Consider the following 55612-nt stretch of genomic DNA (forward strand, 5'->3'; position numbering starts at 1 on the left):
CGCCACCACGCCGACCGGGATTGCCACGTTGAACACGCCGCTCGATCCGCTGGACGCGCTGGCCGATCAGGCGGCCGCGGCCCGCGCGGCCAATGAAGCCATCGCCGGGCAGACGACGGCAACGCAGGCCGAGGCGGCGGCCGAGGCCGAGCGGCAACTGGAGGACGAACTGCTGCTGAATGCCGCGCTGGCCGGCCAGACGCTGCGCGAGAATGCCCGCACCCGGCAACTCGATACGCTGCTGGCGCGCCGTGAGGTGGAAAACGCCCTCGGCGGCCTGGGCAGCATGGTGACCAATCCGCAGGCTGGCGACATCAGCCGCGTTGCGCCGGATGCGCCGCTGTCCACGCTGCCCGAACTCGCCGCGCGCAGTGCGGCGGTGGCGAATGGCGGGCGGGTGCTCGCCGATGAGCTGCTGACCGCCGCGCTGGCCGAACCCGCGCCGACGGTGACCGCGCCCGCCACCCCGGCTGCGGCGACCGTGACGGCGGCGACCCAGCCCGATCCGCGCATGGCGCTGGAGCAGCGCTTGATCCACGATGCGCTTACCCCGGGCGTGGGTAATACGCAGCCGTACATGGTCTATGGCACGCCGGCCAATCCCGCCCTCAATCCGGTACGCGACACGTATATGCAGCCGGATCGGGTGGTGAACCCCGTCGCCGCGTCCAAGGCGGTGGATGAGGTGATGTCCGAGCCGGTGGATACCGCCGGCCTGGTGAGGTCGATCGGCCCGCGTCGTTGACCTGACGCGTCGATGGTGCCCGGCGAGGCCATGCCTCGCCGCCGGCCTTGCCGGTCGGTTTGCTTCCTCGCGCCGGCCCGCTGTGCTTCCGATCGACGCCATCTTCCGCCGCGTATCGCTTCGCGCTTCGCTGTCCGTGGCGCGCTGTCTATCCCGATAGCTGTCTGTCATGCGAGCGGGGCGCTGTCCATGAGCGAAGCAATCGGGAAAACGGGCATTCTCACTTCCATCAATCTGGGCGTGACCATTCTGGCCGCGGCGGTGGGTATCTGGACCAAGACCAAGCTGGATCAGGCCGATGTGGTGCTCAAGCGGGTGGAGGCGCAGACGCAGGAGTCGAGCGAGCGGCGCGCCGAGCGCGAAAGCCTGGAACGGCGCCAGATGAGTGTCTACGAGGCGGTGGTGCGCTCGCTGGAATCCGATGACCGTCGCCGGCAGGAGGTGGCGATGGCGCTGGTGACCAGCATGCTCAGCGATCCGCTGCGCCAGGAACTGCTGCTGGTGCTGACCAAATCGCAGGTGCAGGAGATCAAGCAGGTGGCGCTGCGTACGGTGCGCCAGGAGCAGTTGTTCAAGCAGGAGCAGCCGCCGGTGGTCGCCACGTCGGCCCCCATGGCCCAGGCGCCGGCGCAGCCCGAGGCGGCGGATTTCCCACGCTATCGATTCGACGTGTTCTGGTGCGAGCGCCTGGGGGCGGGGGGGCAGGCGCAGGCGGCAAAAATCGGTGCCGCGCTGCGTGAGCAGGCGGTGTCGCAGGCGCGGGTGCGGATGCTGCCCGATTCGATCAATGCGCAGGCGGGCTACCGGGTGACCGGCTATGTGATCCGCGCCGATCAGGGCGAGGAGGCGGTGGCGCGGCGGCTGGCGCAGTTGCTGCAAGGGACGGGCGTCGCGGGCAAACTGATCCAGACCACGCGTTCGCGCCAGGGAACGGCGAACTACATGAGCGCGTTCGTGTGCCCGGCCTAGGGCGAATCGACCTTCAAACATGGGATGCGTTGGTTCGTGGGCCGGGTGGCAGCACGAAGCGCGGTGCCGCAGAGAGCCTTCCTCTCTGCAAGCCGTGCGACAAAGCAGACATCGGCCCACGGGCCAACCCGAAGGGAAGGAAGAAGGCCGGCGCAGCGCTGCGTTGTGCCTCGCTCGTGGGGATCACCCCACTTCGCTCGGCACGCCTTGCCCTGCATCCGGCCTTCGTCCTTCGCACCCACGTTTGAATGTCGATTCGCCCTAGGGCGGGTCATCGAATGCATCGCGGCAGCGCTGGGCCGAAAAGACACCCTCCACCGCATCGCGGCCTTCGTCCACCCCTCAAAAGCTGACCGCGAAGCCCAGCGACATCCCCGATACGTTGTCGCCCATCACGTGGCGTGCCACCAGCCGCCAGCGGGTGACGAAAATGTCGTACTTGCTGGAATCCAGTTCCAGCCCGACGCCGAGGGTGGACAGCGAATCGAAGCCCAGGATGCCGGCCTGGCTGCCCAGGAACTGCGAGTGCGACACTTCCAGTACGTAGCGGAGCGGCCGGTCCAGCGCGGTGAAGCCGGTCGGTGCGCGCCAGCGGGCCCACAGGTTGGCGGTCTTGGCATCGGCATGCCCTTTCACCGCTTCGCTGCCGCCGATGCTTTCCAGGCGGATATAGGTGTAGCGCAGCTCTACGTCGATTTCGTAACCGGGGCGGTAGTGCTCGTAGTCGAGCATCAGCGATCCACCCCAGCCGGCGGCGGCAAGATTGCCGTCATTGAGGAAGTCCAGCTCGTACCCGGTGCGTTGGCCGACGAACCAGTTGGCCAGGCTGGCGTCGCTGGCCATGTAGCCGAGGGCGAAGTTGGCGATCGGGCGCAGTACCAGTTCGTCGGCGATGGGAAAATCCCAGCCGATGCCGCCGGTGGCGGACACGGTGTTCCATTTCACCGGCACCACCCGCGTTTCGGCGCCCTGGGTGACGACGAATTCGGGATCGTAGCGGCTGTAGGCGATGGCGCCTTCCAGGTAGAGCGGCAGCGATTTGCTGACGGTGAAGCCGCCGCCGAGCTGGCTCATGGTGATGCCGGGGTTGCCGGTTTCGGCCTCCTGGATCGACAACGAACTGGTGGTGAGGTCCGGGACCACCGAATACGCCATCAGCGACAGGATGCCGTTGGCACGCTGTTGCAGGCGGTTGTCCACCTTGGCTTCGAGCCGGTCGCCGGGGGCGGCGTGGGCGGTGGGGAACAGGGCCGCGCCGGCGGCGGCCAGGAGCAGGGAAACGGCACGGGGCGCGGTAATATTTCTCATGCCGTTTACCATAGGCGGTCACCCTGCGGCTTGCCAGCCGCTCGCTTGAAGCTTTTGTGAACGCCGGGCCGCGTTGCGCGGCCGGCGTTTCAGGCGGCGTGGGCGCGGCGGTTGTGGCGGATCGACGAATACAGCGACAAGCCGATGAAGCCGGCGCCGATCAGGCCGGTCACCACTTCGGAAATCTCGTGGAAAGTGCCGACGAACATGATGGTGGCCAGCGCGCCGATGGCGTAGAAAGCGCCGTGTTCCAGGTAGCGGAAGGCATCCAGTGTTTCGCGCTCGACGAACATGATGGTCAGCGAGCGCACGAACATGGCGCCCACGCCGAGGCCGATGGCGATGATGAAGATGTTGTTGGAAATCGCAAACGCGCCGATCACGCCGTCGAAGCTGAAGCTGGCGTCAAGGACTTCCAGGTAGAGAAAGCCGGACAAGCCGGTGCGCGCCGCCACCTGGTCACCGCCTTCGAACAGGCTGCCGAAGCCATCCACCGCGATATAGGTGACGATGCCGGCAATGCCCGCCAGCACGAATTCGAGCTGGCCATGCCCGCCCAGGAAGGTGGAAATCACGTAGATGGCGATCAGGCACAGGCCGATTTCCACCGCTTCGATCCGCCCGGTGCGCGCCAGCGGGCGTTCGATCACGCCGATCCAGTGCACGTCTTTTTCCTGGTCGAAAAAGAACTTGAGGAACACCATCATCAGGAAAGCGCCGCCAAAGCCGGCAATCACTCCGTGCGCCGAGGTCAGCGTGCGGGCGTAGTCGTCCGGGCGGCTGACCGCCATCGCCAGGGCATCCCACGGCGTGAGATGGCCGACCACGGCGACGATGATCACCGGGAATACCACGCGCATGCCGAACACGGCGATCAGCATGCCCCAGGTGAGAAAGCGCCGACGCCAGACGGCGTTCATGTCCCGCAGCACGGTGGCGTTGACCACCGCGTTGTCGAACGACAGCGAGATTTCCAGCACGCAGAGGATGGCGACGATGAACACGGCCTTGGCGCCACCGAGCATTCCGGCGGCCACGAGGCCGGCCAGCGCGACGAGCAGCGAGCCTTTGAAGAAACGGAACAGCAGGGACATGGGGCAGGGTCCGCGGTAAGAGTTGAAAACGGGCCGTCTCAGGCGGCGTGGTATTCCAGCACGGGCCGCGCACCACGATCCTGGCCGAGCAAGGTCGTCAGCAGCGGCAGGATGCCGCCCAGCGTGGCGGCCAGCGTGTACGGCGGGTTGAGGATGAACATGCCGCTGCCGTGCATGCCGAAGCCGTCGGCGGCCGGGGCCTGGACGTGCAGTTCGGCGCGCAGCCAGCTTTTCACCGGCAGCTTTTTCAGCCGTTGCGGCAGTTCGCGCGATTCCTCGCGCGACAGGCACGGGTACCAGACGGCGTAGACGCCGCCGGGAAAGCGGCGCAGCGCTTCTTCCAGCGCATCGACCACGCGCCGGTAGTCGCCTTTGTCCTCGTACGGCGGGTCGATCAGCGTCAGCGCACGGCGCGGTGGCGGCGGCAGCAGCGCCTTGATCCCGGCAAAGCCGTCGGCCTGCTGCCATTGGGCCTGGCGGCCCAGCGTGGCGACGTTCTCCGCCAGCAGCCGGGCATCGGTGGGGTGCAGCTCGAACAGGCGCAGCTTGTCGTCGCGCCGCATCACGCGCTGGGCCACCAGCGGCGAGCCGGGATAGAACGCCAGCCGGCCATCGGCGTTGAAGCCACGGATCACGTCCACGTAACGCGCCAGCGGTTCGGGCAATGCCGGTGCGTTCCATAGTCGGGCAATGCCGGATTCGAATTCCGCATTGCGTGCCGCGTAGCCTTCGGTCAGCGCGTACAGGCCGGCGCCGGCGTGCGTATCCAGATACCAGTAGGTCTTGTCTTTCTGGTTCAGGTAGTTCAACAGTTCCACGAGCAGGAAATGCTTGAGGACATCGGCATGGTTGCCGGCGTGGAAGGCGTGGCGATAGCTGAGCATGGCGGGCACAAAATGGGTTGCAGGCCGCGAGCGTAGCGCCTGGGGGGCGTGTTGCCAATCGGATCGGGGGAACTTGGACGCCGAACGCGCGCTCCGATACCCGGATGATCATGTGTGCAGGAGGAACCTTCGATGAAAATGCTCGGTCTGGTGGCGACGGTGCCCCTGGTGTTCGGGTTGGTGGCGTGCGACAAGGCGATGGAGTCGGTCCAGAAGCAGGGCAACGCCGCGGTGGAGAATGCCACCCGCGATGCGGCGTCGGCGGTGGCGGCCGAGGCGCGCGAGGCGCTGGACAAGGTGAAGCAACAGGCAGATGAGGCGCTGGCCGGGGTGGATGCCAGCGGTGTCGCGGCCGAGGTGAAACGCCATGGCGACGCGTTGAAGGACAGTGCCCGCCGCCTGGCGGGCAATGACTGGAAGCCGCTGGACGATTATGTCGGCCAGTATCCGCGCGATATCGGGCTGTTCTCGGAGGTCAGCCCCATCACGCCGGAACTGAAGAAGCTGCTGGGCGCCAAGCTGGAAACCTTCCGCGCCAATATGGGTACCCAGGGGCCGCTGTCGCGCGAACAGGTGTTGTACGTCACCGGCAACAAGCCGCATCAGGGCGGCGACGAGATGGCCTATCTGCTGATCGATACCGCCCAGCGCCGGCTGGAGGTGGGGCTGGTGGAGCACGGCAGGCTGACCGTCTATGCCTCGCCCGGCGAGGCACTGGCGCGGCCCAAGGATGTGCAGACGATGCTGAGCAACCTCAACAGCGTTTGATCGATCGCCTTGCCCTCGGGCAGGATGCGGGCTTTGCGCCCGTGGAGCCTGATCGTGGACCTGCCCGAACTCACCGCCGAGATCCGTGCCTTTGCCGAGGCGCGCGACTGGCTGCCGTACCATTCTCCCAAGAACCTCGTGATGGCCATGTCGGTCGAGATGGCCGAACTGCTGGAGCACTTCCAGTGGCTGACACCGGAACAGGCCACGGCAATGGCGCACGACCCGGTACGCCGCGTGCCGGTGGAAGAGGAAATGGCCGATGTGCTGATCTACATGCTGCGGCTGGCCGACGTGCTGGGCGTGGACGTGGAGGCGGCCATCCGTGACAAGATGGCCAAGAATGCGCTGAAGTATCCGGCTCCCTGAACGGCGCGCGGCGAGCCAGGGCGCGGCGGGGGCGGACAGGTTCTACCATAACCGTATCGTCACATTCGGAAGGAAGCGCCATGCAACGTGTCTTCGAAGCAAGCAACGGCATCGAGGCCCACCTGGTGAAGCACTGGCTGGACGCCAGCCGCATCCCGTGCGAGGTGCGCGGCGAGTACCTGCAAGGCGCGCTGGGCGAGTTGCCGGTCGGGTCGCTGGTGGCGCTGTGGGTGGAAGATCACCAGGCCGAACAGGCGCGCGGCGTGATCGCGGAATGGTTCGCGGCGGCGCCGGACGAGGACGCGGCCTGACGCTGGGCGATCAGGCGCGCCTGCGTCGCGCCGCCCAGAATCCTTCGGCCGTGTAGATCAGCAGCGCGCCCCAGATCAGCGCGAACCCCGTGACTCGCGCCGCGCCGAACGGCTCGTGCCAGAGCAGCACCCCCAACAGCAACTGCACCGTTGGTCCGGCGTATTGCAGGATGCCCAGCAGCGACATCGGAATGCGCCGCGCGCCGGCGGCAAACAGCAACAGCGGCACGGCGGTGACGGGCCCGGCCATCAGGCACAGGAATCGTACCCACGGCGTGGCGTGATCGAACCCGGCCTGGCCAGAGGCCAGCAGCCACGCCAGCACGCCGCCGGCCACGGGGAAGAACACCAGTGTTTCCAGCGACAGCCCTTCCAGCGCGCCCAGCGAGGCGGTCTTGCGCAGCAGGCCGTAGAAGCCGAACGACAACGCCAGCGTGATGGCGATCCATGGCAGTTGCCCGGCCTGCCACGTCAGCCAGGCGACGCCGGCCCCCGCGACGGCGACCGCGAGCCACTGGCCCAGGCGCAGCCGCTCGCGCAGGACCACGACGCCGATCAGTACGCTGACCAGGGGATTGATGAAATAGCCCAGGCTGGCATCGACCACGCGATTGGCCTGCACCGACCAGATGTAGACGAACCAGTTGACCGCCAGCAACGCGGCGCTGGCGGCGAACCCGGCCATTACCTTGGGTTGCCGTAGCGCGGTGCCCAGCCAGCGCCAGTTGCGGCGCACCGCGAGGATGACGCCGAGGAACACCAGCGACCACACCATGCGGTGCAGCAGTACCTCGCCGGCGGGAATGCCCTGCAACTGTTTGAGGAACAACGGCAAAAGCCCCCACATCAGGTAGGCGGCCAGGGCGTAGAGAATGCCGGTTTGCATGGAAGGCGCAGCGGGGCGAAGCGGGAGGGCGTTCGACTCTAGTGGAATCGGCCTGGCGGCGGCATCGGGAAAAGCCCACCCGGCAAGCCGGGTCAAACCCGGTGGGATAGGCTGAGTGCCGGACCGGGCGTAGACTTCGGCCATTCCCGGTTTCCACTTTGTACAAGGTTCTTCGATGAAAGCCATCATTTCCGACATGGACGGCGTGATCTACCGCGGCAAGCAGTTGATCCCCGGCGCCAACGAGTTCGTGCAACGCCTGCTGAGCGAGAAGGTGCCGTTCCTGTTCCTGACCAACAACGCCGAGCAGACGCCGCTGGACCTGAAGCTGAAGCTGGAATACATGGGCATCCGTGGGGTGACCGAGGAAAACTTCATCACCAGCGCGATGGCGACGGCAATGTTCCTGCGCCAGCAGAAGGAGCGCGCCACGGTGTTCGTGGTGGGTGGTGGCGGCCTGATCAATGAGCTGTACAACATCGGCTTTTCGATCTCGGAATCACACCCCGATTACGTGGTGGTGTCCAAGACCGGCAACTTCTCGTTCGAGACGCTGAAGAAGGCGGTGCGATTGATCGATGGCGGCGCCAAGTTCATCGGGACCAACCCGGACATGATCGATCCGGTGGAAGGCGGCAACGAGCCGGCGGCGGGGACGCTGCTGGCGGCGATCTCGGCGGCAACCGGCAAGAAGCCCTACATCGTGGGCAAGCCGAACGCGCTGATGATGACGCTGGCCACGCGCAAGCTGGGCGTGCATCCGGAAGACGCGGTGATGGTGGGCGACCGGATGGACACCGACATCGTGGGCGGCATGGAGGCGGGCATGACCACCGCGCTGGTGTTGTCGGGCGTGACCACGATGGACATGATCGATCACTTTCCGTACAAGCCCAACCACGTGTTCGATCACGTGGGGCAGATCGACCCGGCCGCGCTGTAACACTGCTGGGCAGGAAGAAAGGGGAAGAGGGAAGGGTGCAAAGGCAAGTCAAAGACAAAGACGAAAGCGTCTTTGTTTTTGCAGTAGCCCTTCTCCCTTCCCTCTTCCCGTTCTGTCAGCCCAGCAGCAGCGCGTCGTCGTCCAGCGTTTCGCCGCGCGTCTGCTCGAACATCGCCAGCAGGTGCGGTACGTCGAGCCGGGCGCGCTCTTCGCCGGAGACATCCAGCACCACGCGGCCCTGATGCAGCATCACGGTGCGGTCGCCGTGATCCAGCGCCTGGCGCATGGAGTGCGTGACCATCAGCGTGGTCAGCTTGCCGTCGGCGACGATCTGGTCGGTCAGTTCCAGCACGAAGGCGGCGGTGCGTGGGTCCAGCGCGGCGGTATGTTCGTCCAGCAGCAGGATGCGCGATGGCTTGAGCGATGCCATCAGCAGGCTCACCGCCTGCCGTTGCCCGCCCGAAAGCAGACCCATGCGATCGGACAACCGGCTTTCCAGCCCCAGCTTCAGCGTGGATAGTCTGGCGCGGAATTCCTCGCGCAGGGCGGGTGTGACGGCACGGCGCAGGCCGCGCCGCGCGCCGCGCTGCCAGGCGAGCGACAGGTTCTCTTCGATGCTCAGCCCTTCGCAGGTGCCGGCCATCGGGTCCTGGAACACGCGTGCCACCAGCCCGGCGCGCTGCCAGGCGTTCTGGCGGGTGACGTCGTTGTCGTCGATATGGATCGAGCCCTGGTCCACCGCCAGATCGCCGCTGATGGCGTTGAGGAAGGTGGATTTGCCGGCGCCGTTGCTGCCGATCACCGTCACGAACTGGCCGGTGGGGATGTCGAGATCGAGGCCGCGCAGCGCGCGGTTCTCGATCGGCGTGCCGGGGTTGAAGGTCTTGGTCAGGTTCTGGGCGCGCATCATTTGCCGATTCCTCCCAGGGTCTTGCGCAGTCTGGCCTTGAAGGCGGGCAGTACCAGGGCGAAGCCCACCAGCACGGCGGTGATCAGGTTCAGGTCCTGCGCCTGGAGGCCGATGAAGTCGGCGGTCAGCGCGAGGGCAATGAACAGGCGATAGAGAATGGCGCCGATCACGGCGGCCAGCGTGGCTACCCAGAGTGAGCGGCTGGGAATCAGTGTTTCGCCGATGATGACGGCCGCCAGGCCGACGACGATGGTGCCGATGCCCATCGAGATGTCCGAGCCGCCCTGCGTCTGCACGTAGAGTGCGCCACCGAGGGCGATCAGCGCGTTGGAGATCGCCATGCCGGTCAGCACGGCGCGGTCGGTGGAAATGCCCTGCGAGCGTGCCATGCGGGGGTTGGCGCCGGTGGCGCGCATCGCCAGCCCCGATTGCGAGGCGAAATAGGCGTCGAGCGCCAGCTTGGCGATGACCACGATTACGGCCAGCACCAGCGGCTGGATCCAGTATCCTGCGTCGCCGTCGGCGGGCAGGAAGGGGGCGAACACCGTCGGTTCGCCGATCAGGGGCACGTTGGGCGCACCCATGATGCGCAGGTTGATCGAATACAGGGCGATCATCACCAGGATGCTGGCCAGCAGTTGCAGGATATTGAGCCGTACATTGAGCCAGCCGGTGACGAAGCCGGCGCCGGCACCGGCCACCATGGCCACGCCGGTGGCCATCCATGGGTCATGTCCGCCGGCGATCAGCGTGGCCGCCACGGCGCCGCCCAGCGGAAAGCTGCCGTCGGCCGTGAGGTCCGGGAAATTCAGGATACGGAAGGAAATCAGCACGCCCAGCGCCACCAGCGCAAAGATCAGGCCGATTTCCAGTGCCCCCATCAGGGATATGAACGACATGTAAAACCTCTTGTTATGCGTGGGGTCGTCTTCATTGGAAACGAAAGCGGCATGGGCTCACTGTGTGAATGTGCGCCCGAAAAAGCAAATGCTGCTGGAGCGCGTTCGGTCAGGCGTTCAAGGTGATGTGGTGATGGCCGGTTTTCGTTTCTGGCGGGATTCGTCCCCAGGCCGCGCCTCCCCGACGCGGCATTCTTGTGGAACCCGCCGGCCGGTGCATCCGGGGATGCGCCGGCCGGGAGGGGTTCTTTACTTCACGACTTCCTTGGCTTGCTTGAGCAGCGCATCGGACAGCGGTGCGCCCTGCTTTTGCGCGGCGGTCGGGTTGACCACCAGCGTGGTCTTGATGCCGACTTCGGGCGCGATGGCGCCGGGTTTTTCACCCTTGAGGATGCGCGCCACGACCTTGCCGGTCTGGCGACCCATGTCGTAGTAGTTCATGCCCAGCGCGGCAACGGCGCCACGGCCCACCGAATCGGTATCGGCCGCCACCAGCGGAATCTTGGCGTCACCGGCTACCTTCACCATCGATTCGTAGGTGGAGATCACGTTGTTGTCGGTGGAGGTGTAGATCACGTCCACCTTGCCGATCAGGCTCTTGACGGCGGGGGCGACATCCACGCTGCGCGCGGCGGCGGCCTGCACCAGCGTCATGCCACGCTTGGTCAGTTCGCTTTTCAGCGCCTTGGCGACGATCACCGAATTCACTTCGCCCGGGCTGTAGACCAGGCCGACGCGCTTGGCGCCCGGCTTCACTTTCTGGATCAGGTCGATCTGCGGAGCCAGCGGCAACTGGTCGGAGACGCCGGTGACATTGGTGCCGCTGGGCTTCCAGCTCTTGACCAGCTTGGCCGCCACCGGGTCGGTCACGGCGGTGAACACGACGGGAATGGAGCGGGTGGCCGCCACGGCGGCCTGGGCGCTGGGGGTGGCGATGGCGACGATCACGTCGGTTTTGTCGCCGACGAACTTGCGGGCGATCTGCGCGGCGGTGGCGGTGTTGCCCTGGGCGCTCTGGTACTGGTACTTGATCTGTTTGCCCGGTTCGAAGCCTTCGTCCTTCAACTGGTCTTCGATGCCCTTGCGCACCGAGTCGAGCGCAGGATGATCGACGATGGCGGTGACGCCGACCGATTTCTGCTCGGCGGCGAAAGCGGCGGGGGTGAAGGCGGCCAGCATACCGGCTGCCAGACAGCTCAAGGCGATGCGACGGGTTACACAGGTCATGATCAGTATCCGAAAAGTGAAAGCGGGGGCGCCTAGCGAAGCGCGTCGAATTCTATGACAAAGTTCGTGCCCATTCCCGAGCCGCTGACAGAAGCCCGGCTGGCATCGGGCCAGTGGGGCTGTCTGCGGTTCGCGAGCCGGTTACGGCGCCGGGCTCGCGGAAAATCGCATGCCGGGCGCCATCCGGCAATTAGGGAAACACGGCGGTGGCGCTGATGCGACGGTCCGTCCGTGTTTTTACACCGATGGCTTGCGTCCGAATGTGTTCTGGCGCAGAACCTGACGGGGTTTTCGTCGCCGCGAAGCCAAACGGGCTTGCAAAGATGCGCGGCCCGGGTTTCATGCAAAACGCCACGTGGATCACGTGGCGTCGGGGGCCGGGCTATTTTTTCAGGGAATCGCGGATTTCGCGCAGCAGCAGGATGTCCTCCGCCGGCGGCGCGGGTTCGGCGGCCGGTACGGCTTCTTCCTTGCGGCGCAGGTTGTTGATGGCCTTGACCAGCAGGAACACCGCGAAGGCGACGATCACGAAGGTGATGGCGGCGTTGACGAACAGGCCGTAGTTCAGCGTGACGGCGCCCGCGTCCTGCGCGGCTTTGAGCGTGGGGTAGGGGCCGGCCAGTTTGTCGCCATCCTTGAGCAGGATGTAGAGGTTGGAGAAATCCACCTTGCCCAGCACCAGGCCGATCGGGGGCATGATGATGTCCTTGACCAGCGAATCGACGATCTTGCCGAACGCTGCGCCAATGATGACGCCGACCGCCAGGTCGACGACATTGCCCCGCATGGCGAATTCCTTGAATTCCTTCAGCATCGAGCGCGCTCCGTTTTGTGGTTTTTGACAGCCGAAGCGTAGGCGGCGCCCGTTTGCGCTGTCAAACCCTCGCGGCCTATCTGCGCCGCTTGGCCCATTCGCTGCGCGTCAGCGCCAGGTAGCAGGTGATTTCCTCACGGTCGTGATAAAGCTGCTTGGCGCTGAGCGTGTAGCGCAGGCCGGCTTCGTCCAGCGCGCCTTCGATCAGGCCGAAACAGCGTTCGATTTCGGGCCAGCGCTTTTTCATCGGCAGCTTGAGGTTGAACACCGCGTTGCGGGTGTGGCCCTGCACGAACCAGTCGGCGACCAGCTTGGCGATGCGCGCGGGCTGCTCGACCATGTCGCACACCATCCAGTCCACCTGGTGTTGCGGGCGGTAGCGGAAGCCGTCTTCGCGCAGGTGTTTGACGTGTGGGTGGATCGCCATGTTGCCCTTCATCGGGCCGTTGTCGATGGCGAACACCTTGAGGCCGCGCGCCACGAGCTGGTAGGTCCAGCCGCCGGGCGCGGCGCCCAGGTCCACGCCGACCATGCCGGGCTTCAGGCGGTCGTCGGCGTCGGGCACCAGCGTCATGAAGGCTTCGCTCAGCTTGAGCGTGGAACGGCTGGGCGCTTCGCTCGGCATGCGCACGCGCGGGATGCCAAGCGGCCAGGGGCTGGCGCGGCGCACGTCGGCGCTGGCGATCCAGACCGTGTCGAGCGCGGTGAAGAACAGATGCAGGCGCGGGCGTTTGGCATCGTCGGAAATCAGCCCGCGCTCGGCGAGCGCTTTTTCCAGGATCGGCCCGAAACGGCGGCAGAAGCCCGACAACGGCTTGCCAGCATCGCTGTCCGGGTGCTCCAGCCAGACGGCGGACCAGGGGCCTTGCTGCTGCGCCGGCAGGCGGTCCAGCAGGTCGAGGATGGGGGAAAGCCGGTCGCGCTCGCCCAGGCTGGCCTGACCCAGGACATCCAGGACCTGGCGGGCGAAGATCCAGTTGGCGGCATCGTAGACCTCGGGTTCCGGTCGCTGATCCAGGTGGAGCGCCGTGTAGCCCTCGCCCGTTTCCCAGCGGCCGGCCTCGGCGCGCTTGCCCGCCCATTCCTGGCGGACGTCGTTTTCAAAGCCGGGACGGCAGTAGAACAGTAGGGTTTGGGACATGGTCGGCTCCAGGCGGGTGCGGCAGTGTAGTGCGCAAGGCGGGCTTTGACGAGCGTACCCGACCGAGTGGGAAATTTACCTACCAGCACCTGATAAATGCCGACTGGCAACTTACTTATACCTTTTGATAATTATGGTAAATATTTGCTGTAACACGGATGAGGTAGGCGTGCTCTAACGAAGGTATGGGAGATATCCCATTCCGCGCCCGGTGGCGCTTCGATTCGAAGGAGAAAACGACATGACTCGATTCCGCAAAATGGGGACCTATGGTGCGTTGTGGCTGGCCCTGGCCGCTCCGCTTTTTGCGGCGGACCCCGCCGCTCAGCCGAATTTTGTGACCGGTGGGGTGGGTGACGAGGAATTGGCGTCGCTCAACGCGGTCAAGCCGCAATACAACGTGCGGCTGCTGCTGACCCAGAAGGATGGTGCCTATATCGCCGGGGTTCCGGTGACGATCGTCGATCGCAAGGGCGCCACGGTGCTGGAGGCGGAAAGCAAGGGCCCGCATCTGTTCGTGCAGTTGCCCGATGGCAGCTACCGGATTTCGGCCACTTATGAAGGCAAGACCCTGGCGCGCTCCGTGAGCGTGAAGGGCAATGCGGCGAGGAACGTGCACTTCGCCTGGTAGCGACGGGCGCCTGACGCCCAGGGCAGCAGGAGGTGGATGATGGCGAGGAAGCTGGTAGGGTTATGGCTGGTGGTGATCGTCGGCGTGGTGGCGACCAGCCCGTGGTTACATGAGGTGTCCGGCCTGCTGCGCGAGCATACCGCCAGCAATGCGCCACCGCCTGCCCGCCAGGGCTGAGCGCGCCCCCTGCACGAAAAACGGCTTGCCTCCCGGCAAGCCGTTTTCACTGGTGGATCAGTCGGGGTAAGCCCACAGATCGACCACCTTGGTGCCGTCGTCCATCACCAGCCGCAGCCGGGCGGGGGCGTAGTCCGGATCGGCGAACAACGCGCCGCTTGCGCTGGCCGGCAAGCCGGCGCAGTTGGTGGCGGTCAGCGCCACGCTCAGTACGCCGGGCAGCTTGCCCGCGCCGGTGGTGCCGGCGATCCGGCATCCGTTGCCGCGAGGTGAGATCTCACCCGTGGCCGACAGCGTGAACGTTGCGGTGTCGCCCCCTGTCAACGCGACCGCATAGTCGCCCGCCAGTTGGGCGGGATCGACGAGCGGGCTGCTGCGGGTTTCGTAGGTCTGAAGCTGGATCGTGGTGTCGGCCTTGGGTGCGGGCACGGCGCTCCAGACCCCGCCTGCGCTTTGCCGGTAGACGGTGCGGGCGGTTTCGTCGGCGTCGTTCACGATCAGCAGCCTGCTGCCGTCGCTGCCGGTGTAGTACTGCCCGACTTCCAGTGCGTCGGTGTCGCCGATGGCTACGGTGTAGCTGCCGGCCGGGAGTGCGTCGACGCTGATTCTGGGTGCGGGCGGCGGGCTGGGCGGGGTGCTGCTGTCGTCGCCACAGGCCGCCAGCAGCAGGCCCAGGAAAAGGGGCGCGATTCGTAGCGCTTTCATGCGTATCCCCTTCATTGCGTCAACAGGTCTTTGAGGCGCAGGCGCAGCCATTGCTGTGCTTGCGGGCGGGCTTCGAAGCCGACCTGCATGGTGGTCACCGTGGCGTAGCCCTTGCCGTTCAAGGCTGCTTCGCTGCCGGCTTCGGCGGCGGGCGGCGTGCTGTTGAGCGCAAAGGTGACGCCGGGGTACGGGTAGTTGACGCCGTAGGCCGAGGCGATCGGGTCCTGCGCCAGATTGGCGACGAATTTCGGGGTCATCGAGGTATAGGTGCCGAAGCGGCTGAACACCCATTGCACTGCGCTGCTGCCGCCTGCTTCGAACTTGGGCAGGTTGACGTTGATGGCGGTGCCGGTTGGCAGGATGGCGCCGTTGCCGCGCTTGGCAAGCAGCGCATCGACGAACTTGACCGTCAGGATGGCGGCTTCGTCGGCCAGTGCTGCGTTGTCCTTGGTGTTGGTGTCGGCGCTGATCGCGATCGACGGAATGCCGCGGCTGGCGGAGAAGATGACGTTGCTCACGGTGCCGGACGAGTTGACGATGGCGCCCAGGTTCTGCCCTTCGTTGGGGCCGGAGATCACCAGATCGGGTGCCTTGCCCCAGCGGGCCGGGGCCAGTACGTCCAGGCCATACATGGTGGCCATCACCGGCGTGCCATCGACGTAGTGGATGTCCGAGAGGCTGGGATCGGCGCCGACCGCCGGCGCGCCGGCCTTGACGGTGCCGCCCCGGCAGTCTTTCGCCAGCGGGGTCAGCGGGGTGAGGAAGTTGACCGAGGTGCCTTTGCCGCTCTGATCCTGGCAGGGGGCGGAAACGATCACGTCGTGCCCGGCGGCCTTGAGCCGGGTATAGAGCGCCCGGACGTTGGCCGCGGCAAAGCCGTCGTCGTTCGAAACCAGGATGTTCAGCGCGAAAGCCGGCGTGGCCAGCCCCAGCGCCAGCAGCGCACAAGCCGTATGGCGGAGTTTCATCTTTTCCTTTCCCTTGGTGTTTGGTTTTGGTGCGGGCGGAATTGAAACAAAACCGTATGTAAATTTTGTGAAGCCCCGGGGTGACCGTGCTGCACGCGTGGCGATTGCCATGAAAAACGGCCTGCCGTGGGGCAGGCCGTTTCCGGTCAGCCGCTGCTTAGCGCCGCTGACAAAACCCAGCGCAGCGGTTCTGGCAAGGAGCGCGAAACGCAGACAGTACAAGGCGTACGGCAAGTGAGGCTCGGCGCCCCCGCGCGACATCGCCAGAAGGGTTTTGTTAGCGGCGCTTAGGGCGTGTCGTCCTGTTTCACGAGAGCGTTCGGTGCAGTTCGGGATGCCGCGCCAGGCGCTGGACGCGCGGCGGTATGGATACCGCAAGCGGCCTGCGACGCCGCGTGGCGCCCGAAATGCACCGAACCCGCAGGGCTGGGCCGAAAAAACACCCTCCACTGCGTTGCACGCCTTGCCAATAACCGGTTATTGGCTGTGTCGTGCGCCTGGTGGCTGGCGCTTTTTCGGCCCAGCGCTGCCGCGAAACAGGTGAGGACACGCCCTAGCGCGGCAGTGGTTGCGGCAGGCGGATCTTCACGAACTCGCTATCGTCCGGATCGCCCGTGCCGAGATGCCGGCCGACGCTGAACGGGTAGTTATTGTCGTCGATGACCAGCAAGGTTTGCGCATCGAGCAGCAGGACGTCCTCAATGGTGTTGAACGGCATGCCGAACGGGTTGCCGAGGGCGATGTCGCCAGGCTTGCCACCCGCGGTAATGCCCTGTGGATCGGCGATCTTCATCAGGTCCACCAGTTGGGTCTTGGTGACGGTTTCGCCGTTGCCGCCCAGTTTGATCCGGTAGAGCTTCTTGTGTCCGTTCGGGTCTCCCTGGCTGGGGTCGCGCTCGATGACGATGCCTTCGGTGGCATTGATCAGGATGAAGTCGCCGATATTGGTGCCTCGGTCTTCCAGCCGGTATTTCATCGTGACCCCGGTATAGCTGCGGCTGGCGATGTCGAACTCGTGGATCAGCAGCGTCTTGGCGTCGTCGCCGTGCAACGGTTGCTCCAGCAAGGGATAGAGCTTCTTGCCGTCCGGGCTGATCGCCATGCCTTCGAAGCCGCCGGAACGCTTGGCGCGGAATGGATCGGTGAGCGCCGTGCTGCGATAGGGCCAGTACAGGCCGGCCATCCATGGCGTGTTGCCGCCGCCTTCGCCCTGCATGTTGGTGCCGTCGTCGCTGTCCGGCCCGTTGTAGATCGGGAAGTCGCCGAACAGGTAGACGGTGCGGATGGCGGGAAACTGCGCCTGCACCCGGATCAGCGTGCGGAAGTCGAAGCTCTGGATGTCGGCGCGCGCTTCCAGATGGTTGGCGACGATGACGCCGGCCACGGTGTCGGCCATGGTCTGGGCGTCGGTGGTGCGATCGCGATAGACGTTGCCGTGCCCATCCTGGTCGCTACGCGGGTTGAGCTTGGTTTCGATGTTGAACCGCACGCGCTCGGCGTTTTTGGCCCGCTTTGCGGCTTCCGCATGCCCCTTGCCGGCTCCGGTGCGGTAGTACGCCACATAGGCGTTCACCAGGTCGAACACGTCCTGCAAGGTGGGCGGTACGTACAGGCTGGCATAGCCTCGGGCGGTGGCCAGTTGTGCCGCCACGGGGGAGAGCGCCGGATCGTTGAGCTGGCTGGGACCACGGAACAGTTTGTCGCAGATGAAGGTGGACTGGATCTGCGCCTGGGTCAGCGCGTGGATCAGTTGTTCATCGGCGAATGCGTACGGTGTGCCGTCGGTACGGCGGCATTTCTGCGATTCGATATAGGGATCGTGCTTGAGCACCACCTGACCGTCCCGGGTGATGCCGGTATCGAGTTCCAGCGTGCTCATCAGGTTATCGAGTGCGACTTCCATCGCGGGCAGGGTGTTTTCCGGCCGCAGGTCGCGTCCGCCGCGATGGCCCTGCGCATCGAATTTCTTCGGGTCGATCAGGCCATCGGCATCCAGGTAGTCACCGGCCTTGCCGTCCCCATTGGCATCGAACGCCGCCACGGCCTGCCACAGCAGGTCCGGCCGATCCGAGATGATGCCGCTGACCCCGGCCTTGAGCAGCGTGTCCATTTCTTCCCGGGTGTCCACTGTCCATGTCACTACCGGAAACCCGGCGGCTTTGAGCAAGGCTAGGTCGTGGATGTCGCTGGCGGCGCCGGCCAGGTCGGCGGGGGTGTTCGCACCGCGGGCGTAATGCGCATCGGGGCTGGATTTCACGCCATTGGCGTCGTACTTCAGTTCGACGTAGTAGGGCGAGAACACCGGCGGGCGTGTGGCGCCATGGTCGAAGGCGTGCTGGCGCACCGCATTCATGATGCGCAGTGCCGCGGTTTCCTCATGCGCGGGGTTCTGCGGGGAGCGGATGGTTTTGCCGGGCTGCGAGAAGTCGGGCAGGGGAATGGGCGGCTCCAGCAGGATGCCGTCGGCGTCGGTATGCAGCAGGAAAGGCCCGAACTCGTCGCCGAACCACAGCGTTCCGTCCGGGGCGCGCTGCATCGATTCGATGTCGAAGTCGGCGCCCGTCAGCACCCGGTCGGCGCTGAAGTGATGCACGATGGGAAAGGGCACCTGTTTGCCGGGATCGCGTAATTCGATATGGCCTTCCACCGTGACGCCACCCGTTGCACCGGCCTGGAAGTCGGGGCGCACTTTGTAGACGCGCAGGTTGAAGTCGGCGGAGTTTTCCAGCGCGCCATAGCCATTGTCGGCCATCACCCAGAAGGCGCCGCCACCGGCGTCGAGCACGGCGGAAAATCCCTGGACCGGCTGGCCATCGAATGGCGCGGTTCGGCCGTTCAGATTGCCGGAGAGGTACTGGCCGGAGCGGGGGCCCGCGGCCAGGGTGTCGGCTGGCAGCACGGCCCGGCCCGTCACTGTGGGTTCGAGCGGATCGGGCACATCGCTGTCGCTATTGCATGCGGCCAGCAGGAGTGAAGCCCCGACGGCGAACAGGATCGGGGCGGAACAGAAACGGAAAGCAGGCATGGCAACTCCGGGGAGGAAGGGTCCGGAGCGATCTTGGTGCAGGGCTTTGACAGCACTGTGACGTATCTGGCTGCACGGGTGACGGATGGCGCGGCGGTTTCGGATAAATCTTATGGAACAATGGTTTGAGTGAAGTGGGACCGCGTGGTGTGGTGACAATTGGCAGCCTGGCGCAGACAAACAGCAAGCTGTGACCAGCTATCGTTCAGGCAGGATATGGTGGCAAGCGGGCGCTCGGTAACAATAGTTTTCCGGAAAAAGAGTCTTCGAATTGATTTCGCCGCTTAATCGTGCTCAGCACGGTATCCGGGGTAACCGCGTGTAATGCGTTGTGTGGTTTTTTATACACTGGCTTTTCCCCCGCTTGGATTGTGCTAATAATGCCTCTACGCTTCATAAGCAATTTCTTGTCACCCTTATAAAGAGGTACCAGTAAATGTCCAAGATCCTCACAGCCCTGCTCGCCGGTGTGTTTGCTTTGTCGATTGCTGCTTGCAGCAAGCAAGAGCCTCAAGCCGCCGACGGCGCCCAAGGCGAACTGGCTACTCAGCCGCAAGCTGGTGACGGCGCCGAAGGCGAAAACGCCACCCAGCCGCAAGCTGGTGACGGTGCCGAAGGCGAGAACGCCACCAAGCCGCAAGCTGGTGACGGCGCTGAAGGCGAAAATGCCACCAAGCCGCAAGCTGGTGACGGCGCTGAAGCCGAAACCGCCACCAAGCCGCAAGCTGGTGACGGCGCCGAGCCGGAAAAGGCTACCAAGCCGGCCCAGTAATCGCCGGCAGGCGCGGCTTGCCACGGTGCAGGTCGCCGCTTATAAAAAAGGACAGAATTCAATTCTGTCCTTTTTTTCGTCTTCATTTTCGGGGGAATCGCATGCGCCGTTCTGTCGTGCTGCTGCTGATGGGGGTGCTGGGCCTTGCTGGCTGCAAAGAGGAAGCGCCGCTTGCCAAGAGTGCCGCGCAAAACGCGGCGCCAGTGAGAAAGGAATTCAAATACCTCTACACGCCGCCCAAGAATCCGGAATTGCAGAAATACTATGAATGGTTGAAGCAGGAAAACGCTGGAGCCAAGCTCGAGCCGGTGCTCAAGCTGATCAACTGGCCCGCAGGGCTGACCATTGAAACCAAGGAGTGCGGCGTTTCCAACGCCTACTACTGGCCGGGAAAGGCCGAGATCGTGGTCTGCTATGAGCTGTTCAAGGATTTCCACGATAAATCCGAGACCGAAATGGCCAAGCGCACGCCGGAATATCGGCGCAAGGTGGCGATTGGCGGGGTGCGCTTCCTGATCCTGCATGAAGTGGGGCATGCGGTTTACGATATTTTCAAGGTGCCGGTCATTGGCAATCCGGAAGACGCGGCGGATGCATTTGCGCTGTACATGCTGCTGAAATCCAAGGACCCCGAAGTGCACTGGGTACTGCAAGGGGCCAAGTTCTTTTTCATGAAGAACCATACCGACTTCACCAGTACCTCCGACTTGGAGTTCGGCTCCTTTGCCGATGCGCACCCACTGCATCAGCAACGTTATTTCAACATGCTGTGCGATGCCTATGGCAGCAGTACCAAGCGCTATGGTTTCCTGGTGGAGAAAGGCTTTTTGCCCAAGGGGCGTGCCGAATCCTGCCCGCAGGACTGGAAACGCCTGGATTACGCGATGGAAAAGCTGGTGGCGCCGTATTTCGACATGGCGGAAGTCCGGAAACTGCAAAGCAAGAAGTATCCGGAATTCGAGCCCGAAGCCTACGATGCATCCGCTATCCAGAAAATGCATGGACAGGGAAGTTGATGGGTGCAGCAACAAAAAAGGCCAGCAGATGCTGGCCTTTTTTGTCGATCCTCGCCGATCAGGGCTCGGGGCGCACGCAATCGACAAAGTAGCGGAATTCGCCATTCACCTTTTCCGCAACGAGGCCGTGGATATAGGTTTCGAATCCCGGGAAGCGGGCATTGAATTCGCGCACGAACCGCAGGTAATCGACGATGGTGGCGTTGAAGACCTCCCCCGGGATCAGCAACGGAATCCCGGGCGGATAGGGCGTGAACATCACGGCGGTGATCCGGCCTTCCAGCTCATCGATCGGCACCCGATCGATCTCGCGATGCGCCATCTTTGAAAACGCTTTGGCGGGCTTCATGGCCGGCGTCATGTCGGACAGGTACATCTCGGTAGTCAACCGCGCCACGTCACGCGCTTTGTAGATGCCATGGATCTGTTGGCACAGATCCTTCAGGCCGATGCGTTCGTACTGCGGAAACTGCGCCACGAATTCCGGCAGGATGCGCCACAGCGGCGCGTTCTTATCGTAGTCGTCCTTGAACTGCTGCAAAGCGGTCAGCAACGTGTTCCAGCGGCCCTTGGTAATGCCGATGGTGAACATGATGAAGAATGAATACAGGCCGGTTTTTTCGATCACGACGCCGTGTTCGGCCAGATACTTGCTCACGATGCCCGCCGGAATGCCGGTCTCGGCAAAATCGCCATCGACGTTCAGCCCCGGCGTAAGCACCGTGGCCTTGATCGGGTCGAGCAGGTTGAAGCCTTCGGCCACGTCGCCAAAGCCGTGCCAGTTTTCGCCGGACTTCAGCATCCAGGCATCGCGGTGATCCAGGCCTTCGTCGGTAAGATCATCCGGCCCCCATACCTTGAACCACCAGTCGTCGCCGTATTCCTCGTCCACCTTGCGCATGGCACGGCGGAAATCCAGCGCTTCGGTGAGCGATTCTTCGACCAGGGCGGTGCCCGCCGGCGCTTCCATCATCGCCGCCGCCACGTCGCACGAAGCGATGATGGCGTACTGCGGGCTGGTGGAGGTATGCATCAGGTAGGCTTCGTTGAAGATATCGCGGTCCAGCCGGTTGTGTTCCGCATCCTGCACCAGGATTTGCGAAGCCTGGGAAATGCCCGCCAGCAACTTGTGCGTGGACTGGGTGGAGAACACCATCGAAGTCTGGCAGCGCGGTCGGCCCTCGCCAATAGCGTGGTAATCCCCATAAAAATCGTGGAACGCCGCGTGCGGCAGCCATGCCTCGTCGAAATGCAGGGTTTCGATCTTGCCGTCGAGCAGGCCCTTGATCTCCTCGACGTTGTACATGATGCCGTCGTAGGTGGATTGGGTGATCGTCAGCACACGCGGCTTGGTATCGGGATCTTTTTCCAGCTTTTCGCGGCAGAACGGGTTCGCCAGCATTTTCTGACGGATCGTTTCGGGTTCGAACTCCGAGCGCGGAATCGGCCCGATGATGCCGTAGTGATTACGGGTGGGCATCAGGAACACCGGCACGGCGCCGGTCATCATGATGGCGTGCAGGATCGACTTGTGGCAGTTGCGGTCCACCACCACGATATCGCCGGGCGCCACGGTGGAATGCCAGACGATCTTGTTCGAGGTGGAGGTGCCGTTGGTGACGAAGAACAGGTGATCGGCATTGAAGATGCGCGCCGCATTGCGCTCCGACGCGGCCACGGGGCCGGTATGGTCGAGCAGTTGCCCCAGTTCATCCACTGCATTGCAGACATCGGCGCGCAACATGTTCTCGCCAAAGAACTGATGGAACATCTGCCCGACAGGGCTTTTCAAAAAAGCCACGCCGCCGGAGTGCCCCGGGCAATGCCATGAATACGAGCCATCCTGCGCGTAATGGGTGAGCGCGCGGAAGAAGGGTGGTGCCAGGCTGTCCAGATAGCTTTTGGCCTCGCGGATGATGTGACGCGCCACGAATTCCGGCGTGTCTTCGTGCATATGGATGAATCCATGCAGTTCACGCAGCACATCGTTGGGGATATGCCGGGCGGTGCGGGTTTCGCCATAGATATACAGCGGGATGTCCACATTGCGCCGCCGGATTTCCGCGACGAACGTGCGCAGATGGGCCAGCGCCGATTGCGTCTCCTCCGGGCTGCCCTCGCCGAATTCCTCATCGTCGATCGACAGAATGAAACCCGCCGCGCGGCTTTGCTGCTGGGCGAACGAAGTGAGATCGCCATAGCTGGTATAACCCACGACCTCCATCCCCTCGGCCTGAATGGCGGCCGCCAGCTCGCGGATACCGGAGCCGCTGGTGTTCTCGGAGCGGAAGTCTTCGTCGATGATGACGAGGGGGAAGTGAAAACGCATGCCAGTGTCCTTTAAAAGCAATGCACGAGCTGCGCTTGGGGCACGGCGGAAGCGTATAGGTTCAATCCGACCGGCTTGAGGCGCTGGGAAGAGGGCGCTTTGCGCCGCGGTCCGGACAGGGTTTCAGAAAGAAACCCCGCCTCCAGCCGGCCTCGAACGTCCCGCGAAGGGGCGAATGATAGCTACTTCTAACCAAGACGGGAATGCTTTCCTTCGGAGGACCGCATTTCATTTTTCTTTCAAGAAAATACTGTACTACAGATTTCCATTCATCGCAGGGTACCCTAATCGCATTGTCACTGCCTGCGTATAGTTTTTTCCTTTATACGTCCATGCCGCATTAACCGTCACATCTTTGTAGATAGGAATAGGAAAACTCCCGGAGGCGGAAGCTGTCGCCCCATTTACCACGACTGGGTTGGAAAGGGTGTATGCCCCATCGGAAGAAGGCAAGGTTGGCAAGCTGCCACTTAAATAATTTGCGAAACAGCTTTTCGCGCTAAATCCCGAAGCGCAGGTCATCGAACCATTATCTACTCTGGCACGGCGGATTAGCCACCTACTACGAATCGATTCCAGACGTGTATTCAATATCTTAATTGCCTCGAGCCGTTGTTTGCTCAATGCCGTATCTTCAAGTTTTGCCGCTTGAAATCTGCCCACCACTAACAGGCCGCTGCTGAGAATGACTACGGCAATTAACGCCTCTATTAAAGAAAACCCTTTTTGACTAGAGTGCATGATAGAACCACCCATACTAAACCCCCGAATCAATCCAGCTGGAATTGACTAATTCATATTTCGGAGGAAATATTTGATTTTGCAACGTCTTGACTACGTCCGGGTTCCATGTGAAAACAAACGAACCAGTTGCGTCAAATTTTCCGGATTGGTTGAGTACTTGCCCATTGACAGTCATTGTCCCAAATACACTCAAGGAGGTTGTGTTTCCCACCACCAAGACGATTCCCCATACTGTTGCGACACTGGATTGCGGTGATGCAGCGTCCACGATAACTAAAACTGGATTTGCCGCAGTCCCATAAGTTCCATTCAAGGAACTGTTTGCATAAATAATCCCCGAATTGCACTGTGTTCCGGAAACACAACCCCCAGTAGAACGAGTTGCTTCGGATTTTAAGGTGTTAGCATCTTTCCCAAAAAAATAATTGGTAAAAGTATCAGGGCTGGCAGAAGCTGCTTTCAAGGCAGTATCATTAATAGTTTCAGTGCCGTTAATGGCGATCGATGATGCGGATACAGTGTCGCCCCCTGACACGACGGCGGGCTTGTTAAAAGGAGGGACAGTACTCCCATTTACCTGGACAGAGCCCTTTATTGTTGTGCAGGAATTTCCACAAATCAGCGCGCCATCGCGAATCAAAATTTCTTTGATAAGAATTACTTGTGTGGCTACTGCAATGTTTTCCCAAGTATCCACATTTCCAGAATAATAAGATTTGGAAGGGCAGCCATCGGCACAGCCATAACTGACCAATTTATACATGCTGCTTCCTAAATTTTGAATGGATACTTTGTATCCCCAGTTATTTCCCGCGTCATGGTTTTCAAGAATGGCCGTGGAATAGCTGCTGACGCTGCTTTGTTTAGATACCAAGCGGCCTATCATTTCCCCCAAACCATTTTGGGCTGCTTGCCGTGCCAGGCTGTTATGCAGCTCATTTCTTGTAGCAAGCTGCTCAAAGTGAGCACTTCGGCTTGAAAGCAAAGCGGTCAAGGAGATTACTACTAGCAAGAAAATTGCTGTTGCCAGTACGAGAATGCCGTTTTGCTTCTTTAGCCCGGCTTTAAATAGGCCTCTATTCATGACAACCGCTCCGGGAAATTTGGCAGGTACACGGTTTCTGTCAACGTTTGCGAAAAGCGTTGATCAAGGGGGCCACAGCGATTAGCTCCAGTTTGCGAAGAATATTTTTGTTGAGTTGAGCAGGCGGTTATCGTTATGGTTACGCTGGCTGGTGAAAAATCGTTATACGTAACACCGCCAGAAGTGCTTGTAGAGAGAGACGCGGGGCTATATGTGAAGTTTAGCGCTGTAACTGTCACTGCATTTCTATCCGTAATGGCTTGCCAAGCAGAACTCGCGGCACAACTATGGCTTGCAACTGTGGCTGCTGAAGTGCTGCCAGTAAAGACTTTGATGACATCGCCATCCAGCCAGAAGCCGTGTCGTTCATCCAATATGGCGCCCCCTGCAATAGATGTTGCTGAATCCAGCTTTCCAGGAGTTCCAATATTGGCGCCGCCTTCAGGTGGCGTGTCGTAAGCATATAAGGCACAACCATTGGTAAAGTCGGTCAATGGAGAAAATGGATATGCGGCTCTTCCAGAAATGTCATATTCCACAATGAAAGCATTTACCGTTGGAAGAGTTGCTCTAAGTGAAGTATCAGCGCTAGTCGGAGAGTTTATCGGGGGGCTGGTAGAATCCAATAACGGCATTGCCCTGCATTCATTCAGGGTGCTATTTGCACAATAGCCCGCACGCTTTAAGTCCCGTGAAATTAAATTCATGGCGGCAGAGACTTCGTTGTTGAGTCTTGTCAGTAAAGTCACATCTTTGGCGGTATTCAAGCTGTTTATATAAAGTGAAAATGCAGCACTCAAAATGACCAAGGCAATTGTTGCACTGATCAGCAATTCAATAATGGTCATGCCTGTTTGGGATTTTCGATAAGAGGCTAGCATGCCATCACTCCCGGTAGTGGCTGGGCCGCATTAGTGCACATTGAAAATTTACCAAGCATGTTTATGGAGATCGATATGGTCGTTCCATTGCTGGAAGTTGCATCCACAGTAGCAGGCAAAGTATCAGTAGCACTTGATGTGCTAATGATGCCACGGTTGGGGGAAATAATAATTGAGGAAACACTGGGGGAGAGGCTTCCTTTCTTAATTCCCAGGATGGAGAGGTCGAGGCGGCGGGCGCTGCAATAGCTGCTATTGCTTGAATCTTCAATTGTACAGTCACATATGGCGTTGCCTGATTTTACGCCAATGCAACTGTTGCCAAACTGGACATGCACTGGCTTGTTTTGTCGTATTGACTCTGTTTTTGCAAAGTACAAGGCCGCGACAATTTGCTGGGCGGCGCCCTTGATTCGCGCATTGTCGAGTGCGCGCGTGAGATTAGGCATTGCGATGGCCGCAATGACGCCAATCATCGCAATGACGACCAAGCTCTCTATCAGAGTAAATCCGATTACATGTTTCATTACAGACCCCAGCACTTCTTTTTTGCGTCTGTGTTGGCTTCAGGCCCTTGCTCGGTCAGTGCGATGGTCGAACAGTCGGAATCCCCCGTTTGTGCTCCAGTTGCTGTCGCAACAACTCGATATGTGGCCCCGTTTCCGCTCACGGTAGCTCCTGCGCTATTTTTTAACGTCAGGCTTAAGGTATAGTAATTACCTGCGCTTGATGAAGAAAGGCCAATGTCGCTCAGTGAGCCATATCCCGTATGACTTATTCTCCAGCGTTCCTGTTGTGCTTGAACACGAAGCAATACAGTTTTTGCTTCTGATCGGCGACTCTTTCGCACGTATTCTTGGTAATTGGGCACAGCTATTGCCGCCAGAATGCCAATGATTACTACCACGATCATCAGTTCAATTAACGTGAAACCTGCAATGTGTTTGCTCGAATTTGGCCGCATCTTGCCCCCTTAGGATCGCCGTTAGCATTTTCCTTTCATCTTAAGGGTTTTCCTTTACAACCATCAACCTGACCCTCGCGCAGTTTGCCCGACCTGCGGTTTAAGCTGACAGCCGGCGGCGTTTGTCTGGACAAGCGGTGGCTAAATTCTGGTATGGGCGGCGCGGCGCAGGCGGTCGTTCACTGCCAGCCAGCCGGGTGTGGCAGGGGGGAGTTGCAGGAAAATGATGGTGTAGCCTTGTCTATCTATCTGACGAAGTTTGTCATATATAAGACGGGCATATTCTGACGGATTGTCGGGCATTTCGTGGATTGCACTCGTTGCCGCATCACCCGCCCATGGACCGAAGCTGAGAATGGCCAGTTTTTCGCCATTTGCCCTTGCCTGTGTGATGGCGGGCTGGAGGTGCGCGTATTCGCCGGTCACCAGATGGGTGCGCGGCGAGTAGTGCGAGTCCAGTAAGCCAGATGTTCTGATCTTCGCTGTGCCGCTATCGGTATGGTGAGTGAGCGATTTTCCAAGCAGCGCTTCGATCGCTTCGCGCGTGATGCCGCCGGGGCGCAGCAGTGTGGGCTGTTCATGGATCAGGCTGACGATGGTCGATTCCACGCCCACTTCGCAGGGCCCGCCGTCCAGTACCAGGGGGCAGTCTGCGCCGAATTCGTCGCGAACGTGTTGCGCACGGGTGGGGCTGACATGCCCGAAGCGGTTGGCCGATGGGGCGGCCAGTCCGCCGCCGAAGCGCTTCAGGAGTTCATGGGTGAGGGGATGGGAGGGCGCGCGCAGGCCCACTGTATCCTGCCCGCCGGTGATGGCGTCCAGTACATGGGGCTGGCGTCGCAGGATCAGGGTGAGGGGACCGGGCCAGAAGGCGTCTGCCAGTTTCCAGGCGTCGGCGGGGATGCCCAGCGCCCAGTCGTTCAGTTGCTGGCTGCTTGCGATATGCACGATCACGGGGTGATCGGCTGGGCGTCCCTTCAGCGCGAAGATCCTGGCGACGGCATCCAGGTTGGCCGCATCCGCTGCCAGGCCGTAAACGGTTTCGGTGGGAATGGCGACCAGTTCGCCGGCCTTGAGGCGGGCGAGCGCGAGTTCCAGCTCGGACATATCGGATTGCATCGGCAAAACGCGAAGTATACCGCACGCGATTTGCCGGGCTCGAATGCGAAAAAGCCGGCATACGCCGGCTCGTTTCGGGAATGGCTGGGGGTCAGAAGCGCTCGGGCAGTTTCTGCAGGATGATGATGCGCTTGTTTTCCAGCTTGACGTAGCCGCCGAAGACCAGTTCCTTCAGGATGCGCGCGATCATTTCGCGGGAGGAACCCACGCGGTCGGCGATGGCCTGCTGGGTCAGTGGTTCCTGGATCATCCAGTGATCTTCGTAATCCTGCGCCATTTCTTCGAACAGGGCCCGGACGCGGCCGTAGACATCCAGCAGCGCCAGGTTTTTCATCGTCAACGAGAGGCGCCGGACGATGCGCGACAGGTTGAGGATGAGTTTGTCCTTCAGTTGTGGATAGGTTTCCAGCGCGGTGCGGAAATCCTGCTTGCTGAACATGATGAAGGTGGAGTCGTCTTCCACCTGCACCGACCAGCTACGCGGCTCGTCGTCGATCATCGAGATTTCGCCGTAGACATCGCCAGGCTCGCCGATCTGGAAGACGAATTCCTTGCCCTGGTTATCGCTGGTAAATGAACGGGTGCGGCCTTCCATCTGCAGGTACATCGCTTCCGCCGGGTCGCCCTCCCGGAACAGGAAGCTGCCCTTGGGCAGGTGCCGCTTTACGGCGGCCTGCATCACGACTTCGAGGTCGCCGTCGGAAAAGCCTTCGAAGATGGCGATCTGGCTGAGAAAGATGCGGACGGTGGGGTCCATGTTGGTTGCTCCGGTAGCTTTTCTAGGTATCAGTGGCTTATTTGGTCGGGGTGTTTGTTGCGGCCTTGGAAGCTTCTTTGTCGCTCGGTTCTTCCCGGGGTTGCACGACGGGATCGGGCGGAGGGGGCACGATATCCAGCTTTTTCTGCTGCATGTATTCGTTCATTTCCTTCCAGCCATCGAAGATATCCGCTTTCGCCACCCGCGGGTTGCGCCGGTAGCAGTCTTCCAGTGCTCGTCCACTGTGGCGGCACGCCGCGCCGATGGCCTTGCCGTTTTCGGTCTGTTTGTTGAGGGCGCTCATCAGTTGATCGCAGCCAGCAAGCGGAATGATGAGACACAGCAGGAGCGGAGCGAGACGGGGCATCGTAGCTGGCATGGGCACGTGTTGGGTTAGCCGATTGTAGGAGAATCGCGATAGGCGCGAAACATGCCGAATACGCCAATACCCGATGATTCGGGCATGGCCATCATCGCGACCGGGCACAAATCGTCAGTCGCGTTCGCTCATCGACCAGAGCAACCAGCGCTTGTTCCCGCCGTGTTCCTTGATGAAGCGCCAGGTTTCCTGAAATGGGGCGGTCTTGTTGGCGGCCAGCACTTTACCGTAGAAGCGCACCTGGGCTTGCAGATGGGGCGCATCGTTGTGGGTCGCCACCAGTTCGATGTGCAATTCGGGAAAATCGGCCTGCTCGCCCCGGGCCAGGTCGGCACGCGTCAGGTCTTCGAACAGCTCCGGCGTCATGTACTTGCGCAGCAGTTCCAGTTTGGCCGGATCGCTCTGCGCACGCACATAGAGGAAGGTCGATTTGGCGTGGCGCAGGAAGGCGCCGGTGTCGGTACCGTCCGGGAGCCGTCCGGATCTGGCGATGGCGGTGTCGATGTCCTTGCCCACGTGATAAAAGCGCTGCTTTTCCGTGTCGACATCCCCCTGCCACCCCGGCATGGGGCGGGTCTCGGGGTAAGGGTCCACGACCGGTCGCTCGCTACGGCGCAGGTAAAACAGGCCCCCCAGGGTCAGCGCTCCGAGCAGGATCAGCCACGCCCACGGCAGGCTGCTGCCAGCCTCCACGGGGGCGGAGGCATGCGGCGCGCCAAAGGCGGTGCTGTGCATCAACGCCGCGACGACGATGAAGAGGGGGCGAGCGCGTAAGCGTTCCATGTAACCGGGCGAGGTGTATGACGTCTGGGACAAAAAAGAGTTGGGCAAGATCGAGTCTTCAGCCAGATTTGTATGCTCAACCATAAAGATAGCTGAAAGCCGATAGCCGCGCTGCGGCCCAAAAAGACCGGCCTCAGGCGCGTTGGCCGCGTTCCACCGTGACGCCAGCGCGGCCGACATCTTTCAGGATACCGGGCTTGGTGACGGATACGCGTACCCAGGGCGCAGCGAAATCCGTGATCAGAACCTGGGCGAGATGGGCCGCCAGGGCCTCGAGCAGCAGGAAGTGCCGCGCTTCAAGTTCAAGGTGGATGCGGTTTACAACGCTGGCGTAGTCGATGGTATCGGTCAGGTCGTCGGTCTGGCAGGCCCGCGAGGAGGGCAGACCGATATCCAGGTCGAGTTCGACGGCCTGGGGGGCGACGCGCTCCCAGTCGTAACAGCCGATCAACGTGCGCGCACGCACGCCGTGCAAAAAGATAATGTCCATGGATTCGCCGACGGGCGGAGCGGGGTTTGACGCCATGCTCGCCGAATGACTTACAATGCCGAGCGCTCGATTGTAGTGGATTTCACGATGACATCGTTAATTGCCGTACTCGCGGCATATCTGCTCGGTTCTCTTTCCTTTGCCGTGATCGTCTCCCGCCTGATGGGGCTGGACGATCCGCGCTCCTATGGTTCCGGCAACCCGGGGGCGACCAATGTCCTGCGTTCCGGCAACAAGAAGGCCGCGCTGCTCACCCTGGTGGGCGATGCGGTCAAGGGCTGGCTGGCTGTTTTCATCGCGCTGGCGCTGGCATCGTCACTGGGCCTGACGGTGCGCGATATCGCGCTGGTGGCGGTGGCGGTGTTCCTGGGGCACCTCTGGCCGGTGTACTTCCGGTTCCAGGGCGGAAAAGGCGTGGCAACCGCGGGCGGTATCCTGCTCGCGCTGGACTGGCGGGTGGGCTTGATCACACTGGTTGTCTGGCTCGTCATCGCCAAAGGATTCAAGATTTCGTCGCTGGCCGCCCTGGTCGCGGCATTGCTGGCGCCGGTGCTGACCGCCTGGCTGATGCCCGAGCGCGATTATCTCTATGCCACCTTGCTGTTGTCGGTGCTGCTGATCGTGCGGCACCACCGCAATATCCGCGATCTGTTGAGCGGGCGGGAAGGGAAGATCGGGCAATCCGGCGGTGGCGAGGCTGGCTGAGGGCCGCGCGGGCTGACATGGCTCGCGGCGGCCGGGGTATTGCCTCAGCCGCGCTTGCTGTCGTTGCGAACCAGTCGCTGCTTCTCGCGCTGCCATTCGCGTTCTTTCGTGCTCTCGCGCTTGTCGTGCAGCTTCTTGCCTTTCGCCAGGCCGATATCCAGCTTGATCCGGCCGCGCGTGTAGTGCAGGTTCAATGCGGCAACGGTATAACCCGAGCGCGCCACCAGGCCGGAGAGGCGTTCGATCTCGCGGCGATGCAGCAGCAGCTTGCGGGGACGTACCGGGTCCGGCGTCACATGCGTCGAAGCGGCAACCAGCGCGGAGATATGCGCCCCCAGCAGCCAGAAGTCGCCGCTCATGTAGGTGACGTAGGATTCCTTCAGTTGCACGCGTCCAGCGCGGATGGCCTTGACCTCCCAGCCTTGCAGCACCAGCCCGGCTTCAAAGCGCTCTTCGATGAAATAGTCGTGAAAAGCCTTGCGGTTGTCGACGATGGTCATAGGGCTTGAAATCGAGGTAAACCGCGATTGTAACCAACCGGCAAGCAAAACGACGAGGCACGCAGTGCGCATCCTGATTATTTATACCGGTGGCACCATCGGCATGGCGCCGGGCCCGCACGGTCTGGCCCCGCTTGCCGGCGGCCTGGCCGTCCCGCTGGCGACGCACTGCCCGGGCGCCGAAGTGCTCGAATACAGCCCGCTGCTGGATTCGAGCAGCATGACGCCTCGGCATTGGCTGCGCATCGCACAGGATATCCGCACCCATGCGGATATCTTCGATGGTTTTCTGATCCTGCATGGCACCGACACGCTGGCCTGGACGGCGGCGGCGCTGGCGTATCAATTGCAGGATCTGCCGCATCCCGTGATCGTGACCGGCGCCATGCATCCCTGGCATCACGTGGGTGGAGATGCCATGGGGAACATCGCGGCGGCATGGGCATTCCTCCAGGGGCCGGCTTGCCCCGGGGTGGGGGTGGTGTTTGCGGACGCGCTGTACCGAGGCGTACGGGTGCGCAAACTGGATTGCGAATCGGCCGCCGCGTTTGGCAGCCCCAATGCGCCAGGCCTGGGCGTCTTTCGCGCAGGCATGTGGCAACTCGATACGGCCCGGCTTGATGTCCCCGCGATGCCAAGGCCCCAATCAAAGCCGCTGCGGCCACAGACCGACATTCTGAGCTTGCGGCTGGCGCCCGGTTTCAACGCCGAATGGTTTGCCGATCAGCTTGCGACGGCGCCGCCGCAAGGGCTGCTGCTGGAGGCCTACGGGAGCGGCAATCTGCCGGAGCATCCGGGGCTGCTTGCCGTGCTGGGCGACCTGGCCGCACGCATTCCGGTGGCCGTGTGTACGCAGTGCCTGCGCGGTTCGGTGCGGCTGGGGCTGTACGCGGCGGGTGGCCCGCTCGCGGCGGCGGGCGCATTCGATGCCGGTGATATGACACCCGAAGCCAGCCTGGCCAAGCTCTACTGGGTCATGGCGCAGGCAGAGGATCTGGCCGCTCGGCGCGCCCTGTTCGAGGCCCCGCTGCTGGGGGATCGCTCGGCGTAGCCGAGGCGAAGGCGGCCATGGTATAGTCGCGCTCTCTATGGCGGGTCTCCCCGCATGGCTAGAGGGTGAACCTGGTCAGGTCCGGAAGGAAGCAGCCACAGCTCTTGATGCCAGTGCCGGGGGTTAGGCTCGCCACCTCCCCATTCCCGAAGCAGGGCCGCCTTATGGCGGCCCTGCTTTGTTTTCAATTTTCAACGTTTTCTGAAATCACTGAAAAAAGTTGATGTCGGTCAAGATGGCCAGGCCGGGGGACGCGCAGTATTCGTTACGCAAGCTGATGCTTCGTGTATCTCCAGTGGTAATTAAGCCCCGCGCTGAGCGCGGGGCCTTTTTTTGCCCGGCGGAAACGCAAAAAGGAACCGAAGCCGTACCTTGTAATCGAAAGAGACCGCGCTGCATAATGCGCCATCCTTCGCGTGTGACCGCCCATGAAGTTTCTCTTCGATCTCTTCCCTGTTCTGGTGTTCTTCGGCGTCTACTTCGGTAGCGGTGACATCTTCATCGCCACGGGGGTAGCGATCGGCGCCAGCACGCTACAGGTGCTCTACGCCTGGTGGCGCTGGCGCAAGGTAGAGCCGATGTTGCTGATCAGCTTCGCGTTGATCGTGGTGCTGGGCGGCGCCACGCTGCTGCTGCATAACAAGACCTTCATCCTCTGGAAACCCACCGCGCTGTACTGGGCGTTCGCGCTGGTGCTGGCGGGCGCCAAGCTGCTCAAGGGCCGCGATCTGCTGCGCTCCGCGATGGGGGCTCAACTGGCATTGCCCGATCCGGTGTGGACGCGGCTCACGCTGGCCTGGATCGTCTTCTTCGTGGCGATGGGGGTGCTTAATCTGTATGTCGCCTTCTCGTTCACCGAGGCCACCTGGGTGAAATTCAAGACATTCGGCACGCTGGGCCTGACGCTGGCGTTCGTGATCGGCCAGGGCCTCGTGTTGTCGCGATATCTGCAGGACGACGAACCCGTGACCGAATCCGCCGGCGAAGAGAAATAACCCATGCCGCTATACGCCATCGTTGGCACCGACCATCCCGATAGCCTTTCCAACCGCCTTTCGGTGCGCCCGGCCCACCTGGGGCGGCTCGAAGCCCTGAAAAGCGAAGGCCGCCTCGTGCTGGCCGGGCCGTTTCCCGCCGTGGATGCGGCCGATCCTGGCGCGGCGGGCTTTACCGGCAGCCTGGTCGTTGCCGAGTTCGAATCGCTGGAGGTCGCCCGTGCCTGGGCCGAGGCCGATCCATACTGCGGCGCGGGCGTGTATGAATCTGTCAGCGTCAAACCTTTCAAGCATGTGCTGCCGTAAAGGTTTGATATGATGGATGTCAGCGATGAAATCGTCCGGCGCTTGGCTGTTCTGGCGCCGGAATCCATTGATGTGCACGACGATAGCGCTGCGCACGCCGGCCATGCCGGTGCCGCCAGTGGCGGCGGGCACTTCGATCTGACGGTCGTGTCGGCCGTCTTTGCCGGACAATCGGCCTTGGCGCGTCATCGGCAGGTGTATACGCTGTTGGCCGATCTGATCCCCGGCCGAATTCACGCCTTGCAGATCAGGGCGCTGACTCCCGACGAATTTTGATTCCCGCTAACGATCCCCGGGATTTTCCGAGAAAGGACCCAGCAATAATGCGTCAAACCAAGAAACTTGCCGTTGCCGTTACCCTTGCGCTGTCCACGGCCGGTGCTTTCGCAGCGGTCGCCACGGTCAATGGCGTTGCCATTCCCGACAACCGCGCCGACTTCTTCGTCAAGCAGGTGACCGAGCGCGGCCAGAAGGATACGCCCGAGCTGCGCAGCCGCGTGAAGGAAGAGCTGGTCCGCAACGAAGTGCTGACCCAGGAAGCCGTGCGCAAAGGCCTGGACAAGAACGCCGACGTGCAGACCCGTGTCGATCTGGCTCGCCAGCAAGTGCTGGTCGGGGCGTTGGTCAACGAGTACGTGAAGGCCAACCCGGTTTCCGAGGCCGAGCTGAAGAAAGAGTACGACCGCATCAAGGCCAACATCAGTGGCAAGGAATACAAGGCTCGCCACATCCTGGTGAAGGATGAAGCCGAAGCCAAGGCGATCATTGCCGATCTGAAGAAGGGCAAGAAGTTCGAGGATATCGCCAAGGCCAAGTCGATGGACAAGGGCAGCGCGCAAAATGGCGGCGACCTGGGCTGGTCCAACCCGAATGCGTTCGTTCCTGAATTCGCCAACGCGTTGAAGGGCCTGCAGAAGGGCAAGCTGTCCGACCCGGTGAAGACCCAGTTCGGCTACCACATCATCAAGCTGGACGATGTGCGCGATGCCAAGGGCCCGAGCTACGAGGAAGTGAAGCCGGAACTGCAGCGCGAGCTGCAAGGCCAAAAGGTGCAGAAGTACGTCGAAGACCTGGTCGGCAAGGCCAAGGTTCAGTAATTCGAGTGCTGCTCGTCAAAACGCCCCGCGATTGCGGGGCGTTTTGCTTTGGGCTGTGGCGTCGATCAACCGCCGCTGCCGCTGGCCTCGGCGGCCTTCTGCAATTTGGACTGCTCGTGCCGCCAGCGGTTACGAACGTTCATGTCGGCCAACTGGGCATCGGTCAGATCGCCCAGGCCCTGTGCCTTGGCACGTTCGCGAATGCCGGCCAGGCAGGCCGATACATCGCCCGGCTGCTCGTCTTCGAACAACTGCTTGCCGCAGTCGCCGATCACCGACAGGTACAGCGGCGGCGGCGCGTCGAGCAGGGGATTGTGCACGTAGGCCGGATCGACCTGTTGCTGTGCGACGGGCGAGGTCTTGGGGGCGTCGGGGTCGGGTGTCGGCTCGCAGGCGGCCAGCAGCAGCGCCGCGCAGAGCGCGGCGAGCGCGGAAATTCGGTTCATGGGCTCCTCCTGAATCAGTATGTCATCGTGGGCGCTGCGATCGGACTGTCGCCGCGCCCGACGATTGTAGCGTGCCGCGCCCCACGCCGCGCTGCCGCCTCATTGGCCGCGCAGGCGATACCACAACAGGCCCAGCCACTCGTGCAGCGCGGTCCGGCTTTGCCAGAGCGCCGTGGCATTGGGCATCAGCGCCAGCAGGGCCGATGGTTCCGGAGCGGTGTAGTCGGTGCCGGCGGGCACCACGTCGAAGCCTGCCGCGCTGAATGCGCGCGTGGCGCGTGGCAGATGCCAGGCCTGGCTGATCAGGGCGATCCGACGATGGGCCGGCAAGAGCAGCCTGGCGGTTTCGCCCGCATTGTCGCTGGTGTCGTTCGATCCAGCCTCCACCCAGTGCACCGGAACCCCGAACTCATGCTCTAGCGCATCGCGCATCAGGATGGCCTCGGCGGTGCCGCCCTTGGGCGCGCCGCCGCTGACCAGCAAGGGCTTGCCCAGGCGCCGGGCCAGCTGGGCGCCATAGCGAACGCGGGTCAGTGTGGCGTTGTTGATCGATTCGCCCGCCGGCTGATCCAGCGCGTGCAGCCGTTTGCCGCCGCCCAGCACCACCAGCGCATCCACCGTGGCCAGCGCGGTGGGCGCAGGGGGAGGGGGCTCCAGTCCTTGTGCCAGCCAGGTGGCAACCATCGGCGTCGAGAGCAGATAGAACACGCACCAGGTGCCACCCAGCAGCCAGCCCGAGCCGCGCGGGCAGCGGCGGCGTAGCAGCAGGGCGACGCCCAGCGCCAGCAGCAGCACCCCCGGGGGGAGCAGCAGGCTGCCGAGGGCGTTCTTGATCAGGACGGTGGTGGCGATCATGGTATCCGCGCGGTGCATGGGAAGACGGGCCGCATGATCGCGGCCCGTCGCAGGGGGGGTCAAGCCGGCAGGTCATTCGCCCAGGTAGGCTTTCTGGATCGCCTCGTTGGCCAGCAGGCTGGCCGCGCTGTCGGCCAGCGTGATCCGGCCCGATTCCATCACATAGCCACGATTCGCCGTTTCCAGCGCCAGCTTGGCATTCTGTTCCACCAGCAGCATGGTCACGCCTTCCGCCGCGATCATGCGGATGATCTCGAAGATCTTCTGCACGATGATCGGCGCCAGCCCCATCGAGGGTTCGTCCAGCAGCAACAGCTTGGGGCGGCTCATGATCGCGCGGCCGATGGCCAGCATCTGCTGTTCGCCACCGGACAACGTGCCCGCCAGCTGGGCCTGGCGTTCCTTCAGACGCGGGAACAGGTGATAGACCCGTTCCATGTCGTGCGCGATGTCCGCCTTGTCGTTGCGCACGTGCGCGCCCATCAACAGGTTTTCCGCCACGCTCAGCCGTGGGAACACGCCCCGGCCTTCGGGCACCAGCACCAGCCCCCGGCTGACGTAGTGATAGGGCGCCAGGCGCGCCGTGGGTTGACCGTCGAAGCGGATTTCGCCGCCCGCTGGCTTGATCATGCCCACCAGTGTCTTCAGGGTGGTGGTCTTGCCGGCGCCATTGGCGCCGATCAGCGCCACCAGTTCGCCCTGGTTGATTTCCAGGTCGATGCCCTTGACCGCGTGGATGCCACCGTAGGCGACCTTCAGATCCTTCACTTGCAGCAGTGCTTCGCTCATTCGGGTGCGACTCCCAGATACGCCTCGATCACACGCGGATCGCATTTCACCTGTTCGGGCCGGCCTTCGGCGATCTTCTTGCCGTAGTCCAGCACCGCGATACGGTCGCACAGCCCCATCATCAACTTCACGTCGTGTTCGATCAGCAGGATGGTCACGCCGTCGTCGCGGATTTTCTGCATCAGCTTTTTCAGGCCTTCGGTTTCCGACGGGTTCATCCCCGCCGCCGGTTCGTCCAGCGCCAGCAGCTTGGGGCGGGTGGCCAGCGCGCGCGCGATCTCCAGGCGGCGCTGGTCGCCATAGCTCAGGTTGCGCGCCAGGTCGTCGTGTCGCCTGGCGATGCCGACGTATTCCAGCAATTCCCGCGCCCGTTGCTTGATCGCGGCTTCCTCGGCGCGTGCCCGGGGGTGACGGAAGATCGCGCCGATCACGCCCGAGCGGGTGCGCACGTGTTGGCCGACCATCACGTTTTCCAGCGCCGTCATGTTGGCGAACAGGCGGATGTTCTGGAAGGTGCGCGCAATGCCACTGCGCACCACCACGAACGGCTTCTTGCGGAACAGATCGTGGCCGTCGAAATGGAAGCGGCCTTCGTCGGGCTGGTACAAGCCGGTGAGTACGTTGAACAGCGTGGTCTTGCCGGCGCCATTCGGACCGATCAATCCGTAGATCTCGCCCGCGTTGATCGACAGGCCCACGTCGTTCAGCGCATGCAGGCCGCCGAAGCGTTTGTGGATGCCCTGGATTTCCAGCAGTGGCGTGCTCATGCGCGGGCCTCCTCGTCGTGCTCGTGGAACTCACGCGCGCGCCGCTTGGAGGGCCACAGCCCTTCGGGGCGCACCAGCATGATGGAGATCATGGCGAGCCCGAAGATCAACATGCGCAGGTTTTCCGGATCGACCACCCGCTTGCCGAACAGGCCTTCCTGTAGCGGGTTGATCACGTCGCGCAGGATTTCCGGCGTGATGGAGACGATGATGGCGCCCAGGATCACGCCGGGGATGTGCCCCATGCCGCCCAGTACCACCATGCACAGCACCATGATCGATTCCATCAGCACGAACGATTCCGGCGAGACGAAGCCCTGGAAGCTGGCGAACAGCGCGCCTGACACGCCACCGAACGATGCGCCCATGGCAAAGGCCAGCAGCTTGACGTTGCGGATATTGATGCCCATCGCGTTGGCGGCGATCTCGTCCTCGCGCAGCGCCACCCAGGCACGGCCGATCCGCGAGTGTTGCAGCCGCAGCGTGACGAAGATGATCACGATGCAGAACGCCAGGATCAGGTAGTAGTACAGGTGCACCATGTCGAAGGTCAGGCCCAGCCACTCCACCGGCCGGCCGAAGTCCAGGCCCAGGAAGTGCACGCGTTCGATGTTGTTGATGCCCTGCGGCCCGTTGGTCAGGTTCACCGGGCGGTCCAGGTTGTTCATGAAGATGCGGATGATCTCGCCGAAGCCCAGCGTGACGATGGCGAGATAGTCGCCCCGCAGCTTCAGCACCGGCGTACCCAGCAACAGCCCGAACACCCCCGCCGCGAACGCCGCGATCAGCAGCATCAGCAGGAAAGGCGGGTTATGCAGCCAGTACGGCAGCATGGCTTGCAGGTGCGGCGAGTTGAGCAGGGCGTAGGTGTAGGCGCCGACGGCGTAGAACGCGATATAGCCCAGGTCGAGCAGGCCGGCGTAGCCGACCACGATGTTCAGGCCCAGCGCCAGCATGATGTAGAGCAGCGCGAAATCGACGGCGCGCACCCACGACTTGCCGTTTTCGAAGCCGCCGGTCAGCACCCAGGGCAGGATCGCGAGGACGATGCCCAGCACGGCGAACGTGATCAGCTTGCCGCGTGGGGTTTGCAGGAAATCGATGTTCATGAGGTTCTCCTGGTCACGCGCGTTCCGCGACGCGTTCGCCCATCAGGCCGCTCGGACGGAAGATCAGCACCGCGATCAGCACCACGAAGGCAAAGATGTCCTTGTAGTTGCTGCCGAGGAAGCCCCCAGTCAGATCGCCCAGGTAGCCCGAGCCCAGGCTCTCGATCAGCCCCAGCAGGATGCCGCCGACCACTGCGCCGGCCAGGTTGCCGATGCCGCCCAGCACCGCGGCGGTAAAGGCCTTCAGGCCGATCATGAAGCCCATGTAGGCATGGGCCTGATCGTAATTGGCCGCCACCATCACGCCGGCCACCGCGCCCAGCGCGGAGCCGATGACGAAGGTCATCGAGATCACGGTATTGATGTTCACGCCCATCAGCCCCGCGACGTCCGGGTTCTGCGACGTGGCGCGCATCGCGCGGCCCAGCTTGGTGCGTTCGATCAGGAAGAACAGCCCGCCCATCAGCAGGAAGGCCAGGATGAAGATGGCGATTTGCAGATCGGTGATGGCTGCGCCGTAGAAATCGTGCACCTTGGTCGGCAGGATGCTGGGGAAGGGGCGGTAGTTGCGGCCCCAGATCAGCATTGCGAGCTGTTGCAGCACGATCGACAGGCCGATGGCCGTGATCAGCGGTGCCAGCCTGGGCGCCCGTCGCAACGGTCGGTACGCCACGCGTTCGATGGTGAAGCCCAGCAGCATGGAGACAGGGATGGCCATCAGCAGGCCGGCCAGCAACAGGAGCGGGCCGGGTAGCTGGACACCCAGGTCGAGCAGCAGGTTGATGCAGGTGATGGTGACCATGGCGCCGATCATCACGATTTCGCCGTGGGCGAAATTGATGAGCTGCATGATGCCGTACACCATGGTGTAGCCGAGCGCGATCAGGGCGTAGATGCTGCCCACGATCAGCCCATTGATAAGTTGCTGGATAAAGATATCCACGGTCTCGCCTCTTGGAACTTGGTCTTGGATTACCGGCCCGCGATTCGTCCAGGCGGGCGGTTGGCACCGGGGGGATCAGGCGGTTCATCCGTGGCGAACCCCGAAGGGGCCGGCCTGGACGACCTGGTTACGGTTCATGGACGCTGGGTCTGCGCGATGCTCCTGTCTGAACGTCGATCACGGTTCCGGACCGCCGGGTATCCGGCGGTCTTCCCTGGCACGTCGGGTGCGGCGGGCTCTGTGCTGGCCGGCGGATGGCGCCGGGCGGCGTTGGCGGGACGGATGCAGTGGAGCGTGAATACTACCGTAACAGTTGTGGAGCGCACCTTACAGACCCGCATCGGGATGTCGATACTGCGGCTTTCCCCTACTGGGTAGACCCGATGCAAAGCCACTGGGCACCACGGCCTACACGGCCCGGTCGCCATGCGGGGGCTCGGGTGGCGCCGTGACCCCCTTGCCCATCAACTCGGCATCGCCCCCTGCCGCCGCGGTATTGATGGCGGTGACGCACTCGGTCAACAGCCGGAACAGTGGGTAATCGCCTTCCGCGTCCGGCAGTACCGGCTGGATGATCGGCCCGGCGCGTGCCGCCAGGCGTCGCGGCAGATCGGGCTCGGCGATGCCGTCCCACAGCAGCGCGTCCAGCGGCGCTTCGTCCAGGTTGGCGCTCAGCACCACGTATTCGGGCAACGCCGCCTGAATGGCCACGTTATCGGCGGTGTCCGGCAGGCACACGCGGTTGCCAGTGGCCAGCGCGGTGGCGGTTTGCAACAGCGTTTCGCGGATCGTCCGCGCCACGCAGCCCACTACGCCGCGCCCGCGATACGCCAGCACATTGCGCTCGCCCACCACCGCCGGCAGCTCGCGCCGTTGCGCCAGTGGGCTGCGCTGGAACAACGAGGTGATCGCCGGATGCAACGGCGCGTCCTGCCCGCGCTCGCGGGCCAGGCGCAACAGCGTGGGCTGTGCCGGGTGCGCGGCGGTGGGGTTGGCCGGCTCGCCGCAAGGATCGGCGTTGCGCAGCAATCGCCACAGCAGCCATGGCCCGCCCGCCTTGGGCCCGGTGCCGGAGAGACGTTCGCCGCCAAAGGGCTGATGGCCGACCACCGCGCCGATCTGGTTGCGATTGACGTAGACATTGCCCACCCGCACCGCCGCCGCCACCTGCTCGACGAAGCTGGGGCAGCGGCTGGCCACCGCCAGCGTCAGGCCGTACTGCCGCGCATTCAGCTCGGCCAGCAGGCCCGGTAGTTCCTCGTGGCGATAGCGCAGCACCGCGAGCACCGGCCCGAAGATTTCACCGGGCAGGCGTGCGAGGTGGCTGATCTCCACCAGCGCTGGCGCCATGAAATGGCCTTGCTCCACCTGGAGCGGCGCCTGATGGACCGGCTGCCCCTGCTCGATGAAGCCACGCAGCGCCGCACTGACCCGCGACAGGGCGTCGGCGGAGATCAGCGGCCCAACGTCGGTGTCCAGCCGGCACGGGTCGCCCACCTGTAGTTCGCGCATCGCGGCGCGCAGCAGGTGGGTGATGCGCTCCGCCGTCGCCGCTGGCAGGCACAGTACCCGTAGCGCGGAACAGCGCTGCCCGGCACTGTCGAAGGCGGAATCCAGTACATCCTGCACCACCTGTTCCGGCAGTGCCGAGCTATCCACCAGCATGGCGTTCATGCCGCCGGTTTCGGCAATCAGCGGGCGTCGCGCGTCACCGGCGGCCAGCGTGCGGTGGATGGCTTGCGCGGCGGGGAGCGAGCCGGTGAACAGCACGCCGCGGATCGCCGGGTGGCGCGTCAGCGCCTCGCCCACTTCCGGGCCGCCAGGCAGCAGTTGCAGCGCCGCGTGGGGTACGCCCGCCTGCCACAGCAGGCGCACGGCCAGCGCGGCGGTGAGCGGTGTTTCCTCGGCCGGTTTGGCCAGCACCGGGTTGCCGACGACCAGGGCCGCCGCGATCTGGCCGACGAAGATGGCCAGCGGAAAATTCCAGGGGCTGATCGCCGCCACCGGCCCCAGCGCGCTGGGCATGCGTTCCGGCCATTGCCGCCGCGCTTCGCGCGCGTAGTAACGGCAGAAGTCGGCCGCTTCGCGAATCTCGCCCAGCGCGGCGGGCAAGGTCTTGCCGGCCTCGCGGCAGAGCAGGGGCAGCAACGCGTCGCGTTGCGCCGCGATCAGATCGGCCGCGCACTCCAGCACGCTGGCGCGTTCCGCCGTCGGCAGGGCGCTCCAGAGCGGGGCGAACGAGGTCGCGGTCTGGCAGGCGGCGGCAATGTCGGCGGGGCTGGCGGTCTGCATCGTTCCCACCGCCTGCGACGGACTGGCGGGATTGGCGATGAACAATACCGGGCCCGGCTCGGGCGTGCCGGAGGCCAGCATCGGCATCGCGTGTTGCGGCGCTGGCTGCGTGGCCAGCGCCCGCGCCAGTGCGGCCAGCGCGGTTTCGTCGCTCCAGTCGATGCCGGGGGTGACCGGGGGATGCGCGTGGCGGGCGATCGGCAGGGCAATGCCCCGCGCGGGTTGCTGGACGCTCGCGGCGACCGGGTCCAGCGTCGCGGTATCGGAATCGCCGCTGGCCAGCAGCAGGTGGACGAAACTCTGGTTGGCGCCGTTTTCCATCAGGCGCCGTACCAGGTAGGGCAACAGGGCCGCATGGCGGCCGACCGGCGCATAGAGCCGGCAGGGGCGGTCGATCCCATGCCCGCGCAGCAGGCGGTACATTTCCTCGCCCATGCCGAACAGGCACTGGAATTCGAACTCGCGCCCGCCGGCCATGGCATGGACCGCCAGCGCGCTGAATACATTGTGGGTGGCGAAGGCGGGGTAGAGCGTATCGTCGGCGCGCAGCATCTTGCGCGCGCAGGCGAGAAAGCTGGCGTCGGCATGGTACTTGCGCGTGAATACGGCGTAGTCCGGCCACCCTTCGAGCTGTGCGCGCTTGATCTCGCTGTCCCAATAGGCGCCTTTGACCAGCCGCACCGTGATATGCCGCCGATGCGCCGCTGCCTGGGCGATCAGCCAGTCGATCTGGCGCGGTGCCTGTTTCAGATAGGCCTGGACCGCCAGGCCCAGGCCGTCCCAGCCCTCCAGCCCCGGTTCGGCCAGCAGCCGCTTGAACAGGGCCAGCGTCAGCGGCACGCGCTCGCTTTCCTCCGCGTCGATGGTGAAGGGCAGCTCCGCTTCGCGTGCCATGGTTGCCAGCGCCAGCAGGCGCGGGTATAGCTCGCGCATCACCCGCTCGCGCTGGCGGCGCTCGAAGCGGGGGTGAAGCGCCGACAGCTTGACCGAGATGCCGCAGGGCGAGCGCGCGCCGATGGCGCCGCCCTGTTCGGCCAGCACCATCAGCGCCTTGGCATACCCTTCGCTGTAGCGTTCGGCGTCCTCTTCGGTCAGCGCCGCCTCGCCCAGCATGTCGAACGAATGACTGAAACCCGGCACGCGCTGCGCCAGCGCGGTGGCGATGTCCTCGCCGATCACGAAATGCTCGCCCATGTGGCGCATGGCGCGCCGCAGCGCAAACCGCACCAGCGCCTCGCCGGGGCGCGATTCGCTCCAGCTCTCGGCGGCGATCAGCCCCCGGCGCGCCAGGTTGACCAGCAGCGAGGGGCTGCGCTCGCCCTGCTGCCAGTCGGCCGCATGCAGTTGATCGCGGATCAGCCGGTCCATGGTCTGGATATCGGGAATGCGGATCAGCGCTTCCGCCAGCGTCAGCAGCGCGCGGCCGGCGGGGCTGGCCAGCGGGAAGGCCGCGAACAGCGCATCGGCGCCGCCGCCATGCCGGCGACTGTTGCGCAACGCATCCAGGATCAGTTCGCCCCGGCCCTGGACGAAATTGTTCTCTTCGCCGGAAAGGCGGGCCAGCGGCAGCAGCTCGCGCAGCACCTGGACTTCGTCGGCGTGGCGCACGGCATCGAGAACGGGTTCGCGATCCGCGTCGGGCAGGGCGAACTCGGCAGACATCATGGCGGCTCCGGAAGGTTGGCGGACATTCCTTTCAAATTAGTGGGCGTAAGCCCGCTTCGCGAGCCGGGTTGCAGTGGTTGTTGCGTCGATGTGCAACGATGCGGCGCGGACGCCGGGGCGCGGCGTGCCGGTACCAAGAAAACAACTGCCACGAGATAACCAATGCTTATCGCAACACATGGCCCCGCATCCATCGGATCGGGCAAAGTTGTGCTGATAAGTCGTCTTTTCATCGTGCTACAATCGCGGGCTTTGCATCCCATCGGCTTCCTTACCCATGTCCCGCCCCATCCGCAATATCGCCATCATCGCCCACGTCGACCACGGCAAGACCACCCTCGTCGATCAACTGCTGCGTCAATCCGGTACCTTCCGTGAAAACCAGCAGGTGGATGAACGGGTCATGGACAGCAACGACCTCGAACGCGAACGCGGCATTACCATCCTGGCCAAGAACACGGCCATCGATTACGAAGGCGTGCACATCAACATCGTCGATACCCCGGGGCACGCCGACTTCGGCGGCGAAGTGGAACGGGTGCTGGGCATGGTCGATGGCGTGTTGCTGCTGGTCGATGCCGTGGAAGGCCCGATGCCGCAGACGCGCTTCGTGACCAAGAAGGCGCTGGCACTCGGCCTGCGCCCCATCGTGGTCATCAACAAGGTGGACCGCCCGGGCGCGCGCGCCGACTGGGTGGTGGACCAGACTTTCGACCTGTTCGACAAGCTGGGCGCCAGCGATGAACAGCTCGACTTCCCGATCATCTATGCCTCGGGCCTGAACGGCTTTGCCAAGCTGGACCTGAACGAGCAGTCCGACAACATGCGCCCGCTGTTCGAAACCGTGCTCCAGCACGTGCCGACGCCGGCCGGCGATGCCGATGCGCCGCTGCAACTGCAACTGGCCGCGCTGGATTACTCCACCTATACCGGCCGCCTTGGCGTGGGCCGCGTGCTGAACGGCCGCATCAAGCCGGGCCAGCAAGTGGTGGTGATGAACCATGAAGAGCAGGTCGCCAGTGGCCGGATCAACCAGGTGCTGGGCTTTCAGGGCCTGGAGCGCGTGCCGGTCGATAGCGCCGAAGCCGGCGACATCATCATCGTGTCGGGCCTGGAAGACATCGGCATCGGCGTGACCATCTGTGACAAGGATGCCCCGGTTGGCCTGCCGGTGCTGGGCGTGGACGAGCCGACGCTGACCATGGACTTCATGGTGAACAGCTCGCCGCTGGCCGGCACCGAAGGCAAGTTCGTCACCAGCCGCCAGATTCGCGACCGCCTGCACAAGGAACTGCTGACCAACGTGGCGCTGCGCGTCGAGGATACGGCCGATGCCGATATCTTCCGCGTTTCGGGTCGTGGCGAACTGCACCTGACCATCCTGTTGGAAAACATGCGCCGCGAAGGGTTCGAGATGGCCGTGGCCAAGCCGCGCGTGGTGTACAAGGAAATCGACGGCCAGAAGTGCGAGCCGTACGAAAACCTGACCATCGACCTGGAAGATGCGCACCAGGGCGGCATCATGGAAGAAATCGGCCGTCGTCGCGGCGAGCTGACCAACATGGAATCGGACGGTCGTGGCCGTACCCGCCTGGAATACCATATCCCGGCGCGTGGCCTGATCGGCTTCCAGAGCGACTTCATGACGATGACGCGCGGCACCGGCCTGATGAGCCACGTGTTCGACGACTACGCCCCGGTCAAGGCCGACCTGCCGGGTCGCCACAACGGCGTGCTGATCTCGCAGGACAACGGCGAAGCCGTGGCCTACGCCCTGTGGAAGCTGGAAGATCGCGGCCGCATGTTCGTCAGCCCGGGCGACAAGCTGTACGAAGGCATGATCATCGGCATCCATAGCCGCGACAACGACCTGGTGGTCAACCCGATCAAGGGCAAGCAACTGACCAACGTGCGTGCCTCGGGCACCGACGAAGCCGTGCGCCTGACCACCCCGATCAAGCTGACGCTGGAATCCGCCGTCGAGTTCATCGATGACGACGAGCTGGTCGAAATCACCCCGGTATCGATCCGCATTCGCAAGCGCCATCTGCAAGAACATGAGCGCCGCCGTGCCGCCAAGGCCGAAGCCTGAGTTGGCTCAGCCACAAAAACCCCTGTTTCGGCAGGGGTTTTTTTATGGCCGTCGCCGGTCTGTGATCTGTGTGGCTTGACGATGGCATGGACCTGTTTCAGGCTCCCGCCCACAGGTGGTCTGTATGGCGCAGCGATTTGATACCACTGCGGCAGGCCGTTCAAAACGGAGCCGGCGAAGCTGGACCAGGAGGATGGAAATGTCTGAACGTCTGTGGCGGCGCTGGCTGCCATGTTGCGCCTTGCTGGCGCTGGCCCTCGATGCCCAGGCCGCATGCCGGGGCGGCTGGGCGGAAGGAAATACCTATGCGGCGGGCGATGGGGTGATCTACGCCGGTGCGGGCTACACCGCCCGCAGCACCCACACCGCTTATGTCGGGACCAACTGGAATCCCGCATCGACGCCTACCCTGTGGCAGTCGGGCGGCAGTTGCGGCATCGACCCGACCCTGACCCCTACGCCCACGCCTACGCCGGTTCCGACACCGACTCCGACTCCCGCTACGACGCCCAGCCCCACGCCGGAGGTGACGCCCACTCCCGCAGGTGCGTGCCACCCGGCCTGGGTCGGTACAGCGGCCTATACCTCGGGCCAGCGGGTCACCTACAACGGCCGCAACTATGAAGCCAAGTGGTGGACGCAGGGCGATAACCCGGCGCAATCGGGCGAGTGGGGCGTGTGGAAGGATGTGGGTGCCTGCAATGGCAACCCGACGCCGGTCGTTACCCCGACGCCCACCGTCACACCGACGCAGCCGCCGACCCCGACCCCCACGCCGCCTGTCTTTCCCAATACCGACTTCCAGTATCTGAAGCTGTCCGCCATCGGCGGCGCGGTCACGGTGGCCTGGCAGGGCAACCTGACGGGGTCACCGTATTTGCTGCGCTGGGAGCTGGTCGAGAACGGCGCCACGGTGGTGGCCAGCGGCACCTCCGCCAATTCCTCGTTCACCGGCTCGTGCGCCGGCAGCTTCTGCGTCGATGGCTACGTATGGAGCGGGCAGCTCACCTTGCAGGACGTGGCGCCGGGCCTGCACAGCTATCAGGTTCGCCTCCAGTACGACGCCAGTGGCTACGGCTTCGTCAGCCGCGCGGCCTCGATCACGGTGGTGGCGCCCACCCCCGGCCCGACCCCCACGCCGGTGGTCACCCCAGTGGTGACGCCAACCCCGGTGCCCGGCAATGCGCTGCTCGACGTGCGCTTCGACGACCATGCCGGCGGCCTGTATACCGCCAGCCAGTTCCAGGCGGACTGGCATACCGCGCCGTCCGGTTCATCCGGGCTTGCGGCGGGGCGGCTGGCCATCGTGGCCGACCCCGACAACAGCGCCAACAAGGTGTTGCGCGTGACCTACCGGGGCGGCGAGATCGGCGGCAATTCGGCCAGCGTGTTCGATGCGCCGCTGCCCGCCGGCCACAACCATCTGTTCCTGCAATACAAGGTGCGCTTCGATAACAGCTTCCTCTGGGTGAAGGGCGGCAAACTGCCCGGCCTCGGCGGCGCCGACACGCCCACCGGCTGCATCGACAACGGCACCTTCGACGGCTTCACCACGCGCAACATGTGGCGTGAAAACGGGCTGTTGTTCCAGTACCTGTACTTCCCCGGCAAGGCCGAGCGCTGTGGCGACTACTTCAGCCAGCTCAGGCGCTTCGAAGCCGGCAAGTGGTACACGGTGACGCAGGAAGTACAGTTGAATGACGCCGGCCAGGCCAACGGCTCGATCAAAGCGTGGCTCGATGGCGAACCGACACTGGCGCTGAACGGCATGAAATGGCGCGAAGGCGCGGCGGTGGGCATCGATGCCGTGGTATTCCATACCTTCTTCGGTGGTTCCACCGCCGACTGGGCGCCGCCGACCGACCAATACGCCTACTTCGACGACGTGCGCGTTTCCACCGAGTCGCCGCTGGCGCTGGTCGATACCGCCAAGCCCGCGCCGGATCACGCCAACCCGTTGCCGGGCTATACGCCATGGCAGGCCGGAACCGCCTACGCCGAAGGCCGGCTGGTCTATCGCATCGACGATGGCCGCCATCGCTACTTCAAGGCACGCTATTACGTGGCGGCCAATATCGATCCGCTGGTATCGAGCCTGCCGGAAGTCCACGTCGGGGTGTATTCGCCCAAGCTGGACAACGGCGAGAAGTGGATGGAACTGGCGCAGCCCTGGCTGTAGGCGGCCATCCGGAAACGATCACGGCGCCACCAGGCGCCGTGATCGCTCCGTTATCCCCGCGTGAGCGGGGATGAACCGACGGCGGTTGGATCGAATCCAGTTCGCCGGCCGTGTTCCCCGCGTGAGCGGGGATGAACCGCCAGGACTATAAAATGCGTGGCTGGTACCTGGGTGTTCCCCGCGTGAGCGGGGATGAACCGGACTGGATGGACTGGCAGGACGATGGCGCCGGGGTGTTCCCCGCGTGAGCGGGGATGAACCGGCTTCGGCCATTGCCTGAGCCATGAATGTGGCGTGTTCCCCGCGTGAGCGGGGATGAACCGCGCCGCGCCGAGGCTGACGTATTCCAGACGCCGGTGTTCCCCGCGTGAGCGGGGATGAACCGTCGCTTGGTGTTGGTACCGCCATGACGGTCTCGTGTTCCCCGCGTGAGCGGGGATGACCCGCTCACCGCGCATCGCACCATTGCATTGCAAGCGTGCTCCCCGCGTGGCGCGGGGAGGGGATGGCGCCGGTTCAGCCCTCGCGATCGGACCCGTCCTGTTTCAGCTTGAAATGCGCCACGACTCTCTTGAGCACCGTGGCCTGCTCCGACATGCCCTGGGCCGAACCGGCCGACTGCCCCGCCGTGGTGGCGATGCTCTGCACCACGCTGGAAATATGGTTGATCCCATCGTTGAAACAGGCGATGGCGGCCTCCTGTTCCTGCGATGCCTCGGCGATGCGGGCCATCAACTGCGACGATTCGCCGGTGCAATGAGCGGCCTTGCGCAGGCTCTGGCTGGTGCGCTCCACCAGCTCGTTGCCACGGTTCACGCTCTGCACGCTGCCCTCGATCAGCACGGCGGTTTCCTTGGCCGCCTTGGCCGAACGCGACGCCAGCGTGCGCACCTCTTCGGCCACCACCGCGAAGCCCCGGCCCTGTTCCCCGGCGCGGGCCGCTTCCACGGCCGCGTTGAGCGACAGGAAATTGGTCTGGAACGCGATATCGTCGATGGTCTTGATGATCTGCGCGATGTTGTCCGAGGCGTGCCCGATTTCCCGCATCGCTTCGAGCAGCTCGCCCATCTGCGCCACGCTTTGCTGCATCAGGTGATCGACCTCGCCGGTCATTTCCGACGCCTGCTGCGCGCTTTGCGCATTGTCGCGGGTCTGGCGATAGATATCGCCGGCGGTGGCGCTCAGGCCTTCGATGGCCGTCAGTTCCTCGGTGGCGCCGCCCGCCAGGTTGCGGGCGCCCTCGGCGACGTGTTCCGCCTCGATCGATACCTCGCCGGCCGAGCGGTTGATTTCCGCCAGCGCCGCGTTGTTGTGGCGCATCAGTTCCGCCAGGGCCTGGTTGATCACATCGTTGGCCGAGCGCATCGGGATTGTCTGGCTGAAGTCGCCGTCGGCGGCGCACTGGATCAGCTTCGTCTGTTGCCGGATGCCGGCGATCATCGTCTGGAACGATGCGGCCAGCGTGCCGATTTCATCGTTGCTGCGCACATGCAGATCGACATCGACATCGCCGACCGCCAGCTTGTCGGCGGCGGCCACCATGTCCTGCACCGGCCGGACGATGCGGCCGATCAGCACCAGGATCAGGGGTATCGCGACCGCCAGCAGCAACAGGCCGACCAGGACGCCATGGACCAGGAAATCGCGTACCGTCTGGTCGCGCACGTCGAGGTACTGTCCGACGAATACCATCCCGATCACCTTGCCGCTGGCATCGCGCAAGGGCTCGTAGTGCACCACGGCGTTGCTGCCCACGACCATGGCCTGTCCGGTGTAGGCGCTGCCGGCCAGCACCTGCCGGCTGACCGTCTCGCTGGCCTTGGTGCCGATCGCCCGGCTGCCGTCGGGGTTCTTCACCGTGGTGGCGATGCGCTCGTCGCCGAGGAAGATGGTGGCTTCGATGTCGAGCAGTTGCTTCATCCGGTCGACGAAGGTGGATTGGTCGAGGCGAAAGCCGGTGGACACCACGCCGATCAGTGCGCCGTCGTGGTTGTAGACCGGCGCGCCCGAGCGGATCGACAGGCGGACCTGGGTGCCCGATTCGATCGTCGTCAGTTGCTTGCCGGTCAGCGCCTGGGCCACATTGGTCTGGCGCGTCACGCTGTCGCCGTATTTGTCCGGCTCGTGCGAGCGGGCCAGCACCGTGCCCCGGGCATCGGTGATGGTGCTGAATTCGATGCCGGTTTCCTTTTGCAACGTGCTGGCGCGCCGGATCAGCGCTTCGCGGTCGCCACTCGCCATGGCGGCAATGATCTGCCGGTCGAAGGACATCAACAACGCGGCGCTGTGGGCTCTTGTTTCGAGCGTACCGACTTCGGAAACCATGATGGCGGAATAGGCGCCTATTTCTTTGCCGAGGGCTGAGTTGACGTAATTGTAAAATGAAAGAATGACGACAAATAAAATTGCGATGATTGAAATGACCATTAATATGGCCACGGGAAGAATCAATTTGAATTTGATCTTCAATTTATTGCTGCTCCAACTGCATGCGTCTGTCGCCCTGTCGGGCGATGGACATGGATATGGTTCGAATCAACGGCGCGGCGTGGCCGCGGGTACGACAATGGACTCAAACGAAGGAAAGCAGGCGCTGCGCGACGGGATGGGGTTTGAAAGTGCAGCCGACTGCCCATACGCGCGAGTATGAAACGGCGGATTCGGCATTTGCACGCCAAAGAAGGGCGGCCCTCCGCAATTGACCTTGATTTCGGTTATCGCGATAACCTGCGGTTGATTCGCTCGGGCCGGAGGGGGGATCAGCGACGCGGAGAAGGCTGGGCGGGGGGCATGGTCTGTTCGGCGGAACGCATTGGATTACGTCCCTCTTCGATAATTCGCGCCAGCCGTCCATTGGCACGCAATTTCTCGATGCCCCGCGCCAGTTTTGCCGCCCATTCGTAGGAATCGGGGCGGCTCCGGGAAAACATGACATGCAATGGCCGGCTGAAAACCGGCGTTGCATCGTAGTCGATGGCGCGGCGATAAGGGCTTTGCGCCAGCATCATCAGGCCGACCTCGCGCTCCATGGCAAAGGCATCGATGCGCCCCGTCGCCAGCTTGGCCAGGTTCTGTTCATCGCGCGGTGTGTATTCCACGTGCACGCCCCGGCGCCGGAACAGGCTGTTCAGTTGCTCGCCATAGTCGTAACCCAGCGTTGCCCCCCAGCGCAGCTTCGCCAGCGTGTCGGGATCGGTGGTGGCGTTGACCGGGTGTCCGGCGCGATGGAACACCACCCATTCGGTGTTCAGGATCGGCACGCTGACGATAAAGGCGCGCTGGCGCTCCGGGGTATCCAGCCATCCCATCGAGCCGTCCAGTTCTCCGGCCCGCGTCAGCTCCAGGCTGCGCTTCCACGGCTGGAACACATACTTCACCCGCATGCCTTCCTGCGTCAGCGCTTCCTCCACGATGCGCGAAAAGCTGCCCTGGCCAGGGAGCGACGCTGAAAAATACGGGGGCCATTCGCCATTGCCCAGCGTCAATGACTCGGCCAGGGCCGAGGTCGCCAGAAGCAGGCCGGACAGACAAGGAAGCAGAAGCAGACGGATACGTCGCATGGATTCCCGGATAGGCGTTTGGTTCGGACCCGCTCGCGGGCGGGGTTTGCCGGCCATGACGGCGGCCCGGTGAAGTGATTGCCCGGGGGCGGCCGGGCCGACGACACTGGCAACGGTGGCGTAGTACCATCCCGGCTGAGTTCATTCCCCTGGAGCCGCTTCATCGTCCCGCTGTGCGATCGACGTTGGGGCCTATTACATCTGCATATGACCGATGACGTAAAGGTCAGGCTGGACAAGTGGTTATGGGCGGCGCGTTTTTTCAAGACGCGCTCGCTGGCCACCGACGCCATCGACGGCGGCCATGTCCATCTCAACGGGGAGCGCGCCAAGCCCGCGCGCTCGGTCAGGATCGGCGACATGCTGCGCATCCGCGTGGCGCACGGTGAGTTCGAGGTGGCGGTGGTGGCGCTGTCGGACCATCGTGGCCCTGCCGAAACCGCGCGTGCGCTATACCGGGAGACCGAGGAAAGCGCCGCGCGCCGCGAAGCCGCCGCGCTGGATCGCGAGCTGGCGCCCCAGTTCGAGCATCCCTTGTCCAAGGGCCGACCCACCAAGAAATGGCGCCGCCAGTTGCACCAGTTCGACCGCAAACAGCACAAGGATTGACCTGTCCGATGACGATCCAATACCGCATCGCACCCGCTGACCTGTCCGGTCATTATTTCGACGTCACCCTCACCATTGCACTGCCGGACCCGGCGGGGCAGGTGCTGTGGCTGCCGGTGTGGATTCCCGGCAGCTACCTGGTGCGCGAGTTCGCGCGGCACATCGTCACGCTGACCGCCAGCGCCGACGGCGCGCCGGTCGGGCTGACCAAGCTGGACAAGCATCGCTGGCAGGCCGCCCCGGTGGCTGGCCCGCTGGTGGTCGAATACCGCGTCTACGCCTTCGACCTGTCGGTGCGCGGTGCGTACCTGGACGACACCCGGGGCTTCTTCAACGGTACCGCTGTATTGCTCGCGGTGGCCGGGCAGGAGGATCGCCCCTGCCGGATCAAGCTGGTGGCGCCCAAGGGCAAGGCATATCGCGACTGGCGCGTAGCGACCAGCCTGACGCCCGATGGCGCCGAGCCGGGCGGGTTCGGTCACTATCGCGCCGCCAACTACGACGAGCTGATCGATCACCCGGTGGAGCTGGGTGAATTCACCAGCGACACCTTCAAAGCCTGCGGCGTGCCGCACCAGATCGTGATTGCCGGCCGGCATCGCGCCGACCTCAAGCGCCTGAAGCGCGACCTGAAGAAAATCTGCGAATACCAGATTCGCCTGTTCGGCGAGCCCGCGCCATTCCAGCGCTACGTGTTCATGACCATGGTCACCGGCGATGGCTACGGCGGCCTGGAGCACCGGGCTTCCACCGCGCTGATGGCCGCGCGCGACGATCTGCCCAGGGCGCAGGATACCGATATCCGCCCCGGTTACCGGCAATACCTCGGGCTGTGCAGCCACGAGTATTTCCATAGCTGGAACGTCAAGCGCATCAAGCCGGCCGCCTATGCGCCGTATGACCTGCATCGGGAAGCCTATACGCGCCTGCTGTGGGCGTTCGAAGGCATCACGTCCTACTACGACGATCTGACGCTGCGGCGCGCGGGGCTGATCTCCGAGGCCTCGTACCTGGAGTTGCTGGCCCAGACCATGACCCAGGTGCAGCGCGGCGCCGGCCGCCTGAAGCAAACGCTGGAGGAGGCCAGCCTGGATGCCTGGGTGAAGTACTACCGGCAGGACGAGAACAGCCCGAACGCCCTGGTCAGCTACTACACCAAGGGCGCGCTCGCCGCCGCCAGCCTGGACCTCACCATCCGCCTGCGCAGTGACGGCCAGCGCAGCCTGGACGATGTGATGCGCGCACTGTGGCTGCGCTACGGGCGCGATTTCGACGCACGCGGGCAAGGGGTGCCGGAGGACGAATGGGAGCGCGTCGCCAGCGAGGCGGCGGGGCTGGACCTGGCTGATTTCTTTGCGCAGGCGCTGCGCGGCACCGGGGAACTGCCGCTGGCTGGCCTGCTGCGGGAGTTCGGCGTGGACAGCCAGTTGCGGCCGATGGCGGGGGGCGCCGACAAGGGGGGCTGGAAGGACCTGGCGCCGAATGGCGCCGGTAACAGCCTGGGCGCGCGCGTGACGGCGGAGGCGGGCGGCGTGAAGCTGACCCACGTGCTGGAAGGCGGTGCCGCGCACGCAGCGGGTTTGTCGGCCGGCGATGTGCTGGTCGCCATCGACGGCCTGCGGGTGAATGCCGGCAATCTCGACGGACACCTGGGGAGCTGGCCCGCCGGCAGCCGGGTTGGCATCCATGCGTTCCGCCGCGACGAGCTGATCGAGCGCGAACTGGTGCTGGCGTCCGCCACGGCGGATACCTGGGGGCTGCGCCTGCTGGATACCGCCGAAGCCGCCATGCTGGCCCGCCGACGCGGCTGGCTGGGCGGGGCGTAGCGCGGCGATTCGTGGTGGCGTGACGGCCACAACGCGGCGCTGACGCGGCGGCCGGCCGCTTGTCGGTCGATCGCGTACCGGCGGGTAGCGGGCATGGGGCCTGCCGGTCGCCACCGCCCGTGGCGCCAGGGCTGCACGGGCGCCGGATTGTCCAGCCATTGTTGCGTGGGGGACACGCCTTCCCGTAGGTAGGTATTTCATCAGACGATGCTGCTACACTGAGTCGCCTTACAAAGTGACATGTAAATGTCATTGGTTGAGAGACCAGCCATAAGCGAGAGCGGCCGCGTGTCAGGGTCGCCGAACGGGGGCAAATCGCCAGATGACGAGACAACTGGGTTGGGGCTTTGCCAATACGATACGCGGCAAGATTCTCGCGGTATTCGTGCTGATCAATCTGGTCGCGACCTGCGCCTACAGTTTTTATATCTATTCGCTGAAGTCCGACACGATCAGGCAGGAGATCGACAAGCGCCTGCACTCGGCGACGGCGGCCGCGCCGCTGATGCTGCCGCGCGATTACTTCGATCGGGCCCAGCGGCCCGACGCGGTCAGCGGCGATGAATATCGCCGGCTGATGGCCGACTTCGACCGCTATTGCCAGACCGTCGGCCTGCGCTATCTCTACGTGTTCATGCCGGTGGGCGAGCGGCTGGTCTACCTGATGGACAGCGCCACGCCCGCTGAAGTGCAGCGTGGCCGCTACGGGCGCTACTTCACCGCCTACGAGGGCCCGGTGCCCACGCTGAAGGACATCCTGGCCGAAGGGCGGCCCCGCTTCGTCGAGTATCGCGACCACTACGGTGAATTCCGCTCGTTGTTCGTGCCCGGTGTCACCGCCGATGGCCGCCCGTACCTGATCGGCGCCGATGTCGGCACCAGCTATATCACCAGCCAGTTGCGCGACGCGCTGCGACAATCGCTGTTCATCGGCTTCGCCACGTTCGGCGTCGGGCTGCTGCTGTCCTTGCTGCTGACATGGCAGTTGTCGCGCCCGGTGGAGGCCCTGGTGTCGGGGGTACGGCGCATCGAGGCGGGCGACTATACCGCGCGCGTGGCATGGCGCAGCCGCGACGAACTGGGCCAGTTGGCCACCAGCTTCAACACCATGAGCGGCGCAGTGGCCGAGCGCGAGCGCGAGATGCTGCGGCTTGCCTTCGTCGATCCGCTGACCGGGCTGGCCAACCGTACCCGGTTGATCGAAGCCATCGAAAGCCACCTGAGCGGCGGCCCGGCGCATTTCGCGGTGGTGCTGTTCGATCTGGACCAGTTCAAATACATCAACGATTACCTGGGCTACCAGGTGGGCGACGCGGCTATCGCGGCGCTGGGGCGACGGCTGGGTGGCGCGCTGGGCGGCGGCGGCGAGGTCTGCGCCCGGCTGTCCGGCGATGAGTACGCGGTGCTGTTCCCCGAGACCAACGCCGCGCAGTTGCCGGAGCGGCTGGCGCGGATCGAGGCGATGCTGGCGCAGCCGGTGGTGGTGGCGGGGCAGCGGTTGGAGCTGGGAGCCAGCATCGGCGTGGCGCTCTATCCGGAGCACGGCGATTCGGGCGATCTGTTGCTGCGCCATGCCGAGGTGGCGATGTACGCCGCGAAGCGGCTGCATCACGGCCACGCGGTCTACGATCCGGGTTTCGAGCAGAATCGCCAGACCCAACTGGCGCTGCTGTCCGACCTGCGCAATGCCGTGGCGGAAAACCAGTTCGTGGTGTGCTACCAGCCCAAGGTGCG

At 63.6% G+C, this 55612-nt stretch carries 55 protein-coding genes, 1 other RNA gene and 1 CRISPR repeat array (1 of these 57 cut by a window edge); of the genes, 23 read left to right on the top strand and 33 right to left on the bottom strand.

Annotated elements, in window-relative coordinates; translation table 11 throughout:
* Both FAZ21_RS20360 and FAZ21_RS15110 read left to right on the top strand, forming a co-directional pair.
* A partial coding sequence (locus FAZ21_RS20360) for a hypothetical protein (protein ID WP_211243481.1) occupies window positions 1–745 on the top strand: 745 nt, incomplete at its 5' end.
* A gap of 189 nt (window positions 746–934) precedes the next feature.
* Window positions 935–1714 carry a hypothetical protein gene (locus FAZ21_RS15110; protein ID WP_136774280.1) on the top strand — a complete coding sequence of 260 codons (780 nt, stop codon included), beginning with the start codon at window positions 935–937 and terminating at the stop codon, window positions 1712–1714.
* A 342-nt stretch (window positions 1715–2056) separates the two neighbouring features.
* On the opposite strand, the gene FAZ21_RS15115 is transcribed toward FAZ21_RS15110, so the two are convergent.
* The 3 genes from FAZ21_RS15115 to FAZ21_RS15125 all read right to left on the bottom strand — a co-directional run bounded on the left by FAZ21_RS15115 (window position 2057) and on the right by FAZ21_RS15125 (window position 5000).
* Entirely contained in the window at window positions 2057–3022 is a 966-nt protein-coding gene (locus tag FAZ21_RS15115) for a hypothetical protein (RefSeq protein ID WP_246038689.1), read from the bottom strand.
* An 89-nt stretch (window positions 3023–3111) separates the two neighbouring features.
* Window positions 3112–4116: a DUF475 domain-containing protein gene (locus FAZ21_RS15120; protein WP_136774282.1), complete on the bottom strand. Its 1005-nt coding sequence runs from the start codon at window positions 4114–4116 to the stop codon at window positions 3112–3114.
* Between the two features lie 38 nt (window positions 4117–4154).
* Window positions 4155–5000, bottom strand: coding sequence for a 23S rRNA (adenine(2030)-N(6))-methyltransferase RlmJ (locus tag FAZ21_RS15125; RefSeq protein WP_136774283.1), 846 nt, complete (start codon window positions 4998–5000; stop codon window positions 4155–4157).
* Between the two features lie 132 nt (window positions 5001–5132).
* Here FAZ21_RS15125 and FAZ21_RS15130 point away from each other — a divergent pair, with 132 nt between their 5' ends.
* From FAZ21_RS15130 to FAZ21_RS15140, 3 genes are all read left to right on the top strand, one after another.
* Window positions 5133–5768 carry an Ivy family c-type lysozyme inhibitor gene (locus FAZ21_RS15130; RefSeq protein ID WP_136774284.1) on the top strand — a complete coding sequence of 212 codons (636 nt, stop codon included), beginning with the start codon at window positions 5133–5135 and terminating at the stop codon, window positions 5766–5768.
* Between the two features lie 33 nt (window positions 5769–5801).
* Window positions 5802–6137 (top strand): nucleotide pyrophosphohydrolase, encoded by a 336-nt coding sequence (locus tag FAZ21_RS15135; RefSeq protein ID WP_246038691.1) that lies wholly within the window; start codon window positions 5802–5804, stop codon window positions 6135–6137.
* Between the two features lie 80 nt (window positions 6138–6217).
* Window positions 6218–6448, top strand: coding sequence for a putative signal transducing protein (locus FAZ21_RS15140; RefSeq protein WP_136774285.1), 231 nt, complete (start codon window positions 6218–6220; stop codon window positions 6446–6448).
* Between the two features lie 10 nt (window positions 6449–6458).
* On the opposite strand, the gene rarD is transcribed toward FAZ21_RS15140, so the two are convergent.
* On the bottom strand, window positions 6459–7334 hold the full coding sequence (gene rarD, locus FAZ21_RS15145) for an EamA family transporter RarD (RefSeq protein ID WP_136774286.1): 876 nt from the start codon (window positions 7332–7334) through the stop codon (window positions 6459–6461).
* Between the two features lie 175 nt (window positions 7335–7509).
* On the opposite strand from rarD, the gene FAZ21_RS15150 reads away from it, so the two are divergent.
* Window positions 7510–8277: an HAD-IIA family hydrolase gene (locus tag FAZ21_RS15150; protein WP_136774287.1), complete on the top strand. Its 768-nt coding sequence runs from the start codon at window positions 7510–7512 to the stop codon at window positions 8275–8277.
* A gap of 115 nt (window positions 8278–8392) precedes the next feature.
* Here FAZ21_RS15150 and FAZ21_RS15155 read toward each other — a convergent pair whose 3' ends face one another.
* The 5 genes from FAZ21_RS15155 to rlmM all read right to left on the bottom strand — a co-directional run bounded on the left by FAZ21_RS15155 (window position 8393) and on the right by rlmM (window position 13268).
* Entirely contained in the window at window positions 8393–9187 is a 795-nt protein-coding gene (locus tag FAZ21_RS15155; protein ID WP_136774288.1) for an ABC transporter ATP-binding protein, read from the bottom strand.
* Window positions 9184–10086, bottom strand: a complete 903-nt coding sequence (locus tag FAZ21_RS15160; protein ID WP_136774289.1) for an ABC transporter permease — start codon at window positions 10084–10086, stop codon at window positions 9184–9186. Before FAZ21_RS15160 ends, FAZ21_RS15155 begins: the two co-directional genes overlap by 4 nt.
* Window positions 10087–10335: 249 nt before the next feature.
* A complete protein-coding gene (locus FAZ21_RS15165; protein ID WP_136774332.1) occupies window positions 10336–11265 on the bottom strand; it encodes an ABC transporter substrate-binding protein in 930 nt (309 codons plus the stop codon).
* A gap of 430 nt (window positions 11266–11695) precedes the next feature.
* Window positions 11696–12127, bottom strand: a complete 432-nt coding sequence (gene mscL / locus FAZ21_RS15170; RefSeq protein ID WP_136774290.1) for a large conductance mechanosensitive channel protein MscL — start codon at window positions 12125–12127, stop codon at window positions 11696–11698.
* 76 nt (window positions 12128–12203) lie between these two features.
* Complete coding sequence (gene rlmM / locus FAZ21_RS15175) at window positions 12204–13268, bottom strand: 23S rRNA (cytidine(2498)-2'-O)-methyltransferase RlmM (RefSeq protein WP_136774291.1); 1065 nt, start codon at window positions 13266–13268, stop codon at window positions 12204–12206.
* 241 nt (window positions 13269–13509) lie between these two features.
* Between rlmM and FAZ21_RS15180 the strand changes: the two genes are divergently transcribed.
* A complete protein-coding gene (locus tag FAZ21_RS15180; protein WP_136774292.1) occupies window positions 13510–13899 on the top strand; it encodes a carboxypeptidase regulatory-like domain-containing protein in 390 nt (129 codons plus the stop codon).
* A gap of 39 nt (window positions 13900–13938) precedes the next feature.
* Window positions 13939–14076 carry a hypothetical protein gene (locus tag FAZ21_RS20365; protein ID WP_169307431.1) on the top strand — a complete coding sequence of 46 codons (138 nt, stop codon included), beginning with the start codon at window positions 13939–13941 and terminating at the stop codon, window positions 14074–14076.
* Window positions 14077–14133: 57 nt separating this feature from the next.
* Here FAZ21_RS20365 and FAZ21_RS15185 read toward each other — a convergent pair whose 3' ends face one another.
* The 3 genes from FAZ21_RS15185 to FAZ21_RS15195 form a co-directional block, all read right to left on the bottom strand.
* Complete coding sequence (locus FAZ21_RS15185; RefSeq protein WP_136774293.1) at window positions 14134–14781, bottom strand: hypothetical protein; 648 nt, start codon at window positions 14779–14781, stop codon at window positions 14134–14136.
* Between the two features lie 11 nt (window positions 14782–14792).
* Window positions 14793–15749: a 5'/3'-nucleotidase SurE gene (gene surE / locus FAZ21_RS15190; protein ID WP_136774294.1), complete on the bottom strand. Its 957-nt coding sequence runs from the start codon at window positions 15747–15749 to the stop codon at window positions 14793–14795.
* Window positions 15750–16302: 553 nt separating this feature from the next.
* A complete protein-coding gene (locus FAZ21_RS15195) occupies window positions 16303–18774 on the bottom strand; it encodes an esterase-like activity of phytase family protein (RefSeq protein WP_136774295.1) in 2472 nt (823 codons plus the stop codon).
* 436 nt (window positions 18775–19210) lie between these two features.
* On the opposite strand from FAZ21_RS15195, the gene FAZ21_RS15200 reads away from it, so the two are divergent.
* Both FAZ21_RS15200 and FAZ21_RS15205 read left to right on the top strand, forming a co-directional pair.
* Window positions 19211–19546, top strand: a complete 336-nt coding sequence (locus FAZ21_RS15200) for a hypothetical protein (protein ID WP_136774296.1) — start codon at window positions 19211–19213, stop codon at window positions 19544–19546.
* 101 nt (window positions 19547–19647) lie between these two features.
* Window positions 19648–20562, top strand: a complete 915-nt coding sequence (locus FAZ21_RS15205; RefSeq protein ID WP_136774297.1) for a DUF4344 domain-containing metallopeptidase — start codon at window positions 19648–19650, stop codon at window positions 20560–20562.
* A gap of 58 nt (window positions 20563–20620) precedes the next feature.
* On the opposite strand, the gene FAZ21_RS15210 is transcribed toward FAZ21_RS15205, so the two are convergent.
* The 11 genes from FAZ21_RS15210 to FAZ21_RS15260 all read right to left on the bottom strand — a co-directional run bounded on the left by FAZ21_RS15210 (window position 20621) and on the right by FAZ21_RS15260 (window position 30092).
* Complete coding sequence (locus tag FAZ21_RS15210; RefSeq protein WP_136774298.1) at window positions 20621–22891, bottom strand: arginine/lysine/ornithine decarboxylase; 2271 nt, start codon at window positions 22889–22891, stop codon at window positions 20621–20623.
* 255 nt (window positions 22892–23146) lie between these two features.
* Window positions 23147–23632: a type IV pilus modification PilV family protein gene (locus FAZ21_RS15215; RefSeq protein WP_211243482.1), complete on the bottom strand. Its 486-nt coding sequence runs from the start codon at window positions 23630–23632 to the stop codon at window positions 23147–23149.
* A 16-nt stretch (window positions 23633–23648) separates the two neighbouring features.
* Window positions 23649–24719: a pilus assembly PilX family protein gene (locus FAZ21_RS15220; protein WP_136774299.1), complete on the bottom strand. Its 1071-nt coding sequence runs from the start codon at window positions 24717–24719 to the stop codon at window positions 23649–23651.
* Window positions 24716–25600, bottom strand: coding sequence for a PilW family protein (locus tag FAZ21_RS15225; RefSeq protein ID WP_136774300.1), 885 nt, complete (start codon window positions 25598–25600; stop codon window positions 24716–24718). Before FAZ21_RS15225 ends, FAZ21_RS15220 begins: the two co-directional genes overlap by 4 nt.
* Window positions 25594–26127, bottom strand: a complete 534-nt coding sequence (locus FAZ21_RS15230) for a pilus assembly FimT family protein (protein WP_136774301.1) — start codon at window positions 26125–26127, stop codon at window positions 25594–25596. The genes FAZ21_RS15225 and FAZ21_RS15230 overlap by 7 nt, the downstream gene beginning before the upstream one ends.
* Window positions 26127–26564 (bottom strand): type IV pilin protein, encoded by a 438-nt coding sequence (locus FAZ21_RS15235; protein ID WP_136774302.1) that lies wholly within the window; start codon window positions 26562–26564, stop codon window positions 26127–26129. The genes FAZ21_RS15230 and FAZ21_RS15235 overlap by 1 nt, the downstream gene beginning before the upstream one ends.
* 141 nt (window positions 26565–26705) lie before the next feature.
* Window positions 26706–27671, bottom strand: a complete 966-nt coding sequence (locus FAZ21_RS15240; RefSeq protein WP_211243483.1) for an L-threonylcarbamoyladenylate synthase — start codon at window positions 27669–27671, stop codon at window positions 26706–26708.
* A 103-nt stretch (window positions 27672–27774) separates the two neighbouring features.
* On the bottom strand, window positions 27775–28440 hold the full coding sequence (locus FAZ21_RS15245) for a Crp/Fnr family transcriptional regulator (protein WP_136774304.1): 666 nt from the start codon (window positions 28438–28440) through the stop codon (window positions 27775–27777).
* Window positions 28441–28477: 37 nt separating this feature from the next.
* Complete coding sequence (locus FAZ21_RS15250) at window positions 28478–28744, bottom strand: hypothetical protein (RefSeq protein ID WP_211243484.1); 267 nt, start codon at window positions 28742–28744, stop codon at window positions 28478–28480.
* Between the two features lie 189 nt (window positions 28745–28933).
* Window positions 28934–29602: a Tim44 domain-containing protein gene (locus tag FAZ21_RS15255; RefSeq protein WP_136774306.1), complete on the bottom strand. Its 669-nt coding sequence runs from the start codon at window positions 29600–29602 to the stop codon at window positions 28934–28936.
* Window positions 29603–29735: 133 nt separating this feature from the next.
* The gene (locus tag FAZ21_RS15260; protein ID WP_136774307.1) at window positions 29736–30092 is read right to left on the bottom strand and encodes a dihydroneopterin aldolase; all 357 of its coding nucleotides are present in this window, start codon (window positions 30090–30092) and stop codon (window positions 29736–29738) included.
* Window positions 30093–30179: 87 nt separating this feature from the next.
* Here FAZ21_RS15260 and plsY point away from each other — a divergent pair, with 87 nt between their 5' ends.
* Window positions 30180–30797 (top strand): glycerol-3-phosphate 1-O-acyltransferase PlsY, encoded by a 618-nt coding sequence (gene plsY / locus FAZ21_RS15265; RefSeq protein WP_136774308.1) that lies wholly within the window; start codon window positions 30180–30182, stop codon window positions 30795–30797.
* A 44-nt stretch (window positions 30798–30841) separates the two neighbouring features.
* Here plsY and smpB read toward each other — a convergent pair whose 3' ends face one another.
* The gene (smpB, locus tag FAZ21_RS15270) at window positions 30842–31297 is read right to left on the bottom strand and encodes an SsrA-binding protein SmpB (RefSeq protein WP_136774309.1); all 456 of its coding nucleotides are present in this window, start codon (window positions 31295–31297) and stop codon (window positions 30842–30844) included.
* Here smpB and FAZ21_RS15275 point away from each other — a divergent pair.
* The 6 genes from FAZ21_RS15275 (at window position 31290) to FAZ21_RS15300 (ending at window position 34746) form a co-directional block, all read left to right on the top strand.
* Window positions 31290–32348 (top strand): asparaginase domain-containing protein, encoded by a 1059-nt coding sequence (locus FAZ21_RS15275; RefSeq protein WP_246038698.1) that lies wholly within the window; start codon window positions 31290–31292, stop codon window positions 32346–32348. The two genes, smpB and FAZ21_RS15275, sit on opposite strands and share 8 nt — an antisense overlap.
* Window positions 32349–32387: 39 nt before the next feature.
* An RNA gene (ffs, locus tag FAZ21_RS15280) (signal recognition particle sRNA small type) lies at window positions 32388–32485 on the top strand.
* Window positions 32486–32776: 291 nt separating this feature from the next.
* On the top strand, window positions 32777–33343 hold the full coding sequence (locus tag FAZ21_RS15285; protein WP_136774311.1) for a septation protein A: 567 nt from the start codon (window positions 32777–32779) through the stop codon (window positions 33341–33343).
* A 3-nt stretch (window positions 33344–33346) separates the two neighbouring features.
* Complete coding sequence (locus tag FAZ21_RS15290; protein ID WP_136774312.1) at window positions 33347–33649, top strand: YciI family protein; 303 nt, start codon at window positions 33347–33349, stop codon at window positions 33647–33649.
* A 9-nt stretch (window positions 33650–33658) separates the two neighbouring features.
* Window positions 33659–33925, top strand: a complete 267-nt coding sequence (locus tag FAZ21_RS15295) for a BolA family protein (RefSeq protein ID WP_211243485.1) — start codon at window positions 33659–33661, stop codon at window positions 33923–33925.
* A 47-nt stretch (window positions 33926–33972) separates the two neighbouring features.
* Window positions 33973–34746 (top strand): peptidylprolyl isomerase, encoded by a 774-nt coding sequence (locus tag FAZ21_RS15300; protein WP_136774313.1) that lies wholly within the window; start codon window positions 33973–33975, stop codon window positions 34744–34746.
* A gap of 65 nt (window positions 34747–34811) precedes the next feature.
* Here FAZ21_RS15300 and FAZ21_RS15305 read toward each other — a convergent pair whose 3' ends face one another.
* The 7 genes from FAZ21_RS15305 to putA form a co-directional block, all read right to left on the bottom strand.
* Entirely contained in the window at window positions 34812–35192 is a 381-nt protein-coding gene (locus tag FAZ21_RS15305; RefSeq protein ID WP_136774314.1) for a hypothetical protein, read from the bottom strand.
* Between the two features lie 99 nt (window positions 35193–35291).
* Entirely contained in the window at window positions 35292–36047 is a 756-nt protein-coding gene (locus tag FAZ21_RS15310) for a YdcF family protein (protein WP_169307432.1), read from the bottom strand.
* A 72-nt stretch (window positions 36048–36119) separates the two neighbouring features.
* Window positions 36120–36836 carry an ABC transporter ATP-binding protein gene (locus tag FAZ21_RS15315; RefSeq protein ID WP_136774316.1) on the bottom strand — a complete coding sequence of 239 codons (717 nt, stop codon included), beginning with the start codon at window positions 36834–36836 and terminating at the stop codon, window positions 36120–36122.
* Window positions 36833–37603, bottom strand: a complete 771-nt coding sequence (locus FAZ21_RS15320; RefSeq protein WP_136774317.1) for an ABC transporter ATP-binding protein — start codon at window positions 37601–37603, stop codon at window positions 36833–36835. The genes FAZ21_RS15315 and FAZ21_RS15320 overlap by 4 nt, the downstream gene beginning before the upstream one ends.
* Window positions 37600–38712 (bottom strand): ABC transporter permease subunit, encoded by a 1113-nt coding sequence (locus tag FAZ21_RS15325; protein ID WP_136774318.1) that lies wholly within the window; start codon window positions 38710–38712, stop codon window positions 37600–37602. The genes FAZ21_RS15320 and FAZ21_RS15325 overlap by 4 nt, the downstream gene beginning before the upstream one ends.
* Window positions 38713–38725: 13 nt before the next feature.
* On the bottom strand, window positions 38726–39655 hold the full coding sequence (locus FAZ21_RS15330; RefSeq protein ID WP_136774319.1) for a branched-chain amino acid ABC transporter permease: 930 nt from the start codon (window positions 39653–39655) through the stop codon (window positions 38726–38728).
* A 408-nt stretch (window positions 39656–40063) separates the two neighbouring features.
* The gene (gene putA, locus FAZ21_RS15335; protein WP_136774320.1) at window positions 40064–43612 is read right to left on the bottom strand and encodes a bifunctional proline dehydrogenase/L-glutamate gamma-semialdehyde dehydrogenase PutA; all 3549 of its coding nucleotides are present in this window, start codon (window positions 43610–43612) and stop codon (window positions 40064–40066) included.
* A 277-nt stretch (window positions 43613–43889) separates the two neighbouring features.
* On the opposite strand from putA, the gene typA reads away from it, so the two are divergent.
* Together typA and FAZ21_RS20610 are read left to right on the top strand one after the other, a co-directional pair.
* Window positions 43890–45704: a translational GTPase TypA gene (gene typA / locus FAZ21_RS15340; protein WP_136774321.1), complete on the top strand. Its 1815-nt coding sequence runs from the start codon at window positions 43890–43892 to the stop codon at window positions 45702–45704.
* A gap of 199 nt (window positions 45705–45903) precedes the next feature.
* The gene (locus tag FAZ21_RS20610) at window positions 45904–47883 is read left to right on the top strand and encodes a polysaccharide lyase (RefSeq protein WP_373279541.1); all 1980 of its coding nucleotides are present in this window, start codon (window positions 45904–45906) and stop codon (window positions 47881–47883) included.
* A gap of 49 nt (window positions 47884–47932) precedes the next feature.
* Window positions 47933–48329: a CRISPR direct-repeat array (repeat unit 29 nt; unit sequence GTGTTCCCCGCGTGAGCGGGGATGAACCG).
* Window positions 48330–48399: 70 nt separating this feature from the next.
* Here the strand turns inward: FAZ21_RS20610 and FAZ21_RS15350 are convergent.
* Window positions 48400–50310, bottom strand: a complete 1911-nt coding sequence (locus FAZ21_RS15350; protein WP_136774323.1) for a methyl-accepting chemotaxis protein — start codon at window positions 50308–50310, stop codon at window positions 48400–48402.
* Between FAZ21_RS15350 and FAZ21_RS15355 the strand changes: the two genes are divergently transcribed.
* Window positions 50273–50533: a hypothetical protein gene (locus tag FAZ21_RS15355; protein ID WP_169307434.1), complete on the top strand. Its 261-nt coding sequence runs from the start codon at window positions 50273–50275 to the stop codon at window positions 50531–50533. The genes FAZ21_RS15350 and FAZ21_RS15355 overlap by 38 nt on opposite strands.
* 109 nt (window positions 50534–50642) lie before the next feature.
* Here the strand turns inward: FAZ21_RS15355 and FAZ21_RS15360 are convergent, their stop codons facing one another.
* Complete coding sequence (locus FAZ21_RS15360; protein WP_169307435.1) at window positions 50643–51443, bottom strand: substrate-binding periplasmic protein; 801 nt, start codon at window positions 51441–51443, stop codon at window positions 50643–50645.
* Window positions 51444–51650: 207 nt separating this feature from the next.
* Here FAZ21_RS15360 and FAZ21_RS15365 point away from each other — a divergent pair, with 207 nt between their 5' ends.
* The 3 genes from FAZ21_RS15365 to FAZ21_RS15375 form a co-directional block, all read left to right on the top strand.
* Complete coding sequence (locus tag FAZ21_RS15365; protein WP_136774326.1) at window positions 51651–52052, top strand: RNA-binding S4 domain-containing protein; 402 nt, start codon at window positions 51651–51653, stop codon at window positions 52050–52052.
* A gap of 8 nt (window positions 52053–52060) precedes the next feature.
* Window positions 52061–53878 (top strand): M61 family metallopeptidase, encoded by a 1818-nt coding sequence (locus FAZ21_RS15370; RefSeq protein WP_211243486.1) that lies wholly within the window; start codon window positions 52061–52063, stop codon window positions 53876–53878.
* A gap of 322 nt (window positions 53879–54200) precedes the next feature.
* Window positions 54201–55612, top strand: the 5' portion of a protein-coding gene (locus FAZ21_RS15375) for a putative bifunctional diguanylate cyclase/phosphodiesterase (RefSeq protein ID WP_136774328.1). It continues 787 nt past the right edge of the window; only the first 1412 of its 2199 coding nucleotides appear in the window; its start codon is at window positions 54201–54203; its stop codon lies off the right edge, out of view.

The organism is Chitiniphilus eburneus (assembly GCF_005048205.1).
Lineage (GTDB): Bacteria > Pseudomonadota > Gammaproteobacteria > Burkholderiales > Chitinibacteraceae > Chitiniphilus > Chitiniphilus eburneus.

Coding starts and splice junctions, on each gene's coding strand:
- FAZ21_RS15110 (WP_136774280.1), top strand. CDS start 935: ATGAGCGAAGCAATCGGGAAAACGGGCATTCTCACTTCCATCAATCTG.
- FAZ21_RS15115 (WP_246038689.1), bottom strand. CDS start 3,022: ATGAGAAATATTACCGCGCCCCGTGCCGTTTCCCTGCTCCTGGCCGCC.
- FAZ21_RS15120 (WP_136774282.1), bottom strand. CDS start 4,116: ATGTCCCTGCTGTTCCGTTTCTTCAAAGGCTCGCTGCTCGTCGCGCTG.
- FAZ21_RS15125 (WP_136774283.1), bottom strand. CDS start 5,000: ATGCTCAGCTATCGCCACGCCTTCCACGCCGGCAACCATGCCGATGTC.
- FAZ21_RS15130 (WP_136774284.1), top strand. CDS start 5,133: ATGAAAATGCTCGGTCTGGTGGCGACGGTGCCCCTGGTGTTCGGGTTG.
- FAZ21_RS15140 (WP_136774285.1), top strand. CDS start 6,218: ATGCAACGTGTCTTCGAAGCAAGCAACGGCATCGAGGCCCACCTGGTG.
- rarD (WP_136774286.1), bottom strand. CDS start 7,334: ATGCAAACCGGCATTCTCTACGCCCTGGCCGCCTACCTGATGTGGGGG.
- FAZ21_RS15150 (WP_136774287.1), top strand. CDS start 7,510: ATGAAAGCCATCATTTCCGACATGGACGGCGTGATCTACCGCGGCAAG.
- FAZ21_RS15155 (WP_136774288.1), bottom strand. CDS start 9,187: ATGATGCGCGCCCAGAACCTGACCAAGACCTTCAACCCCGGCACGCCG.
- FAZ21_RS15160 (WP_136774289.1), bottom strand. CDS start 10,086: ATGTCGTTCATATCCCTGATGGGGGCACTGGAAATCGGCCTGATCTTT.
- FAZ21_RS15165 (WP_136774332.1), bottom strand. CDS start 11,265: ATGCTGGCCGCCTTCACCCCCGCCGCTTTCGCCGCCGAGCAGAAATCG.
- mscL (WP_136774290.1), bottom strand. CDS start 12,127: ATGCTGAAGGAATTCAAGGAATTCGCCATGCGGGGCAATGTCGTCGAC.
- rlmM (WP_136774291.1), bottom strand. CDS start 13,268: ATGTCCCAAACCCTACTGTTCTACTGCCGTCCCGGCTTTGAAAACGAC.
- FAZ21_RS15180 (WP_136774292.1), top strand. CDS start 13,510: ATGACTCGATTCCGCAAAATGGGGACCTATGGTGCGTTGTGGCTGGCC.
- FAZ21_RS20365 (WP_169307431.1), top strand. CDS start 13,939: ATGGCGAGGAAGCTGGTAGGGTTATGGCTGGTGGTGATCGTCGGCGTG.
- FAZ21_RS15185 (WP_136774293.1), bottom strand. CDS start 14,781: ATGAAAGCGCTACGAATCGCGCCCCTTTTCCTGGGCCTGCTGCTGGCG.
- surE (WP_136774294.1), bottom strand. CDS start 15,749: ATGAAACTCCGCCATACGGCTTGTGCGCTGCTGGCGCTGGGGCTGGCC.
- FAZ21_RS15195 (WP_136774295.1), bottom strand. CDS start 18,774: ATGCCTGCTTTCCGTTTCTGTTCCGCCCCGATCCTGTTCGCCGTCGGG.
- FAZ21_RS15200 (WP_136774296.1), top strand. CDS start 19,211: ATGTCCAAGATCCTCACAGCCCTGCTCGCCGGTGTGTTTGCTTTGTCG.
- FAZ21_RS15205 (WP_136774297.1), top strand. CDS start 19,648: ATGCGCCGTTCTGTCGTGCTGCTGCTGATGGGGGTGCTGGGCCTTGCT.
- FAZ21_RS15210 (WP_136774298.1), bottom strand. CDS start 22,891: ATGCGTTTTCACTTCCCCCTCGTCATCATCGACGAAGACTTCCGCTCC.
- FAZ21_RS15215 (WP_211243482.1), bottom strand. CDS start 23,632: ATGCACTCTAGTCAAAAAGGGTTTTCTTTAATAGAGGCGTTAATTGCC.
- FAZ21_RS15220 (WP_136774299.1), bottom strand. CDS start 24,719: ATGAATAGAGGCCTATTTAAAGCCGGGCTAAAGAAGCAAAACGGCATT.
- FAZ21_RS15225 (WP_136774300.1), bottom strand. CDS start 25,600: ATGCTAGCCTCTTATCGAAAATCCCAAACAGGCATGACCATTATTGAA.
- FAZ21_RS15230 (WP_136774301.1), bottom strand. CDS start 26,127: ATGAAACATGTAATCGGATTTACTCTGATAGAGAGCTTGGTCGTCATT.
- FAZ21_RS15235 (WP_136774302.1), bottom strand. CDS start 26,564: ATGCGGCCAAATTCGAGCAAACACATTGCAGGTTTCACGTTAATTGAA.
- FAZ21_RS15240 (WP_211243483.1), bottom strand. CDS start 27,671: ATGTCCGAGCTGGAACTCGCGCTCGCCCGCCTCAAGGCCGGCGAACTG.
- FAZ21_RS15245 (WP_136774304.1), bottom strand. CDS start 28,440: ATGGACCCCACCGTCCGCATCTTTCTCAGCCAGATCGCCATCTTCGAA.
- FAZ21_RS15250 (WP_211243484.1), bottom strand. CDS start 28,744: ATGAGCGCCCTCAACAAACAGACCGAAAACGGCAAGGCCATCGGCGCG.
- FAZ21_RS15255 (WP_136774306.1), bottom strand. CDS start 29,602: ATGGAACGCTTACGCGCTCGCCCCCTCTTCATCGTCGTCGCGGCGTTG.
- FAZ21_RS15260 (WP_136774307.1), bottom strand. CDS start 30,092: ATGGACATTATCTTTTTGCACGGCGTGCGTGCGCGCACGTTGATCGGC.
- plsY (WP_136774308.1), top strand. CDS start 30,180: ATGACATCGTTAATTGCCGTACTCGCGGCATATCTGCTCGGTTCTCTT.
- FAZ21_RS15275 (WP_246038698.1), top strand. CDS start 31,290: ATGGTCATAGGGCTTGAAATCGAGGTAAACCGCGATTGTAACCAACCG.
- smpB (WP_136774309.1), bottom strand. CDS start 31,297: ATGACCATCGTCGACAACCGCAAGGCTTTTCACGACTATTTCATCGAA.
- FAZ21_RS15285 (WP_136774311.1), top strand. CDS start 32,777: ATGAAGTTTCTCTTCGATCTCTTCCCTGTTCTGGTGTTCTTCGGCGTC.
- FAZ21_RS15290 (WP_136774312.1), top strand. CDS start 33,347: ATGCCGCTATACGCCATCGTTGGCACCGACCATCCCGATAGCCTTTCC.
- FAZ21_RS15295 (WP_211243485.1), top strand. CDS start 33,659: ATGATGGATGTCAGCGATGAAATCGTCCGGCGCTTGGCTGTTCTGGCG.
- FAZ21_RS15300 (WP_136774313.1), top strand. CDS start 33,973: ATGCGTCAAACCAAGAAACTTGCCGTTGCCGTTACCCTTGCGCTGTCC.
- FAZ21_RS15305 (WP_136774314.1), bottom strand. CDS start 35,192: ATGAACCGAATTTCCGCGCTCGCCGCGCTCTGCGCGGCGCTGCTGCTG.
- FAZ21_RS15310 (WP_169307432.1), bottom strand. CDS start 36,047: ATGATCGCCACCACCGTCCTGATCAAGAACGCCCTCGGCAGCCTGCTG.
- FAZ21_RS15315 (WP_136774316.1), bottom strand. CDS start 36,836: ATGAGCGAAGCACTGCTGCAAGTGAAGGATCTGAAGGTCGCCTACGGT.
- FAZ21_RS15320 (WP_136774317.1), bottom strand. CDS start 37,603: ATGAGCACGCCACTGCTGGAAATCCAGGGCATCCACAAACGCTTCGGC.
- FAZ21_RS15325 (WP_136774318.1), bottom strand. CDS start 38,712: ATGAACATCGATTTCCTGCAAACCCCACGCGGCAAGCTGATCACGTTC.
- putA (WP_136774320.1), bottom strand. CDS start 43,612: ATGATGTCTGCCGAGTTCGCCCTGCCCGACGCGGATCGCGAACCCGTT.
- typA (WP_136774321.1), top strand. CDS start 43,890: ATGTCCCGCCCCATCCGCAATATCGCCATCATCGCCCACGTCGACCAC.
- FAZ21_RS20610 (WP_373279541.1), top strand. CDS start 45,904: ATGTCTGAACGTCTGTGGCGGCGCTGGCTGCCATGTTGCGCCTTGCTG.
- FAZ21_RS15355 (WP_169307434.1), top strand. CDS start 50,273: ATGACGACAAATAAAATTGCGATGATTGAAATGACCATTAATATGGCC.
- FAZ21_RS15350 (WP_136774323.1), bottom strand. CDS start 50,310: ATGGTCATTTCAATCATCGCAATTTTATTTGTCGTCATTCTTTCATTT.
- FAZ21_RS15360 (WP_169307435.1), bottom strand. CDS start 51,443: ATGCGACGTATCCGTCTGCTTCTGCTTCCTTGTCTGTCCGGCCTGCTT.
- FAZ21_RS15365 (WP_136774326.1), top strand. CDS start 51,651: ATGACCGATGACGTAAAGGTCAGGCTGGACAAGTGGTTATGGGCGGCG.
- FAZ21_RS15370 (WP_211243486.1), top strand. CDS start 52,061: ATGACGATCCAATACCGCATCGCACCCGCTGACCTGTCCGGTCATTAT.